Origin of the sequence: Streptomyces sp. NPDC048297 (assembly GCF_043201585.1) — a bacterium.
In the GTDB taxonomy this organism is placed as follows: Bacteria; Actinomycetota; Actinomycetes; order Streptomycetales; family Streptomycetaceae; genus Streptomyces.
On the sequence record NZ_JBICZA010000036.1, the window covers coordinates 1 to 57,671 of the forward strand.

Below are 57,671 nucleotides of genomic sequence, written 5' to 3' on the forward strand. Positions count from 1 at the left end.
GCCCAGCACGCCCGAGCCCGCCGATCGGCCGAGAGGCCGCAGCCCCACACGTCCAGGTGACGACAAATCACCTATCAACTCGCATACCGCCCTCTGAGAGGCGCCGCGATAGTTGCCGGATCCACCTCTTCACCCTGGATAGGGGGCGCGAGATCTACTGGGAAGGCGATCTCCCCGAACTCCTGAACGGCAATGACTTCGAGGCCTGGAAGAAGCGCACCGAAGAAGCCGCCGACGAGTGCATGGCCTCGGGGACCGCAGGCGAAGTCGTGACCAGTTCCGGGCGACGGCTGACCGTCCGCCCTGGGAAGGCTCCTCTCGGCACCAGCCTGGCCGGGGACGCGGTGGAAAGCGACCAGGGCAAGCGACTCCTGGGCAAGGTACGGGGTAAGGGTGCCAAGACGGAGGGAGCCGGCACCGCGTGGATCTGGGCGAGGACCACAGCGGCCTCTTCCACTTCCCTACGCACTTCGCCGACATGACGCTCGCTGCGAAGACCGACGCGCTCGCGGACCTGCTTGGACCCGTTCTGAAGGAGTACACCCACGTCGCTGGAATCGTCGTCTCCCAGGTTTCTCCGGGGCGCCGCGAGTGTGCGGTTGGAGTTTGCGCAGCTCAGGAGCAGTCGCGAGCACTGTAGCTGATGCAACAGGTGAGGTGCACTAGGCGTGAGTACGAGCGCCGGGGACGCCGGGTCCACGATCCTTGAGCCATGCGTGCCGCCCGCCTGATCCGTATGGCGCTTCTCGTCCAGTCGAGCCCCGGTCTGACCGCCGCAGTTCTTGCCCGCGAGTTGGACATCTCCAAGCGCACGGTGATCCGCGATGCCCAGGCTCTGCAGGAGGCGGGCGTTCCCATCCGATCCGAGCGCGGCCGCGCGGGCGGTTACCACCTGGCTCCGGGGTACCGGACCCGGCTCACCACACTGCATCCAGCCGAGGCAGAGACGCTTTACCTCTCCGGTCTGCCTACGGCCCTGCACGATCTTGGGCTGTCAGGTGCGGCGGACACAGCCCGGCTGAAGCTGTCGGCCACCCTGCTCCCCTCGCTGCGCGCGGCGGCCGAGTCGTCAGTGCGCCGCTTCCACTTGGACGCCCCGGCCTGGTTCCGCGAGCCGTCGGCACCGGAGGTGCTGCCCGGGCTGGCCCGCGCTGTGTGGTCCGACCTCAGCATAGAGCTGGCCTATGCGCGGCCGGGCCGGGACGGCGAGCCACCCCGCATGGTGACCCGCCTGCTGGAGCCGTACGGGCTCGTTCTGAAAGCGGGGGTGTGGTACGTCGTGGGCCGGGTCCCGGGTGAGCGGCCGGGCCTAGACGGTGCCTGGCGTACCTACCGCGTCGACCGCGTCACGGCGCTCTCCCCGGCTCCGGGCGCCGACGGCCCCTTCGTCCGCGACCCGACCTTCGACCTCGCCGAGCACTGGCAGGCCCACGCCGCCGGGTTCGCGCGAGCGCTGCTGCGCACGACCGTCACCGTGCGCCTGACCGAGCGGGGCTTGGCCCGGCTACCTGCCGTGGTGGATCCGGCCGGCGTGGGCGAGGCACTGGTTTCCGCGACCGCGCCGGATGCAGCCGGGCGCGTCACGCTCGACCTGCCGGTGGAGTCGGAGGCCGTCGCCTTCGCCCAGCTGACCGGGCTGGGCGCAGACGTGGAGGTGCTGGCACCGGAGGGCCTGCGCGCTCGCTTCCGCGAGAATGCGCGGGCCCTTGCCGCCCTGTACGGCGCGGAGCCGGAGGATCAGCGGTAGTCGTCTGCCGTGCCCTCGTTACCGCCGTACCTGACGTCCTCGAAGTACGCCCAGGCGTCGGGCTGACTGCCGTCCACATCCCGTACACCGTAGGTCCTGGCGAGCTCCGCGCTGGAGACGGACTTCCCGTTCCAGCGGGCCGCCCGGTCCGGATCGGCGGCGAGCTCGGCGACCGCGCGGGCGAGGTAGCGCGGCGACTCGGCGATGGCGAAGTCCGGTTCCTGAGCGACGGCGTCGCGCCAGTTCTCCTCCGTCACGCCGAAGTGGGTGAGCATCTGCTCCGAGCGCAGAAAGCCGGGCGTGACGGCGACCGCCGTGCCCCCGTACTCCGCCAGTTCCTCTCCCAGCCCAAAGGCGATTCGGATCGGGGCATTCTTCGCGAGGTCGTAGTAGAGGTTCTCTCGGTACCGGCGGTTGGAGACCGCCGTGCCGTCGGTGACCTCCACGTGCAGCGGCGCCTCCGAGCGGACCAGGAGCGGGAGGGCGAGTGCCGCGGTGATCACGTGTGAGCGGACCCCCAGCTCCAGTATGCGCAGGCCGTCGGCGAGTGGCGTCTCCCAACTCTTCTTGCCGAAGACGGAGTCGACGAGCAGGTGCTCGCCGCCCCACAGGTCGTTAACCAGGATGTCGAGCCGCCGCTGGTCGCGGTCGATCCTCTCGATGAGAGCCCGTACCTGGTCTTCGTCCAGATGATCGGTAGGGACGGCGATGCCGGTGCCACCTGCCTTCGTGACCAGCTCCGCGGTCTCCTCGATGGTCTCCGTGGTCCGGCCGACCTCGCTGGCGTGTTCGCGGGTGGTGCGGCCGGTGACGTAGACGGTGGCGCCAGCGCGGCCGATTTCGACGGCGAGGGCACGTCCGGCGCCGCGTGTGGCTCCGGCGACGAGCGCGATCCGGCCCGCGAGCGGGCCTCTCTGGCCGATGCCCTGGGTGTTGATGTCCTTGTCCATGGCAACACGGTGCACGCCCAAGGTGACAACTCCCGTCACCCTTTTCCAGATGTTCCCGCGCCTGGACAAGACGGGGCTCTGAAAGTTCGTCGACCGTACCCAGAGGTCCGCCGAGGGCTACTCCTGTGGCTCCCGGCTGTTGCGCAGCCGGGAGCCTGGGTTCGCCTGCCTGCAGGTCACCTCATGTCTACTCAGCCGCGAGGCGAAGTGATGGACTGGTTGGCGTGACGGTTGAGCTGGGCCATCAGCTCGCGGTTGGCGGCGCGGGCGGCGGCGAGGTCGTCGTCACGCTCCTGGAGTTTCAGCTCCAGGTCGATCGCCTGTTGCTCGAGAGTGGTGATCCGGGCCTTGAGCTGGTCGGTGTCCTCGGGGCCGCCGACGCCGGACTCGCGCCAGACCTGCTCGCCCAAGACCTCACTGAGACGGGCTTCGATGCGGCGGACGTGCGCGGCGAGCCGGGCGGTCCGGACGTCGGCAGCCAGCAGATCGGCTTGCAGGGAGGCCCTGCTGACGGCCGGGCCGCGGCCTCCGGGGGCGGTGACCGGTTCGGCGGCCTGGGCGTGGATCTGAGCAAGGAGGTCGCGGTGGCGATAGAGGAAGGTGCGGTCGACGCCCGCGTGGCGGGCAATCGCGGTGACACTGACCTCCGTGCCGCTCTTCGCGGCATCGGCGAGGGCCGACAGAACGCGTTGGCGGCGTCGTCCGGTATCGGCGCGGCGGCCCTCGACCATGGCCTGGACTGCGGGCTGGGGTGCGGTCATGCGGGTCGCTCCACTCGGAGGTCGGGCAGGGGCTGACGGATGCGGGGCATGCCGAGGAAGTTCTGCCGCATCTGGCGGACCACCGCGGAGGCCCGCTGGACCTCGGCGCGTTCGTCCTCAGTGAGCGTGGCGACGTTCTCGGTGACGCGCTGGATCAGGCGGCGGATGCGGGTGATCTCCGCATCCGAGGGGGCGGCCTCGGCGCGGGCCCAGTCGTCAGCTTCGGACATTGATCGCAGCTTCTCCCGCTGGCGGAGCAGGTCGTCGAGGTAGGTGCGCAGGTCGGGGAGGTAGGAGACATCGGTGGAGAAGTGGTCGCAGCCCACGCAGCGGAAGCGGAGCGGGCAGGCTCCGCCGCCGGCGGCGACGTTGGTGGGTTCGGAGCAGGTGCCGAAGGGGACGACGACCGCGCCGATGGCCCGTCGGGCGCGTTCGGCGTCGAGCACGCTGGTGACCGCGCCCCAGATGCGGGTGCCGTGGCGGTCGAACTGCAGATGGGTGACGCGCTCGACCGCTTTACGCAGGCGTACTTCCTTGACTCGGTAGTACGTCCTGGTGGTCTGGTAGTTCTCGTGCTCCATGAGCTCGGCCAGGACGTCGACGGGGACGCCGGCGTCCGCGTGGCGCTGGGCGAAGGAGTGCCGGTAGGCGTAGGGGAAGATCTTCTCCTTGTCGAAGACAGTGCCGTCGTCGAGGACGAAGTCCGGCAGGGACTCGACCCACTCGCGGTGCATGCCGCTGAGGTGGTTGGAGTCGATCGAGCGGTCCCCGCGCAGGTTCAGCTGCGGCGAGGGCAGCAGGACCAGCTGGGACGGCGGCCGGTCGGGGAAGCGTTCGCGTACGCGCTTCTGCTGCACGGTGATCAGCTCGGCGGTCGGCCCGTGGATGGGCAGTTGACGCCCGATCCGCTGTTCCTTCCAGTTGTTGTAGAGCAGCACCGGCTTGTTCTGGCTGTCGCGGGTGAGGCAGTTCAGCTCCAGGCGGCAGATCTCCTCGGGGCGGCGGCCGGTGTCCATCAGCAACTCGACGCTCAGCCGCATCTCGTAGCAGGTCATCGCCTCGAAGGCGTCCAGGTGGGCGCCGAGCTGGCGCATCACCTCGGCCGGAAGGTCCTGGCCCTCCTCCGAGGGCTCCGGCGGCTTGGGGACGTCCGTGCGGCTGATGACGAAGTCGTCCGGCAGGCCCGCCATCGGCCCGTCGGGGCGGGTCAGGCCCATGGCCCGGCCCTGCTTGAGCACGTTGCGGGCCTTGCTGACGTAGGCGATCCGCGTGGGCGGGCTCATCTGCCCGTTGGCTTCGAGGAACGACATCCTGTTCAGGAAGTTCTCGATGTCGGCGCGGGCCAGCGCGGCCTTGTCCATGCCGCGGTCGGGCCGGGCCCGCAGGGTGTCGGAGAGCTTGGCCAGGCCGTGAAGATGCTGTTGCGCGTGCGAGGCGGAGCTCTTGGAACGGACCTTGGAGAGGTAGTCGCGGGCCCAGCGTTTGGCGCTCTCCCGCAGCCAGGGCTGATGGATCGTCGTGAAGACGAGATGGCCGCGGTGGCCGAAGGCGACCAGGTCCCACGTGTCCTTGGCGTACTCGCCCTCGGGCGTCTTGACCGCACGGATCGCGTAGATCCGGGTCCGGTTCAGAAGGATCAAGGCTTCGCTGTTCGCGGCCGGATCCGGGACGTCTTCCAGGCGCGAGGCGAGCGAGGGGCGGATGGTCCGGTCGATGAGCGCGCGGAAGTTTCCGAGCTCGGTGCGGCCACCACGGTGGCAGCGGTGCTGAAGGCCGAACAGCAGCTGGGCGACGACGAGATCGGGCAGGCCCCTGAAGCTGACCTCGGTGGCGAAGGCGGCCGACGGTGCGGTCCGCAACCACGCCTTCTCGTCGAAGTCGTCTTCCTCCCGCAGGGCCCAGTGCCGCTTCTCGTGGGTATGGCACAGCCGGACGTCACCCGCGCTGACCGCCCGGCGGTTGCAGGCGAGCACAGCGCAGTCCCCCAGGCTGGGCAGGCCCTTGACGGCCGGGTCGGCGAGGAATTCCTCCAGAGTGCCGCCGTGCTTCTGCAGCTGCCATCAGTGCGACCGGCATACGGGACGGCTGCCCGAGTCGGTCCACGGCCGCTCGCAGGCGGCGACGCGGCAGTCGCCCGTCGGCAGATGCCGATACGGTGCGGTGCGCGGGATCTTGACGAACTCCTCTTGAGACATCCCGGACGCACGGCGGCGTGTGCTGCATGTGGAGCACAGCTGCAGTCCCTTCACCGGAGAGATGCAGCCCGGCACCGGGCAGCGCCGGCCTCCCAGAGTGGGGTGGCCGATCGGCGGGTCCAGGACGCGGCGATCGGCGTTCCAGCCCGCGCCCTTCAGGAAGTCGGGTTCGATCATCGACCAGAGGAAGGCGGCCTGCTCGTCATCGGAAGCTCCGTGTTCGGGAACCGGGGCGGTGATGATCGGCGTGAGGTGGGTCGTCACCGGACACCGCCGGTGAGCTCGCGCGGCGACGGAACCGCATCGACCGCGCCCCGCAGCCGGTCCGGGGCGGGCGTCAGGTACGGCTCCGCACTGGACAGGCGGGCGTGGTCGAGTAGCCCAGCGATCTCGTCCTGGCCTGCTCCCGCATCCGCGAAGTTGCTGCCCGCCGCGCGCCGCAGCATCCGCGGCGTGACGTTCCTGCTCAGCCCCGCACGCTTCGACAACCGGCCGAGCAGTTCGCCGATGCTGTCCGCGGTCATCGGGGCGCCCAGCGGCTCGGCGAACAGGTTCACCAGCACGAAGTCACTGTCGGGCCCGTGCGGCAGCGCCATCCGCTCCGGCACGTACTGGTCGTAGGTGAGCACCACCAGATGGTCGACGGGCTTCCACCGTCCCGGCGCCGCCGTCGGCTGCCGCTTCGCCCAGGCCCCGTTCGGGTTGTCCCGCCGCAGCGTGTGCAGGTGAGAGCCCTTCCTCGGACAGCCGAGTGCCGAGGAGTCCGGCATGAAGTGCATGTCCTCGCGTCGCAGGCCCGCGGCGCCTCCCGGGCGCAGCCCGGCCCGGCCCAGCAGCAGCACGATGAACCGGTCCCGGGCGCTGCGGCAGGCCAGGAACAGGTCCACGATCTCGCGGTCGGTGGCCCGCTCGCCCTTCTTGCGGGGAACCTGCACCCGGTGCCGGGGCCTCATCCCGGTAGCCCGTCAGTTCCTCCCCGCGGGCCTGCTCCGGCAGATCCCAGTTCTCCGCCACCTCATACAGCTGGGCCATCACGGCCGAGGGAACCGCCTTCGCCGTGATGCCATGCAGCAGGAACTGCCGCACCCCGGCGAGCACGTTCTGGATCCGGGCCGGCTCGCGCGCGGGCTCGGCCCCCGGCCCCGGGTACACCAGCCCACTGCCAGCCGGGCGCTCGACGCCCGTGACCTGCTTCGTACCGAACTTCAGCCAGACGACGAACAGCCCCAGTTCCTCGGCTGCCACCCGCCAGTCGCGGCCCGTCCGTATGCACCAGCGCAGGTACAGCGCGATGTGCCCGGCGTACGTACGGGTCGTCAGCTCCGCCTGGTCCTTGCCGAACCGCACGTGTCGCAAGAACGCGTCGGCCGCGGGAACCACGACGAGGTCGTCGTCCAGCACGGTCCAGTAGCGGATGCCGGACGGGAGTTGAGCAGGAAAGGCCCGCAAGGGTCTCCTCCATCTCTATGTGCAACGTGTCGCAACGATCACGACAGCCCCAGAGATGTTAGAGAAAACCCCAGGTCACGCGGCTAGTGCAGCGTCACACCGCACTCGGAGAAGCCCTGGAGAACAACGCAGCCCACCGACGCCTGCCCCTCCCGCCGGACGAGGACGCGCCCTGTCGAGCCGGACAGGGCTTCCAGCGCGGACTGCCCCTCGACAGGGTCCGCGAGACCATCGTGATCCCCCGGAGGATCCTCTTGCCCGAGCAGACGAGCCTGATCGCCCGCATGTGCGATGCCGAGGCAGCCTCGCTCAACTGGGCTCTGGCGAAGCTCGGCGCCCCCGGGGGTGTGTCATCCCTGTTGTCAGCTCCTCCGGACCCTCGTCCGGGCCCCCTCTGGACACCGTGAGGCCGACTTCCGGCGTGGGGAACCTCAGGAGGACCGAGAAGGGGAGGGCTGCAGGCCCCGCCGACAGTTTGATCCAGACGGGCCGCTCACCTTGGGCCGCTCCAGTAACCGGGCCTGGGACCCATTGCGCATCTCCTGGCCCGGCAAAGTAGCCCGTTCCTACTCGTGCATGCGGGGGCGCCGCTATGCCGTTGCGGGCACCGCCATGGGTCAGCGCCGCCAGCAGCCAGATTGTTCGCCAGCAAAGCCCGCAGTGGCAAAGCGCTCGAGACGGGACAGCGCGACGTTGGATGAATGTCTACTCGCCCTATCACGCCGGGCGGCTGCACCGACGTCCGGCCGAGCCGCACGGATCGCCGCGACCAACGCGTACAGGTGCGGATCGAACCTGGCCCGATACTTCGTGGGTGGCGACTGCATCGACATGAACCGCACCCGCGGGTCGCCGACGCGGACGTGGGACGCCACCGTCACCGCCGCGCCTCCGACGTTGCGAGGCCACTTCGGCGACAACTCTCCGTGAAGGCTGACGGATGCTCAGGCCTCTCTGGCGCATCGTCAACCACTCAAGATCATCTTGCACGTGCGTTGCACAAGGTGGTGAAAAACAACAGTGATCAGTGCAGGGTCGTGAAGGTGAGTATCCGCGGGTCGGTTGGCATGTTGAGGTGTCGTGCCCCTTGCCTTCAAGGGGCACGGCACCCCGCCGGTCAGATGTCCCTGAAGATCTCGATCTGCGCCCCGACCGAGTTCAGCCGCTCGGCGAGGTCCTCGTAACCCCGGTTGATGACATACACGTTGCGCAGGACCGACGTGCCCTCGGCGGCCATCATGGCCAGCAGGACGACCACCGCCGGGCGCAGGGCCGGAGGGCACATCATCTCGGCGGCGCGCCAGCGGGTCGGGCCCTCGACCAGGACGCGGTGCGGGTCCAGCAACTGCAGCCTGCCGCCGAGGCGGTTGAGGTCCGTGAGGTAGATCGCACGGTTGTCGTAGACCCAGTCGTGGATCAGGGTCTTGCCCTGCGCGACCGCCGCGATGGCCGCGAAGAACGGGACGTTGTCGATGTTCAGGCCCGGGAAGGGCATGGGGTGGATCTTGTCGATCGGGGCTTCGAGCTTGGAGGGGCGGACGGTGAGATCGACCAGGCGGGTGCGGCCGTTGTCCGCGAAGTACTCGTGGCTGCGGTCGTGGTCGAGGCCCATCTCCTCCAGGACCGCGAGCTCGATCTCCAGGAACTCGATCGGCACCCGGCGCACCGTCAGTTCGGACTCGGTCACCACGGCGGCGGCCAGCAGGCTCATCGCCTCGACCGGGTCCTCGGAGGGGGAGTAGTCGACGTCGACGTCGATGTTCGGCACGCCGTGCACGGTCAGCGTGGTGGTCCCGATGCCCTCGACCCGTACGCCCAGGGCCTCCAGGAAGAAGCACAGGTCCTGGACCATGTAGTTGGAGGAGGCGTTGCGGATGACCGTGACGCCGTCGTGGCGGGCGGCGGCCAGCAGGGCGTTCTCGGTCACGGTGTCGCCGCGCTCGGTCAGCACGATCGGGCGGTCGGGGCGGACCGTGCGGTCGACCTGGGCGTGGTACTGGCCCTCGGTCGCCGCGATGTCCAGGCCGAAGCGGCGCAGCGCGATCATGTGCGGCTCGATGGTCCGGGTGCCGAGGTCGCAGCCGCCGGCGTACGGCAGCTTGAAGGCGTCCATGCGGTGCAGCAGCGGACCGAGGAACATGATGATGGAGCGGGTGCGGACGGCCGCCTCCGCGTCGACCGCCGCCATCTCCAGCTCGGTGGGCGGCACCAGTTCGAGGTCGACCCCGTCGTTGATCCAGCGGGTGCGCACGCCGATGGAGTTCAGCACCTCCAGCAGGCGGTACACCTCCTCGATGCGGGCCACCCGGCGCAGCACCGTACGGCCCTTGTTGAGCAGCGAGGCGCACAGCAGGGCGACGCAGGCGTTCTTGCTGGTCTTGACGTCGATGGCACCGGAGAGCCGACGGCCGCCGACGACCCGCAGATGCATCGGGCCCGCGTAGCCCAGCGACACGATCTCGCTGTCCAGGGCTTCACCGATCCGGGCGATCATCTCAAGGCTGATGTTCTGGTTCCCGCGCTCGATGCGGTTGACGGCGCTCTGACTGGTGCCGAGCGCCTCCGCGAGCTGCGTCTGTGTCCAGCCACGGTGTTGCCGGGCGTCACGGATGAGCTTGCCGATGCGTACGAGGTAGTCGTCGGTCATGGGCCGAGGCTATATCGGATATGAGATGGAGCGACAACCGAGGCTCTCGTGGCGGGAGGCTCCATCCCCTTCTTCGCCTATCCGATAATGCGTCAGAAGTCCTCGATCAGCGACTTTATGATTTCCTGCACCATTTCATCCGATACACCCGGATGGAGGAACGCAAGGCGCGCCACGGTCTCGCCCTCCCATACGCTCGGTGTGATGAACGCGGTCCCGGCCGCCAGCAGGCGCTTGGACCAGGCGTAGTAGTCCTCCGGACTCCAGCCGGTCCGGCGTATGAGCACGACGGTCAACTCGGGTTCGCGCAGCAGTTCCAGGCCGTCCGTGGCCTCGACGAGCCGGGCGGTGCGCTCGGCGGTCCGCGCCCCGTGCGCGATGGCGTCGCGGTAGGCGTCCGTGCCGTGGACGGCCAGCGAGAACCACAACGGCAGTCCGCGGGGCCGGCGCGTGAGGTGGTACGCGTAGTCGCTCGGGTTCCATTCGGTGTCGCCGTCCGCCCCGTCGGCGCCGTGGATCGCGTCGAGGTACGAGGCGTCCTGGGTGTGCACCGCGCGGGCGAGCCGCGGGTCGCGGTAGAGCAGGGCGCCGCAGTCGAACGGCGCGAACATCCACTTGTGCGGGTCCACCACCAGCGAGTCGGCGTGCTCGATCCCGGCCAGCCGCTCGCGCAGCTCCGGCACGAACAGCGCCGCCCCGCCGTACGCGGCGTCGATGTGCAGCCACAGGTCGCGGGCGCGCGCCTGCTCGGCCACGCCCGACAGGTCGTCGATGATGCCGGCGTTGGTGGTGCCCGCCGTGGCGACGACCGCGACGACCGGGGCGCCGCCGTCCCGCCCCGCCGCGTCGAGCGCCGCGCGCAGGGCTTCGCCGGTGAGCCGGTGGTCGTCGGTGGGCACGACCAGCGGCTCGACGCCGAGGATGCGCAGCGTGTTGCCGACCGAGGAATGGACCTGGTCGCTGACCGCGATCCGGACCGGCGCCGACGCGGGCAGTCCGAGCCGGTGCCGTCCCGTGTCGCGGGCCACGACGAGCGCCGACAGGTTGCCGGCCGAACCGCCGCTGACGAAGCAGCCGCCGGCCCCCTCGGGCAGCCCCGCGAGATCCGCGAAGAGCCGCAGCACCTGGTTCTCGGCGGCCACCGCACCGGCTGCCTCCAGCCAGGACACGCCGTGCAGCGACGACGCCGACAGCACCATGTCGAACAGCGCGGCGGCCTTCGTCGGGGCGCCCGGGATGAAGGCCAGGAACGCCGGGTGGTCGCAGGAGACGACGGTCGGCTCCAGCGACTGCGTGTACGTCCGCAGAACGGCGGCGGGGTCGCGGGGCGCCGCGCCGATCGCCCCCTTCAGCGCGAGTGACAGCTCCTCGGCCTCGCCGAGGCGGCCGAGCGGCGGCGGGTCGAGCCGGAGCCGGTGCAGGACGTGGTCCATGACCTGCCGGGTGAGGTCTTCGTCGGGTGCGTGCACGGGTGCGGTTCCCCTCTCGTTATTTGGGTCTCCGTTGAACCCAATTCGGAGCCTAAGTCCGACCGCGGCCGGCCGTCAATCGGGTCCCGCCCGCACCCGGCGGGCGGGGAAGGTCCGTCCGGTGCCGTACTGCGGGCTCAGTGCGACGCGGTGAACTGGTCCAGCAGCACCAGGAACTGCCGGTGCGACTCGCGCAGGTGCTCCCGCATCCGGGCCTCCGCGGCGTCGCCGTCGCCGGACAGCACGGCGAGCGCGACGGCCTCGTGCTCCTCGCGGAACGCGAGTCCGAAGTCCCGGTCCGCCGGGTAGACCTCGCTCCAGTCGGAGCCGAGCCACAGCGCGTTGCCCGCCACGAACATCTCCGTACGGGCCCGGGTCACCGCCTCGGACAGCACGTCGTTACCGCCCGCGGACGCGATGCCGAGGTGGAAGCGCGTGTCGATGCGGTGGTACGCGCCGAGGTCGGCGACCTTGGCGTCGAGCATCCCGACCAGCTCCTGCCGGGCCGCCCGCCCGCCGCGCTCGGCGGCGAGGCGGGCCGCGAACGGTTCGATCGCCTGCCGGTACTCCATGTAGTCGCGCAGCGAGGCGCGGATCCCGGCGGCGATCGCCGCGCGCGCGTCGCGCCCCCCGGGTCCGGGCCGCGCGGGCGCCACGCGGGTGCCGCCCGAGCGACCCAGCGTGGTCGTGACCAGGCCCTCCTCGGCCAGCTCCCGCACGGCGTGGCGCACGGTGTTGCGGCCCACGCCGAACGCCGTCGCCAGTTCGCGCTCCGTAGGGAGCCTGTCGCCGGGCCCGAAGCCGCCGAGCGCGATGCGCTGGCGCAGCGCCTCGGCCACGACGGCGTGCGAGGGCGCCTGCCGGGTCCCGTTCTTCTCGGCCGGTGTCTCCACCGGCTTCCTGCCGCTGTCGCCGACCGGGCTCTTCCTGCCTTCGCCCGTGGACTTCTCGCTGCTGCTCACGGCTCCCAGCCTATTGGACTTGATGCGAACCCTATTGACAGTCGCCGAACCCCGGCCTAGCGTCGCCCCGACATTTTTGGGTCTTCCGCAGATCCAATTGTGACCCTCCTGTTCCCTCCCCTGCTCCCTCCTGATCCCTCTTGCTCCCCCCTGCTCCCCAACCCTCCGCCCCCGTTGGAGTACGCACATGAGCACAGCCACGGACGCCTCCGCTCCCCCCGCCTCCCGGCGCCGGTCCGGCCCCTGGAAAATCGCCACCGCCTCGATGATCGGCACCAGTGTCGAGTGGTACGACTTCGGGATCTACGCGACGGCCGCCGCCCTGGTCTTCCCCGAGCTGTTCTTCCCCGAGATGAACCGCGCGCTCGGCACCCTGATGTCCTTCGCGACCCTGTTCGTCGGCGCGCTGGGACGCCCGCTCGGCGCGATCGTCTTCGGTCACATAGGCGACCGGTACGGCCGCAAGAAGGCCCTCATCTGGTCGATGACCCTGATGGGTTCGGCGACCGTCTGCATCGGGCTGCTCCCCGGGTACGCCTCCCTCGGCGTCGCCGCGCCGATCCTCCTGGTCCTCGTCCGGATGACCCAGTCACTCGCGGTCGGCGGCGAATGGGGCGGCGCGGTGCTCTTCGCGGTGGAGCACGCCCCGCCCCGCCGCAAGGCCTTCTTCGGCTCCTTCCCGCAGCTCGGCGACGGCGTCGGCTACTTCCTGTCCACCGGTGTGTTCGCGCTGACCTCGCTGCTGGGCCACCACGCCCTGGTGAGCTGGGCCTGGCGCCTGCCCTTCCTGCTCTCGGCCGTGCTCGTCCTCGTCGGCCTGGTCATCCGCTCCTCCATGGACGAGTCGCCCGAGTTCGAGGCGGCCCAGCTCTCCGCCGAGGCGGAGAGCAAGGAGGCGGCCCCCGTGATCGGCGTCCTCCGCGACGCCTGGCGGACCTGGCTGCTCGCCACCGGTGCCTTCCTCATCACCGTCGGCGGCTACTACATCGTCGTCACCTTCATGTCGAGCTACGCCGTCACCACGCTCGGCTTCACGGACGCCCAGACGGCAGCCGCCGGCACGGCCGCGTCGGTCGTCGTCATCGTGTTCACGCCGCTCAGCGCCCTGCTCGCCGACCGGTTCGGGCTGCGCCGGGTGACGCTCGTCGGCATCCTGCTGCACCTCGTCGTCGCGTTCCCCATGTTCTGGCTCGCCGACACCCGGTCCACCGCCGGGCTGTGGCTCGCGATGTGCCTGCCGATGCTGGCCAGCACCATCGCCTACGCCTCCCTGGGCACCCTCGCCTCGGGCTGGTTCGCCCCCCGCGTCCGCTACACCGGTCTGTCCATGAGCTTCCAGACCGCGGGCCTCCTCGGCACCCTCGCCCCGGCCGCGACCACCTGGCTCTTCTCCGCCTTCCACGACTCCTGGACCCCGGTCGCCGTCGCCTTCGCCGCCATGGCGGCGATCAGCGCGGTCTGCCTGGTCGCGTGCGCACGCGGAAGGGAGGACGGGATCGCCTGACCGGACGGGATCGCCTGACCGGACGGGACCGCCTGACCGGGCGGGGCCGGCGGGGCGGTCGGGCGCCGTGCCGCCGGCGGGTGCGTGCCGCCGGCGGATCGGGGCCTTCCGTGTGCTGTGGCGCAGGGCACGCATGACCATGGGTGGGGTGATGTACTACTGTTATCTCGACATCGAGATATCTGCCGAGGCGCACCGCGGTCGCCACTCGGTAAGGGTTACCTAACTTAGCCTTACCTTAGCGGATCGGGCGGGTTGGTGTGGCGGCAGGATGCGGTGGAACGCGCACATCAATGAAGGAGACTGTCGTGTCGGCGAACAGCTTCGACGCCCGCAGCACGCTGCAGGTGGGCGACGAGTCGTACGAGATCTTCCGGCTGGACAAGGTCGAGGGCTCCGCGCGCCTTCCCTACAGCCTGAAGGTGCTGCTGGAGAACCTGCTCCGCACGGAGGACGGCGCGAACATCACCGCCGACCACATCCGCGCGCTCGGCAGCTGGGACTCCCAGGCGCAGCCCAGCCAGGAGATCCAGTTCACGCCGGCCCGCGTGATCATGCAGGACTTCACCGGCGTGCCCTGCGTCGTGGACCTCGCGACCATGCGTGAGGCCGTGAAGGAACTCGGCGGCGACCCCGCCAAGATCAACCCGCTGGCCCCGGCCGAGCTGGTCATCGACCACTCCGTCATCGCCGACAAGTTCGGCACCAACGACGCGTTCAAGCAGAACGTCGAGCTGGAGTACGGCCGCAACAAGGAGCGCTACCAGTTCCTGCGCTGGGGCCAGACCGCGTTCGACGAGTTCAAGGTCGTCCCGCCGGGCACCGGCATCGTCCACCAGGTGAACATCGAGCACCTCGCGCGGACCGTCATGGTGCGGGGCGGGCAGGCGTACCCCGACACCCTGGTCGGCACCGACTCGCACACCACCATGGTCAACGGCCTCGGCGTCCTCGGCTGGGGCGTCGGCGGCATCGAGGCCGAGGCCGCCATGCTCGGCCAGCCGGTCTCCATGCTCATCCCGCGCGTCGTCGGCTTCAAGCTGACCGGTGAGCTGAAGCCCGGCACCACCGCCACCGACCTCGTGCTCACCATCACCGAGATGCTGCGGGGGCACGGCGTCGTCGGCAAGTTCGTCGAGTTCTACGGCGAGGGCGTGGCGGCCACGAGCCTCGCCAACCGCGCCACCATCGGCAACATGTCGCCGGAGTTCGGCTCCACCGCCGCGATCTTCCCGATCGACGGCGAGACCCTCAACTACCTGCGCCTGACCGGCCGCAGCGAGCAGCAGGTCGCGCTCGTCGAGGCCTACGCCAAGGAGCAGGGCCTCTGGCTGGACCCGACGGCCGAGCCCGACTTCTCCGAGAAGCTCGAGCTGGACCTGTCCACGGTCGTCCCGTCCATCGCCGGCCCGAAGCGCCCGCAGGACCGCATCGTCCTCGCGAACGCCTCCCAGCAGTTCGCCCACGACGTCCTCAACTACGTCGACACCGCCGACGAGGCGGGCAAGGAGTCCTTCCCGGCCTCCGACGCCCCGGCCGCCACCAACGGCGTCCCGTCGAACCCGGTCCAGGTCACCGCCCCCGACGGCACGACCTACACCCTCGACCACGGTGCGGTGACGGTCGCGGCCATCACCTCCTGCACCAACACCTCGAACCCGTACGTCATGGTCGCCGCCGCCCTGGTGGCCAAGAAGGCGGTCGAGAAGGGGCTGACCCGCAAGCCGTGGGTCAAGACCACCCTCGCCCCGGGCTCGAAGGTCGTCACCGACTACTTCGACAAGGCGGGCCTGACCCCGTACCTCGACAAGGTCGGCTTCAACCTCGTCGGCTACGGCTGCACCACCTGCATCGGCAACTCCGGCCCGCTGCCGGAGGAGGTCTCCAAGGCCGTCAACGACCACGACCTCGCGGTCACCTCGGTCCTGTCCGGCAACCGGAACTTCGAGGGCCGGATCAACCCCGACGTCAAGATGAACTACCTGGCCTCCCCGCCGCTGGTCGTCGCGTACGCCCTCGCGGGCTCCATGAAGGTGGACATCACCAAGGACGCCCTGGGCGTCGACCAGGACGGCAAGCCGGTCCACCTGGCCGACATCTGGCCGACCGAGGCCGAGGTCAACGACGTCGTCGCCAACGCCATCGGCGAGGACATGTTCAACAAGTCCTACCAGGACGTCTTCGCCGGCGACGCCCAGTGGCAGGCGCTGCCGATCCCGACCGGCAACACCTTCGAGTGGGACGCCGAGTCCACCTACGTCCGCAAGCCCCCGTACTTCGAGGGCATGGGCATGGAGCCGGCCCCGGTCGCCGACATCGCCGGCGCCCGTGTGCTCGCCAAGCTGGGCGACTCGGTCACCACCGACCACATCTCCCCGGCCGGCGCCATCAAGGCCGACACCCCGGCCGGCAAGTACCTCACCGAGCACGGTGTGGAGCGTCGTGACTTCAACTCCTACGGCTCCCGCCGTGGCAACCACGAGGTCATGATCCGCGGCACGTTCGCCAACATCCGCCTGCGCAACCAGATCGCGCCGGGCACCGAGGGCGGCTACACCCGCGACTTCACCCGGTCCGCCGAAGGTGAAGGAGGGGCGCCGGTGGCGTTCATCTACGACGCCTCGCGCAACTACATCGAGCAGGGCATCCCGCTGGTCGTCCTGGCCGGCAAGGAGTACGGCTCCGGCTCGTCCCGCGACTGGGCCGCCAAGGGCACCGCGCTGCTCGGCGTCAAGGCCGTCATCGCCGAGTCCTACGAGCGCATCCACCGCTCGAACCTCATCGGCATGGGCGTCCTGCCGCTGCAGTTCCCCGAGGGCCACAACGCCGAGTCCCTCGGCCTGACCGGCGAGGAGACCTTCTCCTTCGCGGGCGTCGAGGAGCTGAACAACGGCTCCACGCCGCGCACGGTCAAGGTCACCACCGACACGGGCGTCGAGTTCGACGCGGTCGTCCGCATCGACACCCCCGGTGAGGCCGACTACTACCGCAACGGCGGCATCATGCAGTACGTGCTGCGCAACCTGATCCGTAAGTAGGCGGTCGGGCCGGCGGCCCAGCAGGGCAGCGGGCAGGGCAGCCGGCAGGACAGTCGAGGGCGGCATCGAGGGCCGCATTCCCGGGCGACCGGGGGTGCGGCCCTTCGCCGTTTCCGCCCCGCCATACCCTCCCGGCGCGTCCTCAGTCCAGTGGGATCCTCAGTCCAGCGGGATATCGGGGATGTCGATCACCGGCACCCTGGGCGCGCCCGGCACCTTCGGCACGCCCAGTTCCGCCCAGATCACCTTGCCCGTGGGCGTGTAGCGCGTACCCCAGCGCTCGGCCAGCTGCGAGACCAGGAACAGGCCCCGGCCGCCCTCGTCGGTCGTCGCGGCGTACCGCAGGTGCGGCGAGGTGCTGCTGCCGTCGGACACCTCGCAGATCAGCGCGCGGTCGTGGATGAGCCGTACGTGGATCGGCTCGGACCCGTAGCGGACCGCGTTGGTGAGCAGCTCGCTCAGCACCAGCTCCATGCCGAAGTCCAGCTCCGCAAGGCCCCACTCCTCCAGCTGCCCGGACACGGCGCCGCGCATCCCGGACACGGCCGCCGGGTCGCAGGGCACGTCCCAGTCGGCGACCTGGGAGGCCGGCAGGGCCCTCGTGCGGGCGATCAGCAGGGCCACGTCGTCCTTGGGGCGCTCGGGCAGCAGCTCCTCCAGCACCGCCCGGCAGCTCGCCTCCGGCGACCTCGCCGGGTGGCCCGCCAGCGCACAGCGCAGCATCTCCATGCCGACGTCCAGGTCACGCCTGCGGTCCTCGATGAGACCGTCGGTGTACAGGACCAGCTGGGTGCCCTCCGCCAGCTCCAGCTCGGCCGTCCGGAACGGCATCGCGCCCAGGCCCAGCGGCGGCCCGGCCGGCAGCTCCGGATAGGTGACGGACCCGTCCGGGTGCACCAGCGCGGGCGCCAGGTGCCCGGCGCTCGCCATCACGCAGCGCCGGGTCACCGGGTCGTAGATCGCGTACAGGCAGGTGGCACCGACGATCTCGCCGCCGTCCTCCGCGCGGGCCTCGTCCTGGTCGATGCGGCCGACCAGGTCGTCGAGATGGCCCAGCACCTCGTCGGGCGGCAGGTCGAGCGTGGAGAAGTTGTGCACCGCGGTCCGCAGCCGGCCCATCGTCGCGGCGGCGTGCAGCCCGTGCCCGACGACGTCCCCGACGGCCAGCGCCACCCGGCTGCCCGACACCGGGATCACGTCGAACCAGTCGCCGCTGACCCCCGACTGGGCCGGGAGATAGCGGTACGCCACCTCCAGGGCGCTCAGCTCGGGCAGCGCGCGGGGCAGGAGGCTGCGCTGCAGGGTGACCGCCAGCGCGTGCTCGCGGGCGTACCGGCGGGCGTTGTCGATGCTGACCCCGGCTCGGGCCACCAGCTCCTCGGCGAGCGAGACGTCCTCCTCGTCGAAGGGCTCCCGCTTGGAGCGCCAGAAGCTCGCCATGCCGAGCACGGTCCCGCCGGTCCGGATCGGGGCCGTGATCAGCGAGTGGATGCCGTACTCCACGATCTGCCGGGCGCGCTCGGGGTCCTGGGTCTGCCAGTCGACGGCGGCCGTCAGGTCGCAGATGAGTTCGGAGCGTCCCGCGTCGAAGCCGCGCGCCTGCGGGGTGGCGGGCAGGAAGTCGATCATCCGGCCCCGCTCGTAGAGCGGATGGTCGTCCCGGATGCCGTGCACGGTGACGCGCTGCATGTCCGTCGCGGTCGGTGCCGGCTCGTCCCCCTGCAGCACGCCGTCGGCCAGATCCACGGTCACGAAGTCGGCGAAGCGGGGCACGGCGACCTCCGCCAGCTCGTCGGCCGTGCGCACCACGTCCAGGGAGGTGCCGATGCCGAGGCCCGCGTCGTAGAGCAGCTCCAGCCGCTCCCGGGCCAGTTCCGCCCGGCCGGACAGCGCCTGGAGCTCGGTGGAGTCGCGCAGGGTCACCACGGTCCCGGCGGGGCCGCCCGCGCGGTCGGTGGGCCGCTGGTTGACCGCCAGCAGCCGTCCCCCGGCGAAGTGCACCTCGTCGCTGGCCTCGCGCCCGGAGGCGAGCAGCTCCACCATTCCGGCATCGAGGTCCGGCAGGTCCCGCAGAGCCCGTCCCTCGGCCTCGGGCGGCAGCTCCAGCAGCCTCCTGGCCTCGTCGTTGGCGAGCAGCAGCCGGCCGGCGGCGCCGACGATCAGCACGCCCTCCCGCACCGAGTGCAGGACCGTGTCGTGGTGCTCGTACATACGGGTCATCTCGTCCGGGGCGAGGCTGCGGGTCTGGCGCCGCAACCGCCGGCCCACCAGCGCCGTCCCGCCGGTCGAGAGCACCAGCGCGCCGGCCCCGGCGCCCAGGATGATCGGCAACTGCCGGTTCATCTGGTTGCTGATGCTCTGGACCTTGAGCCCGGCGGAGACGAGGGCGACCACCTTGCCGTGCGTGTCGTCGACGGGAACGGTCGCCTGCACCTCGTGGCCGAGCGGGCCGTGCACGCTCTCGGTGTAGACCCGGCCGGCCAGCGACGGACCGATCCGGCCCACGAACCGCTGTCCGATCTTCTCCGGCATGGGGTGGGTGTAGCGGATGCCGTGGGTGTTCATGACGACGATGAAGTCGACGTCGGCGGCCTTGCGCCCGGCCTCGGTGAGCGGCTGGAGGATCTTGCTCGGATCGGGTGACCGCAGCGCCTCCAGGATGCCCGGTGAGTGCGCGAAGGCCTGCGCGACGGCGATGGAACGGCGCTTGGCCTCGGTGGTGGTGTCGCGGCCCGACTGCAGGACGAGCGCGATCACGGCGCACACGACGAGCAGCACCACCAGGGCCACCTGAAGAAGGAAGACCTGCCCGGCGACGCTGCGCGGGCTCTTGCCGATCATCGAGCGCCATGAGACGCGCCTGAGTCGGCCGAATAGGTCCGACATGTGGCATTTGTAGCACGGGCACCTGCTGGTGGCCATGGCCGACCCCTGAGGCCGGTGAGGTTTCGGAGCCGGCGCACGGGGAAGGGGCGAGCCCCGCGAGAGACCCGCCCCTACCCTGCGCCCCGCGGGCGTCAGGCCAGCAGTTCCACCTCCGCCAGCGTCGCCGCACCGCTCAGGACCAGGCGGTACCTGGTGTACGAGCCCGGTGCGGCCACGCTGAACGCCCGGGTCTGCCGGCCCCAGGCGAACACCTCCCCGCCGCGGTGGTCCAGGGTCTTCCACGTCGTGCCGTCCGTGGAGCCCTGCAAGGTCCAGCCGGTCGGCGCCGACGCGCGGTCCGCCGACGAGGTCAGCGTGTACTGGACGGCCTTGGTCGCACCGCCGGCCGGCAGGTCGGTCGGCAGGTCCACCGAGGTGAGCGTCGCGCTCGTCGCCGACGTGTTGTCGAACAGGGCACCCGCACCCTTCAGCACGTCCGCGCGCGGCGTCGGCACCTTGTCGTCCCGGGTGATCGAGACCGGAGCCGCGTTCTTGCCCGTGCCCCAGGAGGACGGCTCGGAGCCCATGGTGAACGTGAGGACACCGCCCTTGCTCAGGATCCGGTGGGAGAGCGACGTCGACGTCCAGGGGCGGCCGTTCAGCGTCACGCTCCGCACGTACACGTTCTTCGCGCTGTTCGCGGGCGCCCTGACGACCAGGTCCTTCCCGTTCTCCAGGTGCACGGTCGCCTTCTTGAACAGCGGGGAGCCGATGGCGTAGTCACCGCTGCCCATGACGAGCGGGTAGAAGCCGAGCGCGGAGAAGAGGTACCAGGCCGACTGCTCGCCGTTGTCCTCGTCGCCGTGGTAGCCCTGCCCGATCTCGCTGCCCGTGTACAGACGGGAGAGGGCCTCGCGCACGTACCCTTGCGTCTTCCAGGGCTGTCCGGCCGCGTCGTACATGTAGATCACGTGGTGGGCGACCTGGTTGGAGTGGCCGTACATGCCCATCCGGACATCCCGGGCCTCGGTCATCTCGTGGATGACACCGCCGTAGGAGCCGACGAACTCGGGCGAGGCGGTCTCCGGGGTGGAGAAGTACGTGTCCAGCTTCTGAGCGAGGCCGGCGCGCCCGCCGTACAGGTTGGCCAGGCCGCGGCTGTCCTGCGGGGCGGTGAAGGCGTAGCCCCAGCCGTTGGTCTCCGTGTAGTCGTAGCCCCACACGCGCGGGTCGTACTTCGTGGAGTCCACGCGCCATGCGCCCCGGGCGTCGCGGCCCTGGAAGAAGCCGGCCTGGGGGTCGAAGAGGTTCACGTAGTCCTGGGCGCGGTTGAGGAAGTACCGCGACTCCTCCTGGTAGCGCTTCTCGCCGGTCTTCTTGTAGAGGGCCTCGCCCATCTTCGCGATGCCGTAGTCGTTGACGTAGCCCTCCATCGCCCACGACAGGCCCTCGTTCGTGTAGGTGCTCGTGTAGCCGAGGAATGGCGAGGTGCTCATGCCCTTGCGGCCCACGCCCGACGCGGGCGGCACGACGGTCGCGTTCTTCACGGCCGCGTCGTAGGCCGCCTTCGCGTCGAAGCGCACACCCTTCACGTACGCGTCGGCGAACGCCACGTCCGAGGAGGTGCCGGTCATCAGGTCGGCGTAGCCGGGGGAGGACCAGCGCGAGGTCCAGCCGCCGTCCTTGTACTGCTGCACGAACCCGTCGACCATCTCGCCCGCCTGGGACGGCGTCAGCAGCGAGTACGCCGGCCACGTGGTCCGGTAGGTGTCCCAGAAGCCGTTGTTGACGTACACCTTGCCGTCGACGATCTTCGCGCCGGTGTGCGTCGGGGTGTCCGGGCCCGGCATGGGGGAGAAGGGCGAGGCGTACCGGCTCTTGCCGCCGACCTTCTCGAAGCCGGAGTTCGGGTACAGGTACAGCCGGTACATGCTGGAGTACAGGGTGGTCAGCTGGTCCGGGGTCGCCCCCTCCACCTCGACCTTGCCGAGCAGCCTGTCCCACGTCCGCTGGGCCTGCTGCTTCACAGCGTCGAAGGAGGTGCCGTCCGGGATCTCCTGGCGCAGGTTGTCCCTGGCCTGGTCGACGCCGACGAGCGAGGTGGCCAGGCGCAGCGTGACCGTGCGGTCGGAGCCGGCGGCGAAGCGCAGATAGCCCTTGACCCCGCTGGAGGCCCCGTCCGTCACCGGCTTGTCGAACTCGCCGTACACGAACAGCCGGGTCGCGCCCGTCGACAGTCCCGACTTCACGTCGGAGTAGCCGGTGACGATCCCGTGCTCCTTGTCCAGGGTCAGACCGGCCTGCTCGGTGACGTTGTCGAACAGCACGCTCGCGTCGTCGCCCGGGTAGATGAAGCGCAGCGCGGCCGCGTGGTCGGTGGGCGTCATCTCCGCCCTCAGGCCGTTCTCGAAGCGGACGCCGTAGTAGTACGGCCGCGCGGTCTCGTTCTCGTGCCGGAAGGCCAGCTCGCGTGCCTCCCGTCCGGTGTCCGGGGTGCCGGCCGCGGCGGACGGCATCAGCTGGAAGGTCTGCCGGTCGCCCATCCAGGGGCTCGGCTCGTGGCTCGCGCTGAACGCCTGGATCGTGGGCAGGTTGGCGTCGTTGTTCGCACGCGCGTATTCGTACAGCCAGCTCAGCGAGGACGCGTTGGTGACGGGCGTCCAGAAGTTGAAACCGTGCGGAAGGGCGGTCGCCGGGAAGTTGTTCCCGCGCGAGAAGCTGCCGCTGGAGTTGGTGCCGCGCGTCGTCAGCGCGTAGTCCGACAGGTGCGCCTTGGGCTTCTCGGGCGCGACGGGCTTGATCGCCACGTCGTCGATCCAGCCGCGGAACTTCGCCGGCCCGCTCGGCGAGTCGTACGCCACCAGGATCCGGTCGACCGTCTTCCCGGCCGCGACCGAGCCGATCGACGACGTGACGTCGTTCCACTGGTTGGTGTACAGCACCTTGGCCGCGCCCTGGCCCCGCGGGGTCAGCGGGAAGCCGTGCTGGTCGCTGGCGCCGAGGTCGCTGAGGAAGGTGCCGTCCGTGAAGGCCAGGTCGACGGAGACGTTCGTCGCGTCGTAGTCACGGTCGCCGTCGGCCATCGACGGGAAGACGCGGTACGCCAGTCGCGTGTCGGCGGCCACCGGCACGTCCACGTCGAAGACCTTGTTGTACGAGTACGCCCGCCCGTTCGCCGTGTGCCGGCCGGCGTAGCGCAGCGCCCGGGTGCCGGTGAAACCGGCCCGCGCCTTGGCGGTGGGGGAGCCGCTCGGGCCCTTGTCGACCAGCGACAGCATGTCCTGGGGCACCGGGCCGCCGGTGCCGCCGGTGGAGAACTGCACGTCGGCCAGTTGCAGGATGTCCGGCGCGCCGTTGTTCCTCGTCACCTCCAGCCGGAAGTGCTGGTACTCGGCCGGCTCGGCCAGGTCGTACGACTTCGTCTGGAACCGGTCCGGGAAGGACTCGCCGGAGCGGGTGTCGACGCTCTTCCAGTCCTTGCCGTCCGTCGAGCCCTTGAGTGTCCAGTCAGCCGGGTCGCGCGCGTCGAAGTCGTTGGCCGAGGTGAGCGCGTAGGTGACCAGTTTGACGGGCTTGTCGAGGTCGAACTCGACCCAGCCGGTGGGCTCGAAGGTCAGCCACTTGGTGCCGGGCTCGCCGTCGGCGAGGTTCTCCTTCACCTCGCCCGCGCCCGGGTTCTCGCCGCTCGCCCGGACCTCGGTCACATGGTCGGTGACATTGCCCGGGATGCCGGTGCTGTAGCCGCCGTCCACGCCGGAGGCGCGCTTGCCGCCGTCCGCGCCCGTGTCGACGGTGTTGAGCCAGTCGGGCGCCGGATCGCCCGGCTCGAACGAGGATGCGAACTCCCCGCCGGTGGCCGGGGCCTGGGCCTTGGCGGGCAGGGCGACGGCCGCGCCCTGTGTGCCGACGGCCATGACGAAGGCGGCCGTGAGCACGACCGCCGGACCGTATCTGTGCCGAGTCCTCCGCTGCGTTCTCCGCTGCATCGACGGATTCCCCTCCTGCACTCCGCTGTGGACAACGTTGTCAACTCGCTGCGCAAGGAACCAGTAGGGCGTCAAGTGGCCCTTGATGTCAAGGGTGTTGGGTGTGGCATTCAGGGGCCTATGTCAGGAATATTTCGCGCGGGTGCGCACGGCGCGCGGAAATTTCCGTGAGGTCTCAACTCGGAAAAGACCACCGGTCAACCTTGCATTCGATCTTGCTCAGCCAGCGGGAAGTGGACTATACCTGTCGGCGTTTCCTGCAAGACCCAGCACTACCCGACAGCGGTGCCGGGGAGGATCCGGTTCACCGCCTGAGTCCTGGAGAAGGCGAGGACTTGAGCATGGGATCCACTGCGCACGACGGTGGCGAGGGCTTCGGCCGCCGCGACCTGATCAAGCGTTCCGCCGCGCTCGGCCTGGTGGCCGTTCCCGCAATGAGCTTGCTGTCCGCCTGCGCGAGCAGCGGTGGCGGCGAGTCGCAGAGCAAGGCGAAGGCGGGCAAGAAGACCGCCAAGAACCCGCTCGGCGTCAACGAGACCGCCAAGATGGAGTTCGTCCTCTTCGACGGTGGCTTCGGCAAGGAGTACGCCCAGGACGCGGTGACGATCTACCAGAAGGACTTCCCCAAGGCCGCGGTGAAGTTCGCGGCCACCCAGAAGATCCAGTCCACCCTCCAGCCCCGCTTCAACCAGGGCACCCCGCCGGACCTCATCGACAACTCCGGTGCCGAGCAGATGGACATGGGCGTACTCGTCGGCAAGAAGCAGCTGGCGGACCTCACCCCGCTGCTGGACGCGCCGTCGTACGACGACCCGAACAAGAAGGTGCGCGACACGCTTCGGCCCGGAATCGTGGAGATGGGCCAGTTCGACGGCGACCCGGTCTGGATCATGTACTACGCCTACACGGTGTACGGCGTCTGGTACTCGCAGAAGGCCCTGGACTCGCTGGACGAGAAGTACCCCGAGACCTGGGACGAGATGCTCAAGGTCTGCGAGAAGGCCAAGAAGCAGGGCATGGCGGGCTGGACGTACGCGGGCAAGTATCCGTACTACGTCCCGTTCTCCCTGTACCCGATGATCGGCAAGGTCGGTGGCCGCGGGGTGCTCGACGCCATCGACAACCTGGAGCCGAACGCCTGGAAGCACCCGGCGGTCAAGGCCTGCTTCGAGGCCTACTACGAGCTGTACAAGAAGGGGTACATCCTCAAGGGCACTCCGGGCCTGGACCACATCCAGTCGCAGACCGCGTGGGCCAAGGGCAAGGCGCTGTTCATCCCGAACGGCTCCTGGGTGGAGAACGAGTCGGCGAACGTCATCCCGGCCGACTTCGACCTCGCGGTCTCCGCGCCGACCGGAATCGACAGCTCGGACAAGTTGCCGTTCGGCACCATCTGGGCGTCCGGCGGTGAGCCCTTCATCGTGCCGGCCAAGGCGGCGAACGCCGAGGGCGGTATGGAGCAGCTGCGCATCATGCTTTCCGAGGCGTCCTCGAAGAACTTCACCGCCAAGGTGAAGTCGCTGACCGCGTACAACGGCGGCACCACCGGCATCACCCTCACCCCAGGCCTGAAGTCGGGCGTGGCGGCGTTGGACAAGGCCGGGTCCAACGTGGTCAACCCGCGTCTGCAGGACTGGTACGTGCAGCTCCAGAAGGAGAAGATCGGCGTGGCCGGTCTCGGCGAGATGATGGCCGGCCGGCTCACCCCGGCCGAGGCCATCAAGAAGATCCAGGGCTTCGCCGACGAGGCGGCGAAGGACACCTCGATCAAGCACTACAAGCACCAGTAAACGACACCTCTACAGCACCGGAGTGGCGATGCAGCACGGCAAGTACCGGTTCATTGTGGGGTTTCTGGCACTCCCCCTCGGACTGTACGCGCTCTTCGTGGTGTGGCCGTTCATCCAGTCCATCTACTACTCGTTCACGGACTGGACCGGCCTGAGCCCGGATTTCAAGATGGTCGGCTTCGACAACTACAAGAGGATGCTCGACGACGACATCTTCTGGAAGTCGCTCCAGCACAGTCTGCTCTTCGCTCTGGTGCTGCCCCTGGTGACGCTCGGTCTGGCGCTGTTCTTCGCCTTCATGATCAATGTGGGCGGACGACGGAGAAGAGGGGGTCCCGTGATCACCGGGGTCCGGGGCTCCTCCTTCTACAAGATCGTCTATTTCTTTCCTCAGGTCCTGTCCATCGCCATCGTCTCGCTGCTGTTCGCCTTCGCCTACAACCCCGACAGCGGCGCGATCAACTCGTTCCTGCGCGGCATCGGCCTCGACAGCGTCCAGCCACTGTGGCTGGGCGACCCGAGCCTCGCCCTGTGGTGCGTGATGGCGGTGCTCGTCTGGTCCACGGTCGGCTTCTTCGTGGTCCTCTTCTCGGCGGGCATGGCCTCGATCCCGGCCGAGATGTACGAGGCGGCCCTGCTCGACGGGGCGAGCCGCTTCACCACGTTCTTCCGCATCACCCTGCCGCTGCTGTGGGACACCGTGCAGTCCGGCTGGGTCTACATGGGCATTCTCGCGCTCGGCGCCGAGTCGTTCGCGGTCGTGCAGATCATGACGACCGGGCCGGGCGGTCCCGACTACTCGACCACCGTGATGGTCCTTTACGTGTACCAGAAGGCGTTCCGGGACGGTCAGGCCGCCTACGCCACCACCATCGGCGTCGCCCTGCTCGTCGTCACGCTCGCGTTCGCGGCGATCGTGATGCGGCTGGGCCGTCGCGAACGGCTGGAGTTCTGAGCCATGAAGACGACCGAGACCCCCGCCCCGCTGCCGGCCGAGTCCGGCGCGACCGTATCCAAGGCCGACGTGGTGCCCGCGCCGCCTGTCGCGCGGAAGAAAGAGGGCACCGTCCTCAACGTCTTCTCCCACGGCATCCTGATCCTGTGGGCGATCATGGTGGTCACGCCGCTGTTGTGGGCGGTGATGACGTCCTTCAAGGACGACAGCGCCATCTTCGGCTCGCCCTGGTCGCTGCCGGACAAGCTGCACTTCGACAACTGGTCGCGGGCCTGGACCCAGGCCAACATGAGCGACTACTTCCTGAACACCGTCCTGGTGGTCGGCGGCTCACTGATCGGCACGCTGGTCCTGGGCTCGATGGCGGCCTATGTCCTGGCCCGCTTCGACTTCCCCGGCAACCGCTTCATCTACTACCTGTTCGTCGGCGGCATGAGCTTCCCGATCATGCTGGCGCTGGTCCCGCTGTTCTACGTCGTGAACAACATGGGCCTGCTGAACACGATCCACGGCCTGATCCTGGTCTACATCGCGTACTCGCTGCCGTTCACGGTGTTCTTCCTCACCGCCTTCTTCCGCACCCTGCCCAGCTCGGTGGCGGAAGCGGCCTTCGTCGACGGCGCCTCGCACACCCGTACGTTCTTCCAGATCATGCTGCCCATGGCCAAGCCGGGCCTGATCAGCGTGGGCATCTTCAACTTCCTGGGCCAGTGGAACCAGTACATGCTGCCCACGGTCCTCAACACCGACCCGGACAAGAAGGTCCTCACCCAGGGCCTGGTCCAGCTCGCGGTCAGCCAGGGCTACAAGGGCGACTGGTCCGGCCTCTTCGCCGGCCTGGTCATGGCGATGCTGCCGGTACTGGGGGCGTACATCATCTTCCAGCGGCAGGTGGTGGCGGGGCTGACAGCGGGCGCGCTGAAGTAGCGGGGACGCTCCGCGACCGATCGTGTGCACGCCGTTCCGGGCTTCCGGGGCGGCGTGCTCTGCCGTGTCCAGGATCCCGAAACGGTTCAACCTCTTGACGTATGTCGCCCCGAACGGCTCAGCTTAGAGTTCACTAGTTGGAAATACGCGGGACCTCGCCGAAGCGGTCCCGTGCTCAGGAGGTCGTCGTGGAGACTCCAGGGTCGCAGTCGTCGCTGCACCGGGCCAACCTGGAGCGGGTCGTACGCGCGGTACGCCTTGCCGGGTCGCTCACGCAGGCCGAGATCGCGCGGACGACCGGCCTGTCCGCGGCGACCGTCTCCAACATCGTGCGCGAACTGAAGGACGGCGGAACCGTCGAGGTCACGCCCACCTCGGCCGGTGGCCGGCGGGCCCGGAGCGTGTCGCTGAGCGGGGACGCCGGCATCGTCATCGGTGTCGACTTCGGCCACGAGCACCTGCGCGTCGCGATCGGCAACCTCGCCCACCAGGTGCTGGCCGAGGAGTCCGAGCCGCTGGACGTGGACGCCTCCGCCGCCCAGGGCTTCGACCGGGCGGAGCGGCTGGTCAACCGGCTGATCGCGGCGACCGGCGTGGACCGGGCCAAGGTGGCGGGCGTCGGACTCGGCGTGCCCGGCCCGATCGACGTCGAATCGGGCACCCTGGGCTCCACCGCGATCCTGCCCGGCTGGGGCGGCACCAAGCCCGCCGAGGAACTGCGCGGGCGCCTCGGCGTCCCCGTGCACGTGGACAACGACGCCAACCTCGGCGCCCTCGGCGAGCTGGTCTGGGGCAGCGGCAAGGGAGTCCGTGATCTTGCTTACATCAAGGTCGCCAGCGGTGTCGGCGCCGGCCTGGTGATCGACGGCAAGATCTACCGCGGGCCGGGCGGCACCGCGGGGGAGATCGGGCACATCACGCTCGACGAGTCGGGACCGGTCTGCCGGTGCGGCAACCGCGGCTGCCTGGAGACCTTCACGGCCGCGCGCTACGTGCTCCCGCTGCTCCAGTCCAGCCACGGCACCGACCTGACCATGGAGGGCGTCGTACGGATGGCCAGGGACGGGGACCCGGGCTGCCGTCGTGTGATCGCCGACGTCGGCCGTCACATCGGCAGCGGAGTCGCCAATCTCTGCAATCTGCTGAACCCGAGCCGGGTGGTCCTCGGCGGCGACCTCGCCGAGGCCGGTGAGCTGGTGCTCGGGCCCATCAGGGAGTCCGTCGGCCGCTACGCCATCCCCAGCGCGGCGCGTCAACTGTCCGTTCTCCCAGGGGCACTTGGGGGCCGCGCCGAGGTCCTCGGGGCGCTTGCGCTCGCGCTCGGCGAGATGGGCGATTCAACCCTTTTGGACGGCTCCGCGGGAGGGGTCCTCTCCGCCGCCGCGCCTGCCTTCACTTAGAAAACGGATGGCACCGTTGCCATCTCGTTAAGGATTTACTTCTTGACGTCGCCCGTGTGGCCGAGTTGACTTCCAGCCACCTCGGCCGCAACGACGCGGCCTCGTCAGGGAGGTTTCAAAGAGTGAACACGCGTATGCGTCGTGCGGCTTTCGCTGTTGCTGCTGGTGCCATGGCCGTCTCTCTCGCGGCCTGTGGCAGCGCCAAGGAGTCCGGTGGCTCCTCCAAGTCCTCCGGCGGTGCCAGCAAGGGCGATGCCATCAAGGTCGGTCTGCTCCTTCCGGAGAACCAGACTGCGCGGTACGAGAAGTTCGACAAGCCCCTGATCGAGAAGAAGGTCAAGGAGCTGACGAACGGCAAGGGCGAGATCGTCTACGCCAACGCCAAGCAGGACGCCACGCTGCAGAACCAGCAGGTCGACACCATGATCACCAACAAGGTGGACGTGCTGATCGTCGACGCAGTGGACGCCGCCGCCATCAAGAACTCGGTGCAGAAGGCCAAGGACGCGGGCATTCCGGTCGTCGCCTACGACCGCCTCGCGCAGGGCCCGATCAGCGCCTACACCTCGTTCGACAACAAGACGGTCGGCAAGACCCAGGGTGAGGCCCTGCTCAAGGCCCTGGGCTCCAAGGCCAAGTCCGGCAAGATCGTCATGATGAACGGTTCCGTCACCGACCCGAACGCCGCGCAGTTCAAGGCCGGCGCCCACGAGGTCCTCGACGGCAAGGTGAACGTCGGCAAGGAGTACGACACCAAGGAGTGGAAGCCGGAGAACGCCAACTCCAACATGGAGGGCGCCATCTCGGCTCTCGGCAAGAAGAACATCATCGGCGTCTACTCCGCCAACGACGGCATGGCCGGCGGTATCATCACCGCCCTCAAGGCCGCCGGCATCAAGGTCCCGGTCACCGGCCAGGACGCCGAGCTGGCCGGCGTGCAGCGCATCGTCACCGGCGACCAGTACATGAGCGTCTACAAGCCGTACGCGCCCGAGGCCGCCGCCGCCGCCGAGATGGCCGTGGACCTCGCCCAGGGCAAGGCGCTCGACTCCATCGCCAAGGACAAGGTCGACAGCCCGACCACGAAGCAGGTCCCCTCGGTCCTGGTCCCGGTCACCGCGCTGACCCAGGACAACATCAAGGACACCGTCGTCAAGGACGGCGTCTACACGATCGCCGACATCTGCACCGCGCAGTACAAGGCGGCCTGCGACAAGATCGGCCTGAAGTAAGCAGCCACACGCGCCTTCCCTGACCCAGGGATTCACTCTTGAATTCCCTTGACGGGAAAGGCATCCACAGCTCCTCCGGTGCCCCGCGCATCAACCAGCCCCGCAAGCTCGGCGCGGGGCGCCGGACGGAACACCCCCCAATCTTCTGCACAACCTCCCGCCGGGTCAGGCGGCGAAGGAGATGGTTCACGTGTCCGCTACGCCCGTGCTGGCGTTGCGCGGGGTCTCCAAGCGGTTCGGTGCCGTCCAGGCGCTCACCGACGTAGAGCTTGAGGTCCACGCCGGTGAGGTGGTCGCCCTGGTGGGCGACAACGGTGCCGGAAAGTCCACGCTGGTCAAGACGATCGCCGGCGTTCACCCCATCGATGAAGGCGTCATCGAATGGGAAGGCAAGGCCGTCCAGATCAGCAAGCCGCACGACGCCCAGAGCCTGGGCATCGCGACGGTCTACCAGGACCTCGCGCTGTGCGACAACATCGACGTGGTCGGCAACCTCTACCTGGGCCGGGAGCTCCGCCGTCGCGGTGTCCTGGACGAGGTGGAGATGGAGCGCCGCTCCCGCGAGCTGCTCACCACGCTGTCGATCCGCATCCCGAGCGTGCGCATCCCGATCGCCTCGCTCTCAGGCGGTCAGCGCCAGACCGTGGCCATCGCCCGCTCCATGCTCGGCGAGCCCAGGCTGGTCATCCTCGACGAGCCCACCGCCGCCCTCGGTGTCGAGCAGACGGCGCAGGTCCTCGACCTGGTGGAACGGCTGCGGGAGCGCGGTCACGCCGTGATCCTCATCAGCCACAACATGGCGGACGTGAAGGCGGTGGCCGACAAGGTCGCCGTCCTGCGCCTCGGCCGCAACAACGGTGTCTTCGAGGTCAAGACGACCTCGCAGGAGGAGATCATCTCCGCCATCACGGGCGCCACCGACAACGCAGTGACCCGCCGTGCGGCGCGCTCGAACGGGGAGGTTTCCAAGTGACCATCGACAAGACCTCCGCGAACCTCGGCAAGACCCCCGAGGGTCCCGAGGAGACGTCCGCGGTGAAGACCGAGGCCCCGGCCGCGGCGGCCGCCGCGGTCACCGCGGTCGACCCCCGCCTGCTGGTGCGTGAACAGGGTCTCCTCGGGTACTGGACCGAGTTCAAGCGGAAGATGAAGGCCGGTGACCTCGGCTCGATGCCGGTCGTCATCGGGCTGGCGGTCATCTGGATCATCTTCCAGAGCCTGAACTCCAACTTCCTCACCGCCGGCAACCTCTCCGACATCTCCGTCGCCATGGTCGGCACGGGCATGATCGCCGTCGGCATCGTGTTCGTCCTGCTGCTCGGCGAGATCGACCTGTCGGTCGGTTCGCTCTCGGGTGTCGCGGGCGCCACCTTCGCGGTGCTCAACATCACCCACGGCATGAACGAGATCCTGGCGCTGGTGCTGTCCATCCTCACCGGAACGGTCGCGGGCGCGCTCCAGGGCTTCTTCTTCGCGAAGATCGGTGTGCCGGCCTTCGCGGTCACCCTGGCCGGTCTGCTGTTCTGGAACGGCTTCATGCTCAAGATCCTGGGCGACAACGGCACGATCAACCTGAACAGCGACGGTCTGGTCGCCAAGCTGACCAGCTACTACTTCTCCGATGTGGCCGCCGCCTACGGGCTCGCCATCGGCGTGACCGCGCTGTTCTTCCTCAGCTCCTTCCTCGACAACAAGCGCCGCGAGGCCGCCGGCGTACCGTCCCGACCGCTGAGCGAGACCGTCCTGCGGACCGTGCTGCTGGCGATCGTCGCCTTCGCCGCCGCGATTGTCTTCAACCAGTACAAGGGCCTGCCGCTGGCCGTGGTGGTCTTCGTCGCCGTCCTGTTCATCACGGACTTCGTGCTGCGCCGCACTGCGTACGGCCGGAAGATCTTCGCGCTCGGCGGCAGCGTCGAGGCCTCGCGCCGTGCCGGTATCAACGTGGACATGGTCCGGATCTCGGTGTTCGCCGTCTCCGGTACGTTCGCGGCGATCGGCGGTCTGTTCATCGCCTCCAAGATCGCGTCCGCCAACCAGGGCGCCGGTGCCGGTGACCTGCTGATGAACGCGATCGCGGCGGCTGTGATCGGCGGCACGTCCCTCTTCGGCGGCCGTGGCCGCACGTGGAACGCGCTCCTCGGCGTGCTGGTGATCGTCTCGATCCAGTACGGTCTCGCCCTCCAGGGCATCGCCTCGCCGGTCCAGTACATGATCACCGGTGGCGTCCTGCTGGCCACCGTCGTCATCGACGCGGTCACCCGCAAGACGCAGAAGACGGCGGGTCGCGCGTAACCCCGACCGGCTCACGTGCCCGGCGCCTTCAAGGTGCCGGGCACTGTCGTGTCCCGCAAACGCCGAACATTAGACTCTTCAAGCCCGGCAACAGCTCGATCAGCTCAACTGCAAGGAGGCACGGGTGCCGCTGCTGACCCGCATCACGGGACCGCGCGATCTGGACCGGCTCAGCCTGGAGGAGCTGGACCAGCTGGCAGAGGAGATCCGGACCTTCCTGGTCGAGGCCGTCTCCAAGACGGGCGGCCACCTCGGCCCCAACCTCGGCGTGGTCGAGCTGACCATCGCCATGCACCGGGTCTTCCACTCGCCGAAGGACAAGGTGCTGTGGGACACCGGCCACCAGTCCTACGTGCACAAGCTGCTCACCGGCCGGCAGGACTTCTCCCGGCTGAAGATGAAGGGCGGCCTGTCGGGCTACCCGGCGCAGTCCGAGTCCGAGCACGACGTGATCGAGAACAGCCACGCCTCCACCGTGCTCGGCTGGGCCGACGGCATCGCCAAGGCGAACCAGCTGAAGAAGCGGGACAGCCACGTCGTCGCCGTCATCGGTGACGGCGCGCTGACCGGCGGCATGGCCTGGGAGGCGCTGAACAACATCGCCGAGGCCAAGGACCGCCCGCTGGTCATCGTCGTCAACGACAACGAGCGGTCGTACGCCCCGACCATCGGCGGCCTCGCCAACCACCTGGCCACCCTGCGCACCACCGACGGCTACGAGCGCTTCCTCGCCCGCACGAAGGAACTCCTCGACCGCACCCCGGTCGTCGGAAAGCCCCTCTACGAGACCCTGCACGGCGCCAAGAAGGGCCTGAAGGACTTCATCGCCCCGCAGGGCATGTTCGAGGACCTCGGCCTGAAGTACGTCGGCCCGATCGACGGCCACGACATCGAGGCGCTGGAGTCGGCGCTGTCGCGCGCCAAGCGCTTCGGCGGCCCGGTCATCGTGCACTGCCTGACCGAGAAGGGCCGCGGCTACCAGCCCGCCCTCCAGGACGAGGCCGACCGCTTCCACGGCATCGGCCCCATCCACCCCGACACCGGCCTGCCCGTCAAGGCGGCCGGCGCCGACTGGACCTCCGTCTTCGGCGAGGAGATGGTCAAGCTCGGCGAGGAGCGCGAGGACGTCGTCGCCATCACGGCCGCCATGCTCCAGCCGGTCGGCCTCGACAAGTTCGCCAAGCGCTTCCCCGAGCGTGTCTACGACGTCGGGATCGCCGAGCAGCACGGCGCCGTCTCCGCCGCCGGCCTCGCCCACGGCGGTATGCACCCCGTCTTCGCCGTGTACGCCACCTTCCTCAACCGCGCCTTCGACCAGGTCCTCATGGACGTGGCCCTGCACAAGTGCGGGGTGACCTTCGTGCTGGACCGGGCCGGCGTCACCGGCACCGACGGCGCCTCCCACAACGGCATGTGGGACATGTCGATCCTCCAGGTCGTCCCCGGACTCCGGCTCGCCGCGCCGCGCGACGCCGACCAGGTCCGCGCCCAGCTGCGCGAGGCCGTCCAGGTCGACGACGCACCGACCGTGGTGCGCTTCTCCAAGGGCGCCGTCGGCCCCGCCGTACCGGCCGTGGGCCACGTCGGCGGCATGGACGTGCTGCGCGAGCCCGGCACCGACCGCCCGGACGTGCTCCTCGTCTCCGTGGGCGCGCTCGCCCCGATGTGCCTGGAGATCGCCGGCCTGCTCGACAGGCAGGGCATCTCCACCACCGTCGTCGACCCCCGCTGGGTCAAGCCCGTCGACGAGGCCATGGCGCCCCTCGCCGAGCGCCATCGGGTCGTCGTCACCGTCGAGGACAACAGCCGCGTCGGCGGTGTCGGCTCCGCGATCGCCCAGGCCCTGCGCGACGCGGGCGTGGACGTCCCGCTGCGTGACTTCGGCATCCCGCCGCGCTTCCTCGACCACGCCTCCCGCGCCGAGGTCCTCGCCGAGATCGGACTGACCGCCCCGGACATCGCCCGACAGGTCACCGGCCTGGTCGCACGCCTCGACGGCCGATTCGACCGTACGGCCGCCGAAGTCGACGCCGCCGTGGACTCCGTGGAGCCCGCGCGCGACTGAGTGCTCCGCCGGACAGCCGGTGCTTCACCCGCGGGTGCGTCGTGGCCGGTCGCGCAGTTCCCCGCGCCCCTTCGGGGCGCTGACGAACGGCACCGGATTTCGCCGGACCCGCTTGGCCGGCAAGCGCCCCGACGGGCCGGTTCCGCCACTCCTCCCGGTGGCGGAACCGGCCCGTCTGCGTGAACCTGCCTGTGCCGGGGCATACGCGTCCCCGGCCCTCTCGATCATGTCGAGGACGACAAGCGTGGGAGGTAGGCACGTGAGCAGCACGCTCTTCCGGACGAAGAACGTCGAGCAGTCGATCCGGGACACCGAGGAACCGGAGCACTCGCTCAGAAAGTCCCTCTCCGCCCTCGACCTGACCGTGTTCGGTGTCGGTGTCATCATCGGCACCGGCATCTTCGTGCTCACCGGACAGGTCGCCAAGAACAACGCCGGCCCCGCGGTCGCCCTGTCCTTCGTCGCCGCCGCCGTCGTCTGCGGTCTCGCCGCGCTCTGCTACGCCGAGTTCGCCTCCACGGTCCCGGTGGCCGGCTCCGCGTACACCTTCTCGTACGCCTCCCTGGGCGAGCTGCCGGCCTGGATCATCGGCTGGGACCTGGTCCTGGAGTTCGCGCTGGGCACGGCGGTGGTGGCGGTCGGCTGGTCCGGCTACATCCGCTCCCTGCTCGACAACGCGGGCTGGCACCTGCCCGCCTACCTGGCCGGCCGGGACAACGCCACCGGCTTCGGTTTCGACGTCCTCGCCGCCGGGCTGGTGCTGGTGCTCACCTGCATCCTCGTCCTCGGCATGAAGCTGTCCGCCCGGATCACCTCCCTCGTCGTCGCCATCAAGGTGATCGTCGTCCTCATCGTGATCGTCGCCGGCGCCTTCTTCGTCAGCGGTGACAACTACAAGCCGTTCATCCCGCCGTCCCAGCCGGTACCGGCGGGCGGCAACCTCAAGGCGCCGCTCATCCAGCTGTTGTTCGGCTGGGCGCCGTCCAACTTCGGCGTGATGGGCATCTTCACCGCCGCGTCGGTGGTGTTCTTCGCGTTCATCGGCTTCGACATCGTCGCCACCGCCGCCGAGGAGACCCGCAACCCGCAGCGCGACATGCCCCGCGGCATCCTCGGCTCGCTGCTCATCTGCACGGTGCTGTACGTCGCCGTGTCCATCGTCGTGACGGGCATGCAGAAGTACACCCAGCTGTCCGTGGAGGCCCCCCTCGCCGACGCCTTCAAGGCGATCGGGCACCCCTGGTACGCGGGCGTCATCAGCTTCGGCGCCGCCGTCGGCCTGACCACCGTGTGCATGATCCTGCTGCTCGGCCAGACCCGGGTGTTCTTCGCGATGAGCCGCGACGGACTGCTGCCCCGCTTCTTCTCCCGGGTCCACCCGCGCTTCAAGACCCCGCACCGGCCGACCATCCTGCTCGGCGTCGTCATCGCGATCGTCGCCGGCTTCACCAGCCTGAGCGAGCTGGCCGAGCTGGTGAACATCGGCACGCTGTTCGCCTTCGTCGTCGTCGCGATCAGCGTCATCATCCTGCGCCGGACGCGCCCCGACCTGCCCCGCGCGTTCCGCACCCCGTGGGTCCCGGTCCTGCCCATCGTGTCGGTGTGCGCCTCGCTGTGGCTGATGCTCAACCTGCCCGCCGAGACCTGGCTCCGGTTCGCCATCTGGATGGTCATCGGCTTCGTCGTCTACTTCTCCTACGGCCGCACGCACAGCCGCCTCGCCCTGCGCGAGACGGAACCGGCGGGCAAGGTCCCGCCGACGAACACCCCGTAACTCCCCGCCGGTGACCCCGTAACCTTCCGACCCCGTATGTCCCGCTTCGGCTGGGGCCGCGGGGCCGGATAGCGTGCACCCCATGCTCGCCGTCCCGCTCGCCCCCGCACCGACCGTGGCCACCCGGACGGCGTACTGGAGACAGCTCTTACCCGCCCTCGCGGCTCTGGCCGCTCTCACCCGGATCCCGTCCTTCGTCCGGCCGCTGTGGAACCCCGACGAGGGCTATCTCGCCGTCCAGGCACGCCTGCTCGCCCAGGGCGGCCGGCTGTACGAGACGGTCGTGGACCGCAAGCCGCCCGTGGTGCCGTGGCTGTACGAGGCCGCCTTCGCGGTGTGCGGATCCGGAACCCTCACCCCGGTACGGGTGCTCGCCGTCCTCGCCCAGCTGCTCACCGCCGTCCTGCTGGCCTCACTGGCCCGGCGCCGCTGGGGCGACACCGCGGGCCGCACCGCCGGGGTGCTGTACCTGCTGGTGTCCGTCGGGCTCAACCCCGAGGACGCGCAGGCCGCCACCTTCGAGGTGTTCATACTGCCCTGCACCGCGGCAGCCCTGTGGTGCGCCGACCGGGGCCGCTGGGGCGCCGCCGGGGCCGCCGTCGCCTGCGCCTTCCTCACCAAGCAGACCGGCGGCGCGGTGCTGGTGCCGGTGGCCTGGCTGCTGCACCGCTCGCCCGCCCCGCGCCCCGGAGCGCTCCGCCTCGCGGCCGGCTTCGCGCTCCCCGTGCTCGCCGCGGCCCAACTGACGGACCCCGCCGGATTCCTGTTCTGGACGGTCACCGGATCCACCGCGTACGCCACCTTCACCGGCTCCGAACTCCACGTCCTGGTCCGGGCGCTGACCAACACCGCGATCCTGGCCGTGGCCTGCGCCGGCCTGGTCCCGCCGGTCGTACGGGCCCTGCGCACGGCCGGAGCCGCGACGGCCGACCTGTGGCTGTGGCTGGCCTCCTCGGCCGTCGCGGTCACCTTCGGCTTCCACTTCTTCGGCCACTACTACCTGCAACTCACCCCGGCCGCCGCTCTGCTGGCCACCGCCGCGCTGCGCACCCTGCCCCGGGAACGGCTGACCGCCGCGCTCGGCACCTCGGCCTGCTGCTGCGCCCTGTTCCTCGCCTGGGGCCTGCTCGCCCCGCGCCCCGAACTCACCCACGCCCAGCGCCTCGCCACCGCCCTCGCCCACCGCACCGGCCCCGACGACCGGGTCCTGGTGTGGGGCATGCACCCGGAGACGTACTGGCTCGCCGGCCGCACCCCCGCCACCCGCTACCTCACCGCCGGCCTGCTCACCAACTACAGCGGTGGCCGCGACGGCCCCGAGGTGGGCGAGAAGTACGCCGTCCAGGGGACCTGGCCCGTCTTCCGCGCCGAACTCGCCGCCCACGCCCCCGCCCTGGTCGTCGACGACTCCCGCGGCAAGCCCTACGCCCCCGATCGCCTCCCCACCCTGCGCCACCTGCTGTCCGCCCGCTACGAGGAGGTCGGCAGGGTCGACGGGGCGGTGCTGTATGCGCGGGTGACGGGGGAGTAGAGGGGGAGGGAGCCCCGCGTGCCGTGGGCCCGGAGGTGTGGGCCCGGCGTGTGGCGGGGTCAGGCGAGGGCGGTGCGGGGGCCCGCCACCTCGGCGCCCAGGTCCGTGACGCGGCGGCGCAGTTCGCGGTCGGCGGTGATGACCAGGCGGTCGCGGCCGGCGGAGCCGGCGACCAGTTCCACGATCCGGTCGTCCCCGCTGCCGGGCGCCGATTCCACCCGTACCCCGGGCACGGACTCGACGCCGCGTGCCGCGCCCTCCACGACGAGCACGATCTCCACCGGATCCGGCCGGCCGGGCAGTCCGCCGGCGGCCAGCCGGTCCCGCAGCCGTTCGGCCGCGCCCTTGCGGTCGCGCCACCAGCCGTCGGGCCGTGAACCGACGACGTTCGCACCGTCGACGATCGCGAGCAGGGGATCGTCCGTGTCCGGGGAGCCGGGGGCGTCGTCGTCCATGGCACCAGGGTCGCACGTCACCCGCACACGGGCGCGGCCCGGCTTTGCGACGGGCCCCACGGGGGCCGGGGCATGGTGGGGTGGCGGGCGAACTAGGGGGTGTCGTTTGGATCAGGCCGGCCTGGACCGACGGTGCGGACCGGCCGACCCGAGCGGGGTCTGGTGCGTGCAGATGCAAGGCGGAGGAGGGAGTCGACGCGATGGGGGTCCCCCCGCGCGAGCGAAGCCGAGCGTGGGGGAGTCGGCGAGTGACGACAACGCGGCAGATGTGCGTGCCAGGGCCCGCGACGCCGGGATGATCCAAACGACACCCCCTAGAGTGAACCGGTGAACGGCGACTGGCTCATGCGAGGCCGTGACGGCCGGCTCAGTGTCCACCAGCAGTCGGGCGAGGCGGTCTGGTGCCGGGCGGAGCGCGGACCGGGCGGCGCCTGGACCGAGCCCCGCCCGGTGGGCGGCGACCAGAGACTGCATCCCGTGCTCGCCGTTGGCCAGGGCACGGACGGATACGCCCACCTCGTCTCCTGGCGGCCCACGGCCAAGGGCGAGTCGGGCCTCGTGCACTCCACCCACTTCCGCGCGCGCCTCGCCGCCCTGGACTGGACCCCGATCGGCCACCCGAACAAGAAGGGCGGCCGCACCGGCACACCCGCCGTCGCGGTGGACGCGCAGGGCCGCGCCCATGTCTTCGTGCGCAACGCCGGGGGCGGGGTGAGCCTGCTCGCCCAGAAGGAGAAGGGCGGCTGGGAGCCCTGGCGGGACCTGTCGGGCGATCAGGCCCACGACGTCCAGGACGGACTCGCGGCGGTGACGGGGGAGTCCGGCAGGGTCGAGCTGTACGCGTCCGCACCGGGCGCCGTCCTGCACTGGTCCCAGGAGGAGCCCGGCGCCCGGCCCGTCCTCCGGGAGACCCTGCAGACGCCGGTCCGCCCCGGCACCCTGCGCGCCCTGGCCACGTCACCGGAGCGGACGACCCTCTTCTGCACCGACACCTCCGGCGACCTGCGCGCCTGGCGCCCCGGCACCGAGCCGGTCACGCTGCTGCCCGCTGCGGGCCACGGCCCGGTCGCGGCGGTCCGCTGTGAACTCGACGGCTACGACTGCACGTTGCTGGCCCAGCGCTCGGCGGGCGGCCGGGTCTCCTTCGCCGCCTACCCGACCGAACTGGAGTCGGCCGGCGCATGGTGGACGGAGTCCGGGCCCGAACTGCCCCTGGACGCACGGGTGTGCCTCGCGGTGGACGAGGACGAGCGGGTCGTCGCGGCAACGTTGTCCCCGTCCACCGGCCGGCTCCTGCTGACCCGGCGCAAGGACGAACCGGGGCTGGCACTGGAGGCGTGGCGGCAGGTGTGAGCGGCACCGTGCGCCGAGGGCTGGCGAGGGCGGGCGAGCGCTGCTGAGGGCAGGCTGCTGAGGGCTGCCTTGGGTGGTCGCGGGTGGTCGCGGGTGGTCGCCGGACCGGTGCCCGCGCAGGGCGACCGGCTGATCCACTCCGTGGCGATCCCGGACGCGGGTTCCCGGGTACGGCGGCACCGGCCGCCCGGCCGGAGTCCTGATCCGCCCCCCCGGCGGCCACGCCACCCCGCCCGCCGCGCACGGACCGGCCGCCGGGACGCCGCCAGGACGGCGAAGGGCCCCCGCCGAAGCGGAGGCCCTCGCCATGTCACGTCATGTCACGCCATGACTTGTCACCGGGTGTTACGCGGGGACGCTCGCCACGCCCGGAGCCAGGAACGTCTTGCCGTTGACGCGCTCCGAGACACCCTCGCGGTCCAGGTACGGCGTGATGCCGCCCAGGTGGAAGGGCCAGCCGGCGCCCGTGATCAGGCACAGGTCGACGTCCTGCGCCTCGGCCACGACACCCTCGTCGAGCATGAGCCCGATCTCCCGCGCCACCGCGTCCAGGACGCGGTCCCGGACCTGCTCCTCGGTCAGCACGACATCGCCCTGCTTCAGCAGCGCGGCGACCTCCGGGTCCAGCTCCGGCTTGCCGCTGTCGTAGACGTAGAAGCCGCGCTTGCCCGCCTTGACGACGGCCGCGAGGTTCGGGGAGACCGTGAAGCGGTCCGGGAAGGCCCGGTTGAGGGTCTCCGAGACGTGCAGACCGATCGCGGGGCCGACCAGCTCCAGCAGCACCAGCGGGGACATCGGCAGACCGAGCGGCTCGACGGCCTTCTCGGCGATCTCGACCGGGGTGCCCTCGTCGATGACGTTCTGGATCTCGCCCATGAAGCGGGTCAGGATGCGGTTCACGACGAACGCCGGGGCGTCCTTCACCAGAACCGCGGTCTTCTTCAGCTTCTTGGCCACGGCGAACGCGGTCGCGAGCGACGCGTCGTCCGTCTGCTCACCGCGCACGATCTCCAGCAGCGGGAGGATCGCGACCGGGTTGAAGAAGTGGAAGCCGACGACCCGCTCGGGGTGCTTCAGCTTCGAGGCCATCTCCGACACCGACAGCGAGGAGGTGTTGGTCGCCAGGATCGCGTGCGCCGGGGCGACGGCCTCGACCTCCGCGAACACCTGCTGCTTGACGCCGATCTCCTCGAAGACCGCTTCGATGACGAAGTCGGCGTCCGAGAAGCCCTCGGCCTTGTCCAGGACACCGGTCACCAGCGCCTTGAGGCGGTTGGCCTTGTCCTGGTTGATCCGGCCCTTGCCGAGCAGCTTGTCGATCTCGGCGTGGACGTAGCCCACACCCTTGTCGACGCGCTCCTGGTCGATGTCGGTCAGGACGACCGGCACCTCAAGGCGGCGCAGGAAGAGCAGCGCGAGCTGGCTGGCCATCAGACCGGCGCCGACGACACCGACCTTGGTGACCGGACGCGCCAGGTTCTTGTCCGGGGCGCCCGCGGGACGCTTGCCGCGCTTCTGCACCAGGTTGAACGCGTAGATGCCGGCGCGCAGTTCGCCGCCCATGATGAGGTCGGCGAGCGCCTGGTCCTCGGCGTCGAAGCCCTGCTGGAGGTCGCCGTCCTTGGCGGCGGCGATGATGTCGAGGGCGCGGTAGGCGGCCGGGGCCGCGCCGTGCACCTTGGAGTCCGCGATGAAGCGGCCCTTGGCGACGGCCTGGTCCCAGGCCTCGCCGCGGTCGATCACCGGGCGCTCGACCTCGACGTCGCCCCTGAGGACGTTCGCCGTCCAGATCAGCGACTGCTCCAGGAAGTCGGCACCCTCGAACAGCGCGTCGGCGATGCCGAGTTCGAAGACCTGCTTGCCCTTCAGCTGCTTGTTCTGGTTCAGGCTGTTCTCGATGATGACCGAGACGGCCTTGTCGGCGCCGATCAGGTTCGGCAGCAGGGCGCAGCCGCCCCAGCCGGGAACGAGGCCGAGGAAGACCTCGGGCAGCGAGAACGCCGGGATCGCCGTGGAGACGGTCCGGTAGGTGCAGTGCAGGCCGACCTCGACGCCGCCGCCCATCGCGGCGCCGTTGTAGTACGCGAAGGTCGGGACCGCGAGGGCCGCGAGGCGCTTGAGGACCTCGTGGCCGCCCTTGCCGATGGCCAGCGCGTCCTCGTGCCTCTTCAGCAGCTCGACGCCCTTGAGGTCGGCGCCGACCGCGAAGATGAACGGCTTGCCGGTGATGCCGGCGCCGACGATCGTGCCCTCGGCGGCCTCCTTCTCCACCTGGTCGATCGCGGTGTTGAGGTTCGCGAGCGAGGCGGGGCCGAAGGTGGTCGGCTTGGTGTGGTCGAAGCCGTTGTCCAGCGTGATGAGCGCGAAGCGCCCGGCGCCGAACGGCAGGTCGAGGTGGCGGACGTGCGCGGACGTCACGACCTCGTCAGGGAACAGCTCGGCCGCACCCTTCAAAAGCTCAGCGGTGGTGCTCACTTGTCCCCCTCGAAGTGCGGGTTCTCCCAGACGACCGTCGCGCCCATGCCGAAGCCGACGCACATGGTGGTCAGGCCGTAGCGGACGTGCGGCTGCTCCTCGAACTGGCGGGCCAGCTGCGTCATCAGACGGACGCCGGAGGAGGCGAGCGGGTGGCCGTAGGCGATGGCGCCGCCGTACTGGTTGACGCGCGCGTCGTCGTCCGCGATGCCGTAGTGCTCCAGGAAGGCCAGCACCTGGACGGCGAAGGCCTCGTTGATCTCGAACAGACCGATGTCGGAGATGTCGAGCCCCGCCTTGGCGAGGGCCTTCTCCGTGGCCGGGATCGGACCGTAGCCCATGACCTCCGGCTCGACACCCGCGAAGGCGTAGGAGACGAGGCGCATCTTGACCGGCAGGTTGTTCTCGCGGGCGAAGTCCTCGCTCGCGATGATCGACGCGGTGGCGCCGTCGTTCAGGCCGGCCGCGTTGCCGGCGGTGACCCGCCCGTGCACCCGGAACGGCGTCTTCAGGCCCGCCAGGTTCTCCAGGGTGGTGCCCGGACGCATCGGCTCGTCCGCCGTCACCAGACCCCAACCGGTCTCGCCGGCCTCGGGGTTGGTACGACGCACCGAGATCGGCACCAGGTCCTGCTGGATCTTGCCGTCGGCGTACGCCTTGGCGGCCTTCTCCTGCGAGCGCACCGCGTACTCGTCGGCGCGCTGCTTGGTGATCGTCGGGTACCGGTCGTGCAGGTTCTCGGCGGTCATGCCCATGAACAGCGCCGACTCGTCGACGAGCTTCTCGGAGACGAACCGCGGGTTCGGGTCCACGCCCTCGCCCATCGGGTGGCGGCCCATGTGCTCGACGCCACCGGCGATGACGGCGTCGTAGGCGCCGAAGGCGATGGATCCGGCCGTGGTGGTGACAGCGGTGAGGGCGCCGGCGCACATACGGTCGATGGAGTAACCGGGCACGGACTGCGGCAGACCGGCGAGGATGCCGGCCGTGCGGCCGAGGGTGAGGCCCTGGTCACCGATCTGCGTGGTCGCGGCGATGGCGACCTCGTCGATCTTCTTCGGGTCCAGCCCGGGGTTGCGACGCAGCAGCTCCCGGATCGCCTTCACGACGAGGTCGTCGGCGCGGGTCTCGTGGTAGATGCCCTTCGGGCCCGCCTTGCCGAACGGGGTGCGGACGCCGTCGACGAAGACGACGTCCCTGACGGTACGAGGCACGATGGCTCTCCTCCAGGGTGCGGGGTGGCACAGCTGCGGCGCGCATGCGCTGAGCGCGCGCTCAGCCCCATGCTACTGCTGGGTAACGTAGCTGCACACCCCTGACGGGTGGAGCGGCGAAGGTCACACCGAGCACGTCGGAATCTTGGCCGAGAATCAGCGCCCGCGAAGGGACGCGGCGCTGCATCAATACGGCGCGACACCGCCTCGACATGCGGCTCCGCCGCGCGAACGCGACCGACCAAGAACAACGCACGTGCGCGACCGGCCACGGACCGCCCACAGCCGCCCGGTGTCACCAGTCCCGGCGGCGCTCAGGCGCTCTTCTTCGCCAGCGCGTCCACCAGTACCGGTGTGACCAGCTCGACCTGCCATGGCCTCGCCCCGTACCCGGCCAGCGCGACCGCCACGGACTCCGCATGCGGCTCCGCCTCGCAGACGCGACCAGCCAAGAACAACGCGCGTGCGCGACCGGCCAAAGGCAACGCACGGATGCGACCAGGCAAAGACAACGCGCGGGCGAGACCAGTCACGGACCACCCGCAGCCGCCCGGTGTCACCAGTCCCGGCGGCGCTCAGGCGCTCTTCTTCATCAGCGCGTCCACCAGTACCGGTGTGACCAGCTCGACCTGCCACGGCCTCGCCCCGTACCCCGTCAGCGCGACCGCCACGGACTCCGCCTCCGCCGCCGGAGGCTCCCAGCACAGGCGGCGTACCGTTTCCGGGGAGATCAGGTTCTCCTGCGGCATGTTGAGCCGCTCGGCCAGCGCCGAGACCTCGGCCCGTGCGGCGGACAGCCGTGCCGCGGCGGCGGGATCCTTGTCGGCCCACGCCCGGGGCGGCGGCGGCCCCGTCACCGGCTGGCCCGGCTGCGGCAGCGCCGTTTCGGGCAGGGCCTTGGCCCGGTCGACGGCCGCCTGCCACTGCTCCAGCTGACGCCGTCCCGTCCGGTGCCCGAACCCGTTCAGCGCGGAGAGCGCGTGGACGTTGGAGGGCAGCGCGAGCGCCGCCTCCACGATGGCCGCGTCGCTGAGCACCTTGCCCGGCGACACGTCCCTGCGCTGCGCGATACGGTCCCGGGTCTGCCACAGCTCCCGGACGATCGCCAGCTGCCGGCGCCGGCGCACCTTGTGCATCCCGGACGTGCGCCGCCACGGGTCCTTGCGCGGCTCGGCCGGGGGCGCGGTCGCGATCGCGTCGAACTCCTGCAGGGCCCACTCCAGCTTGCCCTGCCGGTCCAGCTCCTTCTCCAGCGCGTCCCGCAGGTCGACGAGGAGTTCCACGTCCAGCGCGGCGTACCGCAGCCAGGGGTCGGGCAGCGGGCGGGTCGACCAGTCGACGGCGGAGTGCCCCTTCTCCAGGACGAAGCCGAGGACGTTCTCGACCATGGCGCCCAGGCCCACCCGGGGGAACCCGGCGAGCCGCCCGGCCAGCTCGGTGTCGAACAGCCGGCTCGGCACCATGCCTATCTCGCGCAGGCACGGCAGGTCCTGGGTGGCGGCGTGCAGGTCCCATTCGACGCCGGACAGCGCCGAGCCGAGACCGGACAGGTCGGGGCAGGCGACGGGGTCGATCAGTGCGGTGCCGGCGCCTTCGCGGCGCAGCTGGACCAGATAGGCCCGCTGTCCGTAGCGGTAACCGGAGGCGCGCTCGGCGTCGACGGCCACGGGGCCGGATCCGGCGGCGAACGCGGCGATCGCGTCGGCGAGGGAGGTGCCGTCGGCGATCACCGGCGGAATGCCCTCGCGGGGTTCCAGCAGGGGAGTCGGCGCCCCCGCCACAGAAGATCCGGCGTCGTCCGGAGGGGTACCCCCGGTGGTACGCAGGGAACTGTCTGCTGCGGTCTCTTGGGCGTCGGTCACCTGTCAAGGGTATCCGTGCAACGACTGCACCCGTCGACGGAACGTTCCGTCGACGGGTGCAGGAGGGTCGTAAATCAGTCAGGCCGGTGAAACTTCCGGTCTCCCGGAGGGGGGTGGTGTCTGCCGCCGAACGGCTCAGTGGATGATCCCGGTGCGCAGGGCCACGGCCACCATGCCGGCCCGGTCGCCCGTGCCGAGCTTGCGTGCGATACGGGCCAGGTGGCTCTTGACGGTCAGGGCGGACAGGCCCATGGAGACGCCGATCGCCTTGTTCGACTGGCCCTCCGCGACCAGTCGGAGCACCTCGACCTCGCGTCCCGACAGCTCGCGGTAGCCGCCCGGGTGGCTCGGGGCACCCGGGGGGCGGCGGTGCATACGGGCGGCGGAACCGAGGGGGGTGGCACCGGGTCGGGTGGGGAGCCCGATGTTGGTGCGGGTGCCGGTGACGACGTAGCCCTTGACGCCGCCGGCCAGGGCGTTGCGGACGGCGCCGATGTCGTCGGCGGCGGAGAGTGCGAGGCCGTTGGGCCAGCCCGCGGCGCGGGTCTCGGACAGGAGGGTCAGGCCGGAGCCGTCGGGCAGGTGGACGTCGGCGACGCAGATGTCGCGGGGGTTGCCGATGCGGGGACGAGCCTCCGCGATGGACGAGGCCTCGATGACGTCGCGCACACCGAGCGCCCACAGGTGGCGGGTGACGGTGGAGCGGACGCGGGGGTCGGCCACGACCACCATGGCGGTCGGCTTGTTCGGGCGGTAGGCGACCAGGCTTGCGGGCTGCTCGAGGAGAACGGACACCAGGCCTCCTGGGTGGGGGACGGGGCCGGCTTGTGGGGAAGAAGCCGGGACGAACCGTGCTTTCAAGGTCACAGTCGTCTTCGGCAGCAAACCCGTCCGCCTTTAGAGAATGATCACTATCTAGTGAGTCACAATCTGTGCAATTCGGACACGCGATCGATCATCCGAAGATCGAGTCGGTTCGGGCCGGTGCGATTCGAGTGCGGAAAGTGGCCGTATCGACAAAGAGAGGGTCAATAAAACGATTGCGCGAGGTACGCACCGGACCGCCGCGGACGTCACCGGGACTGGGGATCCCTGCGCTGCGGCAGCGTGACCACCGAGGCGTCGCCGGGACCGGCCGGCGGCAGCCCCCCGACCTGCGCCAGCAGATCGCACCAGGAGGCCAGATGAGCGGCGGTGTCGGGGACACCGCCCAGACCCTCGCGGGGTGTCCAGGACGCGCGGATCTCGATCTGCGAGGCGGGCGGGCGGTCCGACAGCCCCCCGAAGTAGTGCGAACTCGCGCGCGTGACCGTGCCGCTCGGCTCCCCGTACGTCAGCCCCCGCGCCTGCAGCGCGCCGGTCAGCCACGACCAGCACACCTCCGGCAGCAGCGGATCCGCCGCCATCTCCGGCTCCAGCTCCGCACGCACCAGCGTCACCAGCCGGAACGTGCCGCGCCAGGCGTCGTGCCCGGCGGGGTCGTGCAGCAGCACCAGCCGGCCGTCGGCCAGGTCCTGCTCGCCGTCGACCGCCACGGCCTCCAGCGCGTACGCGAACGGGGCCAGCCGCTGGGGGGCGGGCGTCGGATCCACCTCGATCTGCGGCCGCAGCCGGCTGCCGCGCAGTGCCTCGACCGCCGCCCGGAAAGCCGGCGGCGCCGACGTGCCGGAGTTCCGGTCCGCCTCCTCGGTGTCCTTCACGTCGTCCAATCCGTCAGCGCTGTCCGACATTCGTCCCTGAGCCGCAGCCATGCGGGAAGAGTAAGGGGAACGGGCGCCCCGCGGGGGCCGAGACACCCCGCTCGGTCCTCTCGCCTGTCACCCGGGGCCGCCGCTTCCTCGCCTTTCACCAGGGGCCGCCGCCCCGGGGCGCGTACCGGCGTCGTGCGAGACTTGGCCCGTGACCGCCAACGACGCCCGCACGGGCCAGCAGCCGACCGCCACGTACGACAGCGCCTTCCTCAAGGCGTGCAGGCGCGAACCCGTACCGCACACCCCCGTGTGGTTCATGCGCCAGGCCGGCCGCTCCCTGCCCGAGTACCTCAAGGTGCGCGAGGGCGTCCCCATGCTCGAGTCCTGCATGCGGCCCGAACTGGTCACCGAGATCACGCTCCAGCCCGTGCGCCGGCACGCGGTGGACGCGGCGATCTACTTCAGCGACATCGTCGTCCCCCTCAAGGCCATCGGCATCGACCTCGACATCAAGCCGGGCGTCGGCCCGGTCGTCGAGCGGCCGATCCGCACCCGCGCCGACCTGGACCGGCTGCGCGACCTCACCCCCGAGGACGTCCCGTACGTCACCGAGGCCATCGGCATGCTCACCCGCGAGCTGGGCGCCACCCCGCTGATCGGTTTCGCGGGCGCGCCGTTCACCCTGGCGAGCTACCTGGTCGAGGGCGGCCCGTCGCGGACGTACGAGAACGCCAAGGGGATGATGTACGGCGACCCCGAGCTGTGGGCCGACCTGCTGGACCGCCTCGCCGACATCACGGCCGCCTTCCTGAAGGTCCAGATCGAGGCGGGCGCGAGCGCGGTCCAGCTCTTCGACTCCTGGGTCGGCGCGCTCGCCCCGGCCGACTACCGCCGCTCCGTCATGCCCGCCTCGGCGAAGGTCTTCGACGCCGTCGCCGGATACGGCGTCCCGCGCATCCACTTCGGTGTCGGCACCGGTGAGCTGCTGAAGCTCATGGGCGAGGCCGGTGCGGACGTCGTCGGCGTCGACTGGCGCGTCCCGCTGGACGAGGCCGTCCGCCGCGTCGGCCCCGGCAAGGCGCTGCAGGGCAACCTCGACCCGACCGTGCTGTTCACCGACAAGAACACCGTCGAGGTCAAGGCCCGCGAGGTCCTCGACGCGGCCGCCTCTCTGGAGGGGCACATCTTCAACCTCGGCCACGGCGTCATGCCGAACACCGACCCCGACGCCCTGACCCGGCTCGTGGAGTACGTCCACACGCAGAGCGCCCGCTGAGCGCGGCCGGTCACCACACCTGACGGGGCCGGGCCTGCCTGCCGAACAGCAGGCGGGGCGGCTCCGGCGGGGGCGGGGTGCCGGGCCTGAGCGGCCAGGCCAGCAGCATGCCCGCCACGAAGCCGACCACGTGCGCCGCGTAGGCCACCGTGCCCGCGCCGGAGACGCCGTGCCCGGACGAGTACACCGCCTGGAGCCCGAACCAGAAGCCCAGCATCAGCCACGCGGGCAGCCGCAGCGGCAGGAACACCAGGAACGGCACCAGCACCCAGACCCGCGCCGTCGGCCACAGCACGATGTAGGCGCCGAGGACACCGGCGATCGCGCCGGACGCGCCGATCAGCGGGTCGGCCGAGCCGGCGTTCAGCAGCGCGTAGCCGTAGCCGGCCGCGTAGCCGCAGACGACGTAGAAGAGGAAGTAGCGGATGTGGCCCATCCGGTCCTCGACGTTGTTGCCGAAGATCAGCAGGAACAGCATGTTGCCCAGCAGATGCAGCCAGCCGCCGTGCAGGAACATCGCCGTGAAGACCGACAGGGGCGGCCACTTGGTGTAGGCGGGCGGTGCCACCACACAGCCCGGACCGTGCGGCCCCACGCCCACCGCGCCCGTCGGGACCAGATGGGGCGGCTGGTGGTGGATCAGCTCCCGGGGGACCGCCGCGTACTGGTCCATGAAGGCCTGGAGATGGCACAGCCGCGCCAGGTCGCTGCCCCCGGTCACGGATCCGGCCATGCCGGGCATGGTGAGGAACACGAGCACGTTGGCCGCGATGAGGGTGTACGTCACGTACGGGGTGCGGCGTACGGGGTTCACGTCATGGACGGGGATGACCACGTTGGATTAGTGCCCAGGACCGGGCGGGTGAACCGGCCGGATCTTCGCTCGCCGGCCGGATCTTCGCCCGCAGGTCGGTTCCGTGCCCGGAGGTCGGTTCTGCGCCCGGAGGTCGGTTTCGCGCCCGCCGGTCGGTTCCGTGCCCGCCGGTCGGTTCTGCGCCCGCCGGTCGGTTTCGCGCCCGCAGGTCGGTTCCGTGCCCGGAGGTCGGTTCCGTGCCCGGAGGTCGGTTCTGCGCCCGGAGGTCGGTTTCGCGCCCGCCGGTCGGTTTCGCGCCCGGAGGTCGGTTCCGTGCCCGCAGGTCGGTTCTGCGCCCGGAGGTCGGTTCCGTGCCCGGAGGTCGGTTCTGCGCCCGCCGGTCGGTTTCGCGCCCGCCGGTCAGTCCCGCTCCCGCACCTTCGGCGCGGCCTTTCGCGCCGCCACCAGAACCGGGTCCCACACCGGGGAGAAGGGCGGCGCGTAGCCGAGGTCCAGGGCCGTCATCTGCTCGACCGTCATCTGCGCGGTCAGCGCCACCGCCGCGATGTCCACCCGCTTGGCCGCGCCCTCCCTGCCGACGATCTGCACGCCGAGCAGCCGGCCGGTGCGGCGTTCGGCGAGCATCTTGACCGTCATCAAGGAGGCGCCGGGGTAGTAGCCGGCGCGGCTGGTGGACTCGACGGTGACGCTCTCGTACCGCAGCCCCACACGGTCGGCGTCCTTCTCGCGCAGGCCGGTGCGGGCGATCTCCAGGTCGCAGACCTTGCTGACCGCGGTGCCGACGACGCCCGGGAAGGTGGCGTAGCCGCCGCCGACGTTGCTGCCGATGACCTGGCCGTGCTTGTTGGCATGGGTGCCCAGCGGGACGTACTGCTCCTGGCCGGAGACCAGGTTCAGCACCTCCACGCAGTCACCGCCCGCCCAGATGTCCTCGTGCCCGCGCACCCGCATCGCGAGGTCGGTGAGCAGGCCGCCGTGGGTGCCGAGGGGCAGGCCCGCCGCGCGCGCGAGGGCGGTCTCGGGGCGCACACCGATGCCGAGGACGACGAGGTCCGCCGGGTACTCGGCGTCCCGCGTGGTCACCGCGCGGACCCGTCCGTCGTCGTGGGTGAGGACCCCGGTGACCTCGGCGTCGTCGACCATCGTGATGCCGAGCCCCTCCATGGCCCGGTGCACCAGCCGGCCCATGTCCGGGTCGAGCGTCGCCATCGGCTCCTTGCCGCGGTTGACGACCGTCACCTCGAAGCCGCGCTGGATCATCGCCTCGGCCATCTCCACGCCGATGTAACCCGCTCCCACGACCACCGCGCGCCGGCCACGCGTGCGTGCGAGCGTGTCCAGGAGGGCCTGCCCGTCGTCCAGGGTCTGCACCCCGTGCACGCCGACGGCGTCGACGCCCGGCATGTCGGGGCGGATCGGGCGGGCGCCGGTCGCGATGACGAGTTTGTCGTACGACGTCCAGGACTCGGCGCCGGAATCGACGTCACGCGTGCGTACCCGCCGCCCGGCCACGTCGATCTCGACGACCTCGGTGCCCATCCGCACGTCGATGGCGCGCTCGCGGTGCTCCTCGGGGGAGCGGGCGATCAGCCGCTCGCGCTCGGGGACGTCGCCGCCCACCCAGTACGGGATCCCGCACGCCGAGAACGACGTGAAGTGCCCGCGCTCGAACGCCACGATCTCCAGCTCGTCCGGCCCCCGCATCCGGCGCGCCTGCGACGCCGCGGACATCCCCGCGGCGTCGCCGCCGATCACGACCAGCCGCTCCCTGCCGTCCCGCTCACCGTGCATGTTCATGCGCACACGCTACGGGCGAAGGCCACGCCGGGTCAGCTCCCAGCTCACCAGTTCCCGCCCACCAGTTCCCGCTCCGTCAGTTCCTGCCCCGTCAGTTCCCGTCGCCGGAGTCCGCGGAATCCGCGGCCGGGGTCCCCGGCGCCGGGCGCGCGTGGGGCAGCGAGCCCAGGGCGGTCGCCGCCGGTGCCGGTGCCGGTGCCGGGCGGCGCGGCAGCCGCGGGCGCACCACACGCCGCCACAGCAGCGCGAGCAGCGCGGCGAGCACCGCGAACGGCAGGACGGCGCCCAGGGCGAGGGCGATCCAGCGCAGCATCGTCACGAACACGTGCCAGCCGCCCGACACGGCGTCCAGGAAGCCCGGCGCCTCGTCCTTCTTCGCGGCCTTGCGCACGGGCTTCTCGGACAGCGACAGGGTGATCGTCGCCAGGCTCGTACGGTCCTTCAGGGACGCCTGCTGGGCGAGCAGCGACTCCAGGTCGGCCTCGCGGCTGCTCAGCTCCCCTTCCAGGGTGACGACGTCGCTCAGCCTGGACGCCCGGTCCATCAGCTCACGGATCCGGGCCACGCTCGCCCGCTGGGACGTGATCCTGCTGTCCACGTCCACGACCTGGTCGGTGACGTCCTGCGCCTTCGCGGTGCGCTCGATCAGCTTGCCGGCGCCCTGGAGGCCGGTGAGGACCTCGTCGTACGCGGAGGCCGGCACGCGCAGCACGACCCGGGTCCGCTCGTGGCCGTCGGGGTCCCGGCTCGTGGTCTCGTCACCGACGTAGCCGCCCGCGTTCTCCGTGGTCGTACGGGCCGCGTCCAGCGCCTTGGGCACGTCCTTGACCTCGACGGTCAGGGAGGCGGTGCGGATGATGGCGTTCGAAGTCAGCCGGGGTGCTTTGCGGGCGGTCCCCCCGGTGTCCGCCTTGCCGCCGGCGGCACCCGCCTGCTGCTCGGCGGCGCCCGCGTGCGGTTGCCCGGCGTCCGCGGCGGACTTCGCGTCGACGCTGCCCGCGTCGCTGCATCCGGCGAGCGCGAGGGAAGCGGCGAGGAGGACCCCGGCGAGGGCCCGGACGGAGCGCGCGGGGCGCAGCGGTCGGGCGGGGCGTACGGGCTGTGATGTGCGCATGGGCGAAACCCCTGATGACGGTGACCTGTGACGCTCCTTCGACGCCGGGGCGGGCGGGAACGTTGGACCGCACCGGTTCCGATGCGGTCACGGTCCGGACTCGTCCCGGACACCGGGCCCGGCAGGGACCGGCACAGGGGTCTGAGAGAAGGGACTGTCACAGGGGTCTGAGAGAGTGGGGGCATGAGCGCAACGGGTACGGGGCATGTCGTCGTCATCGGAGCCGGCGTCGCCGGACTGGCCGCCGCGCACCGGCTGCTGGGGCGCGGCGCGCGCGTGACCGTCCTGGAGGCCTCCGAGCGGGTCGGCGGCAAGCTGCTGCCCGGGGAGATCGCGGGTGTCCGCGTCGACCTGGGCGCCGAGTCGATGCTCGCCCGCCGCCCCGAGGCGGTGGACCTCGCGCGCGAGGCCGGGCTCGGCGACCGGCTGCGGCCCCCGGCCACCGCGAGCGCCTCGATCTGGACGCGCGGCGCCCTGCGCCCCATGCCCAAGGGGCATGTGATGGGCGTCCCCGGCGCCGCCGCCGCCCTGACCGGCGTGCTGTCCGAGGAGGGCCTGACCCGCATCGGGCGCGACGCCGAACTGCCCCGCACGGAGGTCGGCGACGACGTGGCCGTGGGCGAGTACGTGGCGGCGCGCCTCGGCCGCGAGGTCGTCGACCGGCTGGTCGAACCCCTGCTGGGCGGGGTCTACGCGGGCGACGCGTACGCCATCTCGATGCGCTCGGCCGTCCCGCAGCTCTTCCAGGCGGCCCGCATCCACGACTCCCTGACCGCCGCCGTCCGCGACATCCAGGCCAAGGCCGCGGCGAACCCGCAGGACGGCCCGGTGTTCATGGGCATCGAGGGCGGAGTGGGCCGACTCCCGCTCGCCGTCGCCGAGTCGGTGCGGGCACGCGGGGGCGAGATCCTGACCGGGACGCCGGTGCGGGAGCTGCGCCGGGTCGCGGTGACGGCCGGCTCGGGCGCCGACGAGGCGCGGGCCGACGGCGGCTGGCGGGTCGTGGCCGGTGACCGGGTGCTGCACGCGGACGCCGTCGTCCTGGCCGTCCCCGCCCGCGCGGCAGCCGACCTGCTGCGCACCGAGGCCCCGGCCGCCGCGAGCGAACTCGCCGGCGTGGAGTACGCCTCCATGGCTTTGATCACCCTCGCCTACCGCCGCGCCGACCTCGCCCTGCCCGAGGGCAGCGGCTTTCTCGTGCCGCCCGTCGACGGCCGCACCATCAAGGCCTCCACCTTCGCCTCCCAGAAGTGGGGCTGGATCGCCGAGGAGAACCCGGACGTGGTGGTGCTGCGCACCTCCGTGGGCCGGCACCACGAGACCGAGGTGCTCCAGCGCGAGGACGCCGAGCTGGTCGGCATCTCCCGGCACGACCTCGGCGAGGCCACCGGCCTGGCCGCCGTCCCCCTCGCGACCCGCGTCACCCGGTGGACCGACGGGCTGCCCCAGTACCCGGTGGGCCACCACGCGCGCGTGGCCCGCGTCCGCGCGCACGTCGCCGCGCTGCCGGGCCTCGCGGTGTGCGGCGCGCAGTACGACGGCGTCGGGATCCCCGCCTGCATCGCGAGCGCGTACGCCGCGGTGGACCAGCTGGCGGGCGACGTCACGGGCGTCGAGGCGCTGACGGCCCACCCGGTGCAGAGCCTGCACGGCGGAGCGGGAGAATAGGGACCATGAGTGACGACGCCTCCACCACCGAGTCCGGCAGGATCCCGAACAAGGGCAAGCTGGCCAAGGACCTCAACGAGGTCATCCGCTACACCCTGTGGTCGGTCTTCAAGCTGAAGGACGTGCTGCCCGAGGACCGCGCGGGTTACGCCGACGAGGTCCAGGAGCTGTTCGACCAGCTCGCCGCCAAGGACGTGACGATCCGCGGTACCTACGACCTGTCCGGTCTGCGCGCCGACGCCGACCTGATGATCTGGTGGCACGCCGAGACCAGCGACCAGCTGCAGGAGGCCTACAACCTCTTCCGCCGCACCCGGCTCGGCCGTGCCCTGGAGCCGGTGTGGTCGAACATGGCGCTGCACCGCCCCGCCGAGTTCAACCGCTCGCACATCCCGGCCTTCCTCGCCGACGAGACGCCCCGCGACTACGTCAGCGTCTACCCGTTCGTGCGCTCCTACGACTGGTACCTGCTGCCGGACGAGGACCGCCGCCGCATGCTCGCCGACCACGGCAAGATGGCCCGCGGCTACCCGGACGTGCGCGCCAACACGGTCGCCTCGTTCTCCCTCGGCGACTACGAATGGGTCCTGGCCTTCGAGGCCGACGAACTGCACCGCATCGTCGACCTCATGCGCCACCTGCGCGGCTCCGAGGCCCGCATGCACGTCCGCGAAGAGGTGCCCTTCTTCACCGGCCGCCGCAAGTCCGTCGCGGACCTGGTCGCCGAGCTCGCATAGCAGGCCAGCGGCGCCTGGGCCCGGCCTAGGCGCCCTCGCCCTTGCCCTTCAGGGAGTCCCTGATGGTCTGCTGGGTGGTGCGGTCGGCCGTGGTGGCCGGCTGGGGTTGCGGGTGCGGTGCGCAGGAGGCGTGCCGCGCCGGGAGGCGGCCCTCCAGCAGGTAGGCGTCCAGGTGGGCGTTGACGCAGGTGTTCGGGCCGCCGCCGATCCCGTGGGTGCCCGCGTCCCGCTCGGTCACCAGTACCGAGCCGGCCAGCCGGCGGTTCATCTCCAGCGCCCCGGCGTACGGCGTGGCCGCGTCCCGCTCGGCCGCCAGGATCAGCACCGGCGGCAGTTCACCCGGACCGGTCCGCACGTCCACCGGCCGCTGCCGGGGCGCCGGCCAGTAGGCGCACGGCAGGTTCGCGAACGCGTTGTCCCAGGTCTCGAAGGGCGCCACGCGCGCGAGGCGGGTGTTGTCGCGGTCCCACACCGCCCAGTCCGTCGGCCAGGACGCGTCGTTGCACTCGACGGCCGTGTAGACCGCGCTGCCGTTCTCCGATTCGGTGGCCGTCTCCGGGCTCGGCCCGGCCAGCCGGACCAGGGGCTTCGGGTCCCCCTTCAGGTAGGCCGACAGCGCGGCGGCCCGGCTCGGCCAGAAGTCGTCGTAGTACCCGGCCGTCAGGAACGCGTTGTGCAGCTGACCGGGACCGACCGTCCCGGCCGCCGCCTTCGTGGCCAGCCGGGCACTCGCGGTGTCGTAACTGCGCTGTACCCCCGCCGCCGTGGCGCCGAGTCCGTACACGTCGTCGTGGCGGGCGATCCACTCGCGGAAGTCCGTCCAGCGGTCCTCGAACGCGGCCGACTGGTCGAGGTTGTCGCGGTACCAGACCTGGGCCGGGTCCGGGTTCACCGCCGAGTCCAGCACCATGCGCCGCAGATGCGAGGGGAACAGCGTGGCGTACAGCGCGCCGATGTAGGTGCCGTACGACGCCCCGACGAACGTCAGCCGGCTCTCCCACAGCGCGGCCCGCAGGACGTCCAGGTCACGGGCGTTGTTGACGGAGTTGTAGAACCGCAGCCCGCTGCCCGACCGCGCGGCGCAGCCGCGTGCGTACGCCTTCGCCTCCGTGACGCGCTGTCGCTTGTACGCCTCGGTGGGATGCGCGGGCGCCTGCGTGGGCGCCTTGAAGAAGTGCTTGGGGTCCACGCAGGACAGCGGGGCCGAACGGTCCACCCCGCGCGGGGCGTACCCGACCAGGTCGTAGGCCGCGGCGATCCGCTTCCACTCGGGCAGCACGCCGATCATCGGGAAGTTCATGCCGGAGGCGCCGGGGCCGCCCGGGTTGTAGACGAGGGCGCCCTGCCGGGGCACCTTCCGCTTGCTGTTGCGCGGGTCCTTCTGCGTGGCCCGCATCCGGCTGACCGTCAGCTCGATCTGCTTGCCGTAGGGGTGCGCGTAGTCGAGCGGGACGCGTACGGTGCCGCAGCGCATGCCGGCCGGTGCCTCCTGGACGGCCGGGCAGGCGCCGAACGTGATGCCGTCGGCGTGGGCGCGCGCGGCGGCGACGGCGGTCCCGCGCGCCTCGGCCGCAGCGGGCGCGTTGCTCGATGGTGCCGCGGGTGTCGCGGCCAGGGTGGTCAGGAGCAGGGAACCGGCGGCCGAGTAGAGGACGGCAGCTCTCATCGCGTATCCCTTCGGTGCACGGCGGCGATGGCACGGCTGCCACGGCCCGGCAACAACAAAAGGGATGTTTCGTATGGTTGTCGGCGAAGGCAAGCACCGTCCGGTCGGTGTCGGCCTCAATGCCCCCGATGCGCCCCCGGGGCAACCCTCACCCGCGCATGCGCTCGTCGCGGTGGGTGAAGGCGGCCCGCAGCTCCGGCTCGCCCGTCGCGCGCACGCCCCGCACGGCGACGGCGGTGAGGAAGGAGCGCTCGTCGCCGCGCCCGGACCGCTGCCGGGTCAGGGCACCGAGCAGCCGTAGCCCCGCCGGGGAGGCCCAGGGCGAGTACGGGTGGACCTCGACCCGGGCGATGGCCAGGCAGCTCAGGGTCAGGACGAGGGGCAGCGCGAACCACAGGGCGACCAGGGTGCGCGGCACCACGGTCTGAGCGGGCATCAGCAGCGCGGTCACGCCCAGCGCGAGCACGGCCACCGCGGCGGCCCGCACCTGGCGGATCCCGGCCGCCACGGTCGTCCGCGCGCCGTCGGGCACGGCGAGCCCGGCGCGTACGAGCCCGTCGGCGAGCCTGCGTACGGCCTCGGCGCCGGCCGCGGCGGTGCGCACCGGAGCGATCCGGGACTGGCCCTCGGGTCCGATCGCCCCTATGACCGACTGCTCCATCTCGTCGCGGCCACGCGGGTCCACCACCGTGGCCCAGCCGGTGTGCGCGAGCAGCAGCCGCCGCTGCCGGGCCATGGACACCATGGTCAGGTCGGCGACCCGGGTGGGGCCGCCGGACAGGAACGCCGCCTCGTACAGCGTCAGTTCGCGCCGTGTCGCCTCGGATCCCAGGTCCGCCGCCAGCGCCGCGTCCCGGTCCGCGGCCGTCGAGCGGACCGCTGCCAGGCACAGCCGGGTGCAGGCGATGCAGGTGAACGCCCAGGCGAGAAGCAGCAGAAGGACCCAGAACATGACGCGTTTGTATGCCAGTGGCCGGGGAAACGCCATGCCCTGTTCACTATCCGGACAGAGTGTTGTGAGTATGTGACGTTCCGTTTTTCCGTGGTCAAGGGGTGCCGGACGGGGGCGGCCCGACCGGGACGGCGGCGGACGGGTCGACCGCGGGAGGCGGGGGAACGGGTGAGGGGGACGCCGCCAAGTCCCGTGCGAGCGCGGAGAAGTCGACGTATCCCGTCGCCTCCAGGATCTTGATGTGGTCCAGCACGGTCGTGTTGGCGTCGTCGGCGAGATCGCGGACCAGCGAGTTCTGGGTGCCGGCGCGGACCTGGGCGACCAGCGAGAACACCCGGCCGTGCGCGAGGCGCAGGATGCCGGTGAACTTCCGGTCGAAGTCCTGGCCCTGTGCGGATTCCAGGGTGTCCAGCCACTGCTTCTGCTGCGCGTTGGGCTCGTTGGGCAGGGGCACGCCGAGGCGGCCGGCGACGAGGCGGACGTGCGTGTCGAGGGAGGTGTGCCCGTCGACCAGGTGCCGACCCGCTTCGCGTACGGCGGGCGTGGTCCCCTTGCGCAGGGCCAACTGGCCGGCGGGCAGCTCCCAGAGCCCCGCGAGGCGGACCTTGGTGACGAAGTCCCGGTCCTGCGCGGACAGCGGACCGTACGGGGTCGTCACGGTCTGGGCGCTCAGCGTGCTCGCGCCCGCCGGGTCCGCCGCGTTCGGCCGGCCGGCGTACGCCCACAGGGGTACGAGCAGCGCGACGGCCGTCGCCGCGAGAGCCGTGACGATGAGCCCGGTACCGGTGAATATGCCTCGGCCCTGGATGCGGGGTCGCGGTCGCATGGTGCCTCCTGCACCGCACTCCGTGTGCGTGGGTGCGGGCTGGCATATTACTGCGGAGTTGGGTGGGGCAGTTTTCGGGTGTGGGTGTGGGTGTGGCTGTGGGTGGGTGGGGGCTGATCGCGCGGTTCCTCGCGCCCCTGGGGAGTTGGCGGTGCCGCCAGCCGCATGGGCGCCGTCGGTGAGCGAACCTGCCTTCACGGCCACCGCGCCGGGTGCCCGGTCATCCCCTTCG

General features: G+C 70.8%; 41 protein-coding genes and 1 pseudogene (1 of these 42 running past the window's edge). 18 read left to right on the plus strand and 24 right to left on the minus strand.

Translation table 11 applies throughout. The features are described from left to right. Both ACGFYV_RS30905 and ACGFYV_RS30910 read left to right on the plus strand, forming a co-directional pair. A partial coding sequence (locus tag ACGFYV_RS30905; protein ID WP_393881814.1) for a hypothetical protein occupies positions 1-482 on the plus strand: 482 nt, incomplete at its 5' end. A gap of 230 nt (positions 483-712) precedes the next feature. After that, positions 713-1,747, plus strand: a complete 1,035-nt coding sequence (locus ACGFYV_RS30910; RefSeq protein ID WP_393881815.1) for a helix-turn-helix transcriptional regulator — start codon at positions 713-715, stop codon at positions 1,745-1,747. On the opposite strand, the gene ACGFYV_RS30915 is transcribed toward ACGFYV_RS30910, so the two are convergent. The 8 genes from ACGFYV_RS30915 to ACGFYV_RS30950 form a co-directional block, all read right to left on the minus strand. After that, entirely contained in the window at positions 1,738-2,697 is a 960-nt protein-coding gene (locus ACGFYV_RS30915; protein ID WP_393881816.1) for an SDR family oxidoreductase, read from the minus strand. The genes ACGFYV_RS30910 and ACGFYV_RS30915 overlap by 10 nt on opposite strands. A 191-nt stretch (positions 2,698-2,888) precedes the next feature. Continuing rightward, positions 2,889-3,458 (minus strand): hypothetical protein, encoded by a 570-nt coding sequence (locus tag ACGFYV_RS30920; RefSeq protein WP_393881817.1) that lies wholly within the window; start codon positions 3,456-3,458, stop codon positions 2,889-2,891. Further along, on the minus strand, positions 3,455-5,431 hold the full coding sequence (locus ACGFYV_RS30925; protein ID WP_393881818.1) for a tyrosine-type recombinase/integrase: 1,977 nt from the start codon (positions 5,429-5,431) through the stop codon (positions 3,455-3,457). Before ACGFYV_RS30925 ends, ACGFYV_RS30920 begins: the two co-directional genes overlap by 4 nt. Positions 5,432-5,518: 87 nt before the next feature. Next, on the minus strand, positions 5,519-5,917 hold the full coding sequence (locus ACGFYV_RS30930) for a hypothetical protein (RefSeq protein ID WP_393881819.1): 399 nt from the start codon (positions 5,915-5,917) through the stop codon (positions 5,519-5,521). Then, positions 5,914-6,588: a tyrosine-type recombinase/integrase gene (locus tag ACGFYV_RS30935; protein ID WP_393881820.1), complete on the minus strand. Its 675-nt coding sequence runs from the start codon at positions 6,586-6,588 to the stop codon at positions 5,914-5,916. Before ACGFYV_RS30935 ends, ACGFYV_RS30930 begins: the two co-directional genes overlap by 4 nt. 1,631 nt (positions 6,589-8,219) lie before the next feature. Continuing rightward, the gene (locus ACGFYV_RS30940) at positions 8,220-9,749 is read right to left on the minus strand and encodes a helix-turn-helix domain-containing protein (protein ID WP_393881821.1); all 1,530 of its coding nucleotides are present in this window, start codon (positions 9,747-9,749) and stop codon (positions 8,220-8,222) included. 92 nt (positions 9,750-9,841) lie between these two features. Next, the gene (locus tag ACGFYV_RS30945) at positions 9,842-11,218 is read right to left on the minus strand and encodes a pyridoxal phosphate-dependent decarboxylase family protein (protein WP_393881822.1); all 1,377 of its coding nucleotides are present in this window, start codon (positions 11,216-11,218) and stop codon (positions 9,842-9,844) included. A gap of 137 nt (positions 11,219-11,355) precedes the next feature. Further along, positions 11,356-12,180: a FadR/GntR family transcriptional regulator gene (locus ACGFYV_RS30950; RefSeq protein WP_393881823.1), complete on the minus strand. Its 825-nt coding sequence runs from the start codon at positions 12,178-12,180 to the stop codon at positions 11,356-11,358. A gap of 187 nt (positions 12,181-12,367) precedes the next feature. On the opposite strand from ACGFYV_RS30950, the gene ACGFYV_RS30955 reads away from it, so the two are divergent. Then, on the plus strand, positions 12,368-13,684 hold the full coding sequence (locus tag ACGFYV_RS30955) for an MFS transporter (protein ID WP_393881824.1): 1,317 nt from the start codon (positions 12,368-12,370) through the stop codon (positions 13,682-13,684). 308 nt (positions 13,685-13,992) lie between these two features. Beyond that, on the plus strand, positions 13,993-16,722 hold the full coding sequence (gene acnA / locus ACGFYV_RS30960) for an aconitate hydratase AcnA (protein ID WP_393881825.1): 2,730 nt from the start codon (positions 13,993-13,995) through the stop codon (positions 16,720-16,722). 159 nt (positions 16,723-16,881) lie between these two features. Here the strand turns inward: acnA and ACGFYV_RS30965 are convergent, their stop codons facing one another. Next, positions 16,882-19,563 carry a SpoIIE family protein phosphatase gene (locus ACGFYV_RS30965; protein WP_393881826.1) on the minus strand — a complete coding sequence of 894 codons (2,682 nt, stop codon included), beginning with the start codon at positions 19,561-19,563 and terminating at the stop codon, positions 16,882-16,884. 176 nt (positions 19,564-19,739) lie between these two features. Then, positions 19,740-23,501 carry a GH92 family glycosyl hydrolase gene (locus ACGFYV_RS30970; RefSeq protein WP_393881871.1) on the minus strand — a complete coding sequence of 1,254 codons (3,762 nt, stop codon included), beginning with the start codon at positions 23,499-23,501 and terminating at the stop codon, positions 19,740-19,742. 413 nt (positions 23,502-23,914) lie between these two features. On the opposite strand from ACGFYV_RS30970, the gene ngcE reads away from it, so the two are divergent. From ngcE to ACGFYV_RS31020, 10 genes are all read left to right on the plus strand, one after another. Beyond that, complete coding sequence (ngcE, locus tag ACGFYV_RS30975; protein WP_393881827.1) at positions 23,915-25,363, plus strand: N-acetylglucosamine/diacetylchitobiose ABC transporter substrate-binding protein; 1,449 nt, start codon at positions 23,915-23,917, stop codon at positions 25,361-25,363. A gap of 28 nt (positions 25,364-25,391) precedes the next feature. Next, positions 25,392-26,318: a carbohydrate ABC transporter permease gene (locus tag ACGFYV_RS30980; protein WP_393881872.1), complete on the plus strand. Its 927-nt coding sequence runs from the start codon at positions 25,392-25,394 to the stop codon at positions 26,316-26,318. 3 nt (positions 26,319-26,321) lie between these two features. Further along, positions 26,322-27,245, plus strand: a complete 924-nt coding sequence (locus ACGFYV_RS30985) for a carbohydrate ABC transporter permease (protein ID WP_393881828.1) — start codon at positions 26,322-26,324, stop codon at positions 27,243-27,245. A 188-nt stretch (positions 27,246-27,433) separates the two neighbouring features. After that, entirely contained in the window at positions 27,434-28,645 is a 1,212-nt protein-coding gene (locus ACGFYV_RS30990) for an ROK family transcriptional regulator (RefSeq protein WP_393881829.1), read from the plus strand. A gap of 134 nt (positions 28,646-28,779) precedes the next feature. Continuing rightward, entirely contained in the window at positions 28,780-29,877 is a 1,098-nt protein-coding gene (locus ACGFYV_RS30995; protein WP_393881873.1) for a substrate-binding domain-containing protein, read from the plus strand. Between the two features lie 181 nt (positions 29,878-30,058). After that, a complete protein-coding gene (locus tag ACGFYV_RS31000; RefSeq protein ID WP_393881830.1) occupies positions 30,059-30,850 on the plus strand; it encodes an ATP-binding cassette domain-containing protein in 792 nt (263 codons plus the stop codon). Further along, positions 30,847-32,169 carry a sugar ABC transporter permease gene (locus ACGFYV_RS31005; RefSeq protein WP_393881831.1) on the plus strand — a complete coding sequence of 441 codons (1,323 nt, stop codon included), beginning with the start codon at positions 30,847-30,849 and terminating at the stop codon, positions 32,167-32,169. The genes ACGFYV_RS31000 and ACGFYV_RS31005 overlap by 4 nt, the downstream gene beginning before the upstream one ends. 124 nt (positions 32,170-32,293) lie before the next feature. Next, complete coding sequence (gene dxs, locus ACGFYV_RS31010) at positions 32,294-34,234, plus strand: 1-deoxy-D-xylulose-5-phosphate synthase (RefSeq protein ID WP_393881832.1); 1,941 nt, start codon at positions 32,294-32,296, stop codon at positions 34,232-34,234. A 259-nt stretch (positions 34,235-34,493) separates the two neighbouring features. After that, positions 34,494-36,008, plus strand: coding sequence for an amino acid permease (locus tag ACGFYV_RS31015; RefSeq protein ID WP_393881833.1), 1,515 nt, complete (start codon positions 34,494-34,496; stop codon positions 36,006-36,008). An 82-nt stretch (positions 36,009-36,090) separates the two neighbouring features. Next, on the plus strand, positions 36,091-37,539 hold the full coding sequence (locus ACGFYV_RS31020) for a glycosyltransferase family 39 protein (RefSeq protein ID WP_393881834.1): 1,449 nt from the start codon (positions 36,091-36,093) through the stop codon (positions 37,537-37,539). A 59-nt stretch (positions 37,540-37,598) separates the two neighbouring features. On the opposite strand, the gene ACGFYV_RS31025 is transcribed toward ACGFYV_RS31020, so the two are convergent. Continuing rightward, positions 37,599-37,994, minus strand: coding sequence for an NTP pyrophosphohydrolase (locus tag ACGFYV_RS31025; RefSeq protein ID WP_393881835.1), 396 nt, complete (start codon positions 37,992-37,994; stop codon positions 37,599-37,601). Positions 37,995-38,321: 327 nt separating this feature from the next. On the opposite strand from ACGFYV_RS31025, the gene ACGFYV_RS31030 reads away from it, so the two are divergent. Next, complete coding sequence (locus ACGFYV_RS31030; RefSeq protein WP_393881836.1) at positions 38,322-39,347, plus strand: hypothetical protein; 1,026 nt, start codon at positions 38,322-38,324, stop codon at positions 39,345-39,347. 345 nt (positions 39,348-39,692) lie between these two features. Here the strand turns inward: ACGFYV_RS31030 and ACGFYV_RS31035 are convergent, their stop codons facing one another. The 6 genes and pseudogenes from ACGFYV_RS31035 to ACGFYV_RS31060 form a co-directional block, all read right to left on the minus strand. Continuing rightward, entirely contained in the window at positions 39,693-41,822 is a 2,130-nt protein-coding gene (locus ACGFYV_RS31035; RefSeq protein WP_393881837.1) for a 3-hydroxyacyl-CoA dehydrogenase NAD-binding domain-containing protein, read from the minus strand. Further along, positions 41,819-43,036: a thiolase family protein gene (locus tag ACGFYV_RS31040; RefSeq protein WP_393881838.1), complete on the minus strand. Its 1,218-nt coding sequence runs from the start codon at positions 43,034-43,036 to the stop codon at positions 41,819-41,821. Before ACGFYV_RS31040 ends, ACGFYV_RS31035 begins: the two co-directional genes overlap by 4 nt. A gap of 314 nt (positions 43,037-43,350) precedes the next feature. Next, positions 43,351-43,455: pseudogene (locus ACGFYV_RS31045) on the minus strand (hypothetical protein); the annotation flags it as partial. Between the two features lie 156 nt (positions 43,456-43,611). Beyond that, positions 43,612-44,898, minus strand: a complete 1,287-nt coding sequence (locus ACGFYV_RS31050; protein ID WP_393881839.1) for an HRDC domain-containing protein — start codon at positions 44,896-44,898, stop codon at positions 43,612-43,614. Positions 44,899-45,033: 135 nt separating this feature from the next. Then, the gene (locus ACGFYV_RS31055; protein ID WP_393881840.1) at positions 45,034-45,693 is read right to left on the minus strand and encodes a LuxR C-terminal-related transcriptional regulator; all 660 of its coding nucleotides are present in this window, start codon (positions 45,691-45,693) and stop codon (positions 45,034-45,036) included. Between the two features lie 278 nt (positions 45,694-45,971). Next, complete coding sequence (locus tag ACGFYV_RS31060; protein ID WP_393881841.1) at positions 45,972-46,649, minus strand: DUF3000 domain-containing protein; 678 nt, start codon at positions 46,647-46,649, stop codon at positions 45,972-45,974. A 148-nt stretch (positions 46,650-46,797) separates the two neighbouring features. Here ACGFYV_RS31060 and hemE point away from each other — a divergent pair, with 148 nt between their 5' ends. Next, positions 46,798-47,865, plus strand: coding sequence for a uroporphyrinogen decarboxylase (gene hemE, locus ACGFYV_RS31065; protein ID WP_393881842.1), 1,068 nt, complete (start codon positions 46,798-46,800; stop codon positions 47,863-47,865). 10 nt (positions 47,866-47,875) lie between these two features. Here the strand turns inward: hemE and ACGFYV_RS31070 are convergent, their stop codons facing one another. The 3 genes from ACGFYV_RS31070 to ACGFYV_RS31080 all read right to left on the minus strand — a co-directional run bounded on the left by ACGFYV_RS31070 (position 47,876) and on the right by ACGFYV_RS31080 (position 51,590). Then, the gene (locus ACGFYV_RS31070) at positions 47,876-48,700 is read right to left on the minus strand and encodes a rhomboid family intramembrane serine protease (RefSeq protein ID WP_393881843.1); all 825 of its coding nucleotides are present in this window, start codon (positions 48,698-48,700) and stop codon (positions 47,876-47,878) included. Between the two features lie 378 nt (positions 48,701-49,078). Continuing rightward, entirely contained in the window at positions 49,079-50,476 is a 1,398-nt protein-coding gene (locus ACGFYV_RS31075; protein WP_393881844.1) for an FAD-dependent oxidoreductase, read from the minus strand. Positions 50,477-50,567: 91 nt separating this feature from the next. Next, positions 50,568-51,590, minus strand: a complete 1,023-nt coding sequence (locus ACGFYV_RS31080) for a DUF4349 domain-containing protein (protein WP_393881845.1) — start codon at positions 51,588-51,590, stop codon at positions 50,568-50,570. 183 nt (positions 51,591-51,773) lie between these two features. On the opposite strand from ACGFYV_RS31080, the gene hemG reads away from it, so the two are divergent. Both hemG and hemQ read left to right on the plus strand, forming a co-directional pair. Continuing rightward, the gene (gene hemG / locus ACGFYV_RS31085; RefSeq protein WP_393881846.1) at positions 51,774-53,258 is read left to right on the plus strand and encodes a protoporphyrinogen oxidase; all 1,485 of its coding nucleotides are present in this window, start codon (positions 51,774-51,776) and stop codon (positions 53,256-53,258) included. Positions 53,259-53,263: 5 nt separating this feature from the next. Beyond that, complete coding sequence (gene hemQ, locus ACGFYV_RS31090) at positions 53,264-53,995, plus strand: hydrogen peroxide-dependent heme synthase (protein ID WP_393881847.1); 732 nt, start codon at positions 53,264-53,266, stop codon at positions 53,993-53,995. Between the two features lie 25 nt (positions 53,996-54,020). On the opposite strand, the gene ACGFYV_RS31095 is transcribed toward hemQ, so the two are convergent. From ACGFYV_RS31095 to ACGFYV_RS31110, 4 genes are all read right to left on the minus strand, one after another. Then, the gene (locus ACGFYV_RS31095; RefSeq protein ID WP_393881848.1) at positions 54,021-55,661 is read right to left on the minus strand and encodes an alpha/beta hydrolase; all 1,641 of its coding nucleotides are present in this window, start codon (positions 55,659-55,661) and stop codon (positions 54,021-54,023) included. Positions 55,662-55,809: 148 nt separating this feature from the next. Continuing rightward, positions 55,810-56,613, minus strand: coding sequence for a TIGR04222 domain-containing membrane protein (locus ACGFYV_RS31100; protein ID WP_393881849.1), 804 nt, complete (start codon positions 56,611-56,613; stop codon positions 55,810-55,812). A 94-nt stretch (positions 56,614-56,707) separates the two neighbouring features. Further along, positions 56,708-57,439, minus strand: a complete 732-nt coding sequence (locus ACGFYV_RS31105; protein ID WP_393881850.1) for a DUF4142 domain-containing protein — start codon at positions 57,437-57,439, stop codon at positions 56,708-56,710. A 220-nt stretch (positions 57,440-57,659) separates the two neighbouring features. Next, positions 57,660-57,671, minus strand: the final stretch of a protein-coding gene (locus tag ACGFYV_RS31110) for a DUF692 domain-containing protein (RefSeq protein WP_393881851.1). Its footprint extends 1,368 nt past the window's final position; 12 of the gene's 1,380 nt are visible here — the last part of the coding sequence; its start codon lies beyond the right edge, outside the window; it ends in the stop codon at positions 57,660-57,662.

Excerpts from the sequence above, each read along its gene's own strand:
- ACGFYV_RS30910 (WP_393881815.1), top strand. The coding sequence starts at position 713 with ATGCGTGCCGCCCGCCTGATCCGTATGGCGCTTCTCGTCCAGTCGAGC.
- ACGFYV_RS30915 (WP_393881816.1), bottom strand. The coding sequence starts at position 2,697 with ATGGACAAGGACATCAACACCCAGGGCATCGGCCAGAGAGGCCCGCTC.
- ACGFYV_RS30920 (WP_393881817.1), bottom strand. The coding sequence starts at position 3,458 with ATGACCGCACCCCAGCCCGCAGTCCAGGCCATGGTCGAGGGCCGCCGC.
- ACGFYV_RS30940 (WP_393881821.1), bottom strand. The coding sequence starts at position 9,749 with ATGACCGACGACTACCTCGTACGCATCGGCAAGCTCATCCGTGACGCC.
- ACGFYV_RS30955 (WP_393881824.1), top strand. The coding sequence starts at position 12,368 with ATGAGCACAGCCACGGACGCCTCCGCTCCCCCCGCCTCCCGGCGCCGG.
- ACGFYV_RS30965 (WP_393881826.1), bottom strand. The coding sequence starts at position 19,563 with ATGATCGGCAAGAGCCCGCGCAGCGTCGCCGGGCAGGTCTTCCTTCTT.
- ACGFYV_RS30970 (WP_393881871.1), bottom strand. The coding sequence starts at position 23,501 with ATGGCCGTCGGCACACAGGGCGCGGCCGTCGCCCTGCCCGCCAAGGCC.
- ngcE (WP_393881827.1), top strand. The coding sequence starts at position 23,915 with ATGGGATCCACTGCGCACGACGGTGGCGAGGGCTTCGGCCGCCGCGAC.
- ACGFYV_RS30980 (WP_393881872.1), top strand. The coding sequence starts at position 25,392 with ATGCAGCACGGCAAGTACCGGTTCATTGTGGGGTTTCTGGCACTCCCC.
- ACGFYV_RS30985 (WP_393881828.1), top strand. The coding sequence starts at position 26,322 with ATGAAGACGACCGAGACCCCCGCCCCGCTGCCGGCCGAGTCCGGCGCG.
- ACGFYV_RS30995 (WP_393881873.1), top strand. The coding sequence starts at position 28,780 with ATGCGTCGTGCGGCTTTCGCTGTTGCTGCTGGTGCCATGGCCGTCTCT.
- ACGFYV_RS31000 (WP_393881830.1), top strand. The coding sequence starts at position 30,059 with ATGGTTCACGTGTCCGCTACGCCCGTGCTGGCGTTGCGCGGGGTCTCC.
- ACGFYV_RS31020 (WP_393881834.1), top strand. The coding sequence starts at position 36,091 with ATGCTCGCCGTCCCGCTCGCCCCCGCACCGACCGTGGCCACCCGGACG.
- ACGFYV_RS31025 (WP_393881835.1), bottom strand. The coding sequence starts at position 37,994 with ATGGACGACGACGCCCCCGGCTCCCCGGACACGGACGATCCCCTGCTC.
- ACGFYV_RS31060 (WP_393881841.1), bottom strand. The coding sequence starts at position 46,649 with ATGGCTGCGGCTCAGGGACGAATGTCGGACAGCGCTGACGGATTGGAC.
- ACGFYV_RS31075 (WP_393881844.1), bottom strand. The coding sequence starts at position 50,476 with ATGAACATGCACGGTGAGCGGGACGGCAGGGAGCGGCTGGTCGTGATC.
- ACGFYV_RS31080 (WP_393881845.1), bottom strand. The coding sequence starts at position 51,590 with ATGCGCACATCACAGCCCGTACGCCCCGCCCGACCGCTGCGCCCCGCG.
- hemG (WP_393881846.1), top strand. The coding sequence starts at position 51,774 with ATGAGCGCAACGGGTACGGGGCATGTCGTCGTCATCGGAGCCGGCGTC.
- hemQ (WP_393881847.1), top strand. The coding sequence starts at position 53,264 with ATGAGTGACGACGCCTCCACCACCGAGTCCGGCAGGATCCCGAACAAG.
- ACGFYV_RS31095 (WP_393881848.1), bottom strand. The coding sequence starts at position 55,661 with ATGAGAGCTGCCGTCCTCTACTCGGCCGCCGGTTCCCTGCTCCTGACC.
- ACGFYV_RS31100 (WP_393881849.1), bottom strand. The coding sequence starts at position 56,613 with ATGTTCTGGGTCCTTCTGCTGCTTCTCGCCTGGGCGTTCACCTGCATC.
- ACGFYV_RS31105 (WP_393881850.1), bottom strand. The coding sequence starts at position 57,439 with ATGCGACCGCGACCCCGCATCCAGGGCCGAGGCATATTCACCGGTACC.